We start from the raw sequence: 54,930 nt of genomic DNA, 5'->3' as shown, positions 1-54,930 counted from the left end.
AACGCGTACGAAGTCAGCGTGCATCACGTGGCCTTTAGCCGGGTGACGTTGCAGAGCTTTGATGATTACGTTTTGCTTGGTGCCACCAACGTTCAGCTCGATGATGTGGCTGTAAGCCGCTTCGTTTTCGAGCAGTTTGGCAACTTCTTTGGCCAGCATGCTGATGGATTCAGGGGCTTTGTCGCCACCGTAAACTACAGCTGGAACCAGGCTTGCGAGACGACGCAGGCGGCGGCTCGCACCTTTCCCCAGGTCGGAACGCGCTTCAGCATTCAGAGTAAAATCGTTCATGTTGTATCTCCAAAATAACCACATTCGCCCCAGCGTTTGCGACCAGCGCTAAAGGCGATATGGGCAAAAAAGCCCCGCCCCGACAGGAATGCCGGGGCGGGGCGCTTTTCGTCATCGAGAAGTCCGAAGGGCAGGGCCCTTAACGGAACATCGCGCTGATCGATTCTTCATTGCTGATGCGGCGAACCGCTTCGGCAACAACCGGTGCGATATCCAGTTGACGGATACGTGCACAGGCTTGTGCTGCAGCGGACAGCGGGATGGTGTTGGTCACCACCAGCTCGTCCAGCACGGAATTTTCAATGTTCTCGATGGCCCGACCCGACAGCACAGGGTGTGTGCAGTAGGCAAAGACTTTGGCAGCGCCATGCTCTTTCAAGGCTTTAGCCGCGTGGCACAGGGTGCCGGCGGTATCGACCATGTCGTCAACCAGGATACAGGTACGCCCTTCGACATCACCGATGATATGCATCACTTCAGAGTGATTGGCTTTCTCACGGCGCTTGTCGATGATCCCGAGATCAACGCCCAGGGATTTGGCAACAGCACGTGCACGCACGACGCCGCCAATGTCCGGGGACACGATCATCAGGTTTTCGAAGCGTTGGTCTTCGATGTCATCCACCAATACAGGGGAGCCGTAGATGTTATCTACCGGAATATCGAAGAAGCCCTGGATCTGGTCAGCATGCAAATCAACCGTGAGAACACGATCGATGCCGACTACGGTAAGCATGTCAGCAACAACTTTCGCGCTGATAGCTACACGTGCGGAACGCGGACGGCGATCCTGACGGGCATAACCAAAGTAGGGGATCACCGCAGTGATTCGAGTGGCTGAGGAGCGGCGGAAGGCATCAGCCATCACTACCAGTTCCATCAGGTTATCGTTGGTCGGAGCGCAAGTCGGCTGAATAATGAAAACGTCTTTACCGCGGACATTTTCATTGATCTCGGCTGTAATTTCGCCGTCGGAAAACTTACCGACAGAGATGTCACCGAGAGGGATATGCAGCTGACGTACGACACGCCGAGCCAGATCGGGGTTAGCGTTCCCCGTAAAGACCATCATCTTGGACACGCGCAGTACCTGAAGGCTGAGGGTAACCTGGATGAGTATAGGAAAATGGCAGGGGCGGCTGGATTCGAACCAACGCATGGCAGGATCAAAACCTGCTGCCTTACCGCTTGGCGACGCCCCTGTATCTGTTGCAACGATTACCCAGTAATCGGTTCCTTTAGAGCAGACTTTGCAGCTTGCGATGCAACATCGAAACGTTGCTTCCCTTTGCTACAAACCCTGTAAGGGTCTCTGTAAGAAGGGCCGAGACTTTATCAGCTTCAGCTTTGCTTGGGAAGCCCCCAAACACACAACTTCCAGTGCCGGTAAGTTTTGCTTCGGTAAATTTACCTAACAAATTCAAAGCGTTACGTACCTCTGGATAACGCCTTGCTACTACCGGTAAGCAGTCATTTCGACTGTTTCCCTTGGGAACGGGGCGCACTTTAATGGCAGACGAGTTACGTGTCAACAAAGGATCGGAAAAAATTTCTGCTGTACTTACAGATACTTGCGGTACCAGCACGAGATACCAGGGTTCTTCGGGGTCCACGGGGGTCAGTTTCTCCCCCACGCCCTCGGCAAAAGCGGCATGACCGCGGACAAAAACCGGGACGTCCGCGCCGAGTGTCAGGCCCAGTGCGGCCAGGCGATCTTCATCCCAGCCCAGTTGCCAGAGGTGGTTGAGGCCCAGCAGGGTGGTGGCCGCATTCGAACTGCCGCCACCGATTCCGCCACCCATGGGCAGGACTTTGTCGATCCAGATATCAATGCCCAGCGTCGATCCTGATTGCGCCTGGAGTTTTTTGGCGGCCTTGACGATCAGGTTGCTGTCATGGGGCACGCCTTCGAACTCGGTGTGCAACCGGATGATGCCGTCATCGCGTACGGCAAAGGTGATTTCATCGCCGTAGTCGAGAAATTGAAACAGGGTTTGCAGTTCGTGGTAACCGTCTTCGCGGCGACCAAGAATGTGCAGCATCAAATTGAGTTTTGCCGGCGAAGGCAATGTCAGGCGAGCGGCAGGCATGTCATTGCCCCAATTTGCGTGGTTGCCAGGCCTTGATCACCAGCGTGACATCAAGGTTGGCGCCGTGCAGCTTGATGCGCTCGGGCAGCCAATACCCGTTTTGCTGGGTATAAGCACTGTATTGGACCTGCCAGCCGTCCTGCTCGAGGCTGGCCAGGCGACTGTCTGCATCCAGGGTCAGGCGGCTCTTGCTGCTGGGGGCTGGCAGTCCACGAACCCACCAGGCCAGGTTGGAGACCGGCAGTTTCCAGCCCATCTGTTCTTCGAGCAGGGTTTCCGGGCTCGCGGCGCTGTAGCGGCCCTGATTGGCGACTTCCAGGCTGACGTCGCCGGGGCGCCCGGTCAGGCGTGCGGCCCCACGACCCAGCGGTCCGGACAGGCGGATATCGTAGTAGTCCTGGCGTTGCAGCCAGAACAGGGTGCCGCTGCCCGAGTCTTTCGGGGCGCGAATGCCGATCTTGCCGTCGATCTGCCAGCCATCGAGGGCGGTCATTTGCTGTTTGTGCTCGCGCCATGACGCGGGGTCGCCGTGACCCTCGACCGATTCGCGGGCACCAAAACCGGCGCAGCCGGCGAGCAGGGCAATGAAGCTGAAAACGATGATGTGGCGCAAAAACATGATTTTAAAGAGTCTCGGATCCGGTCAGGCGCTTGATGGTGCTGCGCAGGATAGGGCTGTCAGGCTGTTCCTTGAGGAACTTGGCCCAGATTTGTTTGGCCTCGCGCTGTTTGCCCTTGGCCCACAGGACTTCACCCAGGTGCGCGGCGACTTCCTGGTCGGGGAAGCGCTCCAGGGCCTGGCGCAGATAACGCTCGGCTTCGTCGAGGTTGCCCAGGCGGAAATTAACCCAGCCGAGGCTGTCGAGGACGGCCGGGTCTTCCGGGCTCAACTGGTGTGCCTGCTCGATCAGCGTCTTGGCTTCGTCGTAGCGGGTCGTACGGTCCGACAAGGTATAACCCAGGGCGTTCAATGCCATGGCGTTGTCCGGATCGCGCTTGATGATTTGTCGCAGGTCACGCTCCATCTGCGCCAGGTCGTTGCGTTTTTCCGCCTGCATGGCACGGGTGTAGAGCAGGTTGAGGTCGTCCGGGTACTGCTTCAAGGCTTTATCGAGCACGCTCCAGGCGCGGTCTTCGTGCTTGTTGGCAGCCAGGGTCTCGACTTCGATCAGGTACAGCTGGATCGCGTAGTCCGGTTGCTCGTCACGCTCCTTGGCCAGGCGGTTCTGGGCTTCGACGCTACGGCCGTTCTCCATGAGGATATCGGCCTGGCGAAGTTGGGCCGGCAAGTACTCGCTGCCCGGCGTGACCTGGGCATATTCGATCAGGGCGCCTTGTGGGTCGCTGCGTTCTTCGGCAATGCGCCCCAGGTTCAGGTGCGCGGAGTCGACGTGGCTGTCCCGGGCAATCAGGTCTTCCAGGTAACCCTTGGCCTCTTCCCAGGCCTTGGCTTCCAGGCATACCAGAGCCAGGGAATAGCGCAGTTCATCGTCATCCGGGTACTGCTGGACCAGGCTGGAAAACTCGGTCTTGGCGTCATCCATGCGGTCCTGTTCCACCAGCAGGCGGGCATAGGTCAGGCGCAGGCGCTTGTCGTCCGGGTACTGGCGGATGCTTTTTTCCAGCAGCGGCAGTGCTTCATCGCCCCGGTTGAGGCTCTGCAGCAAGCGCGCACGCAGCAGGATCGGCGCCACTTCGCCGGCTTCCGGCGGGTTTTTCTCCAGCAGGCTCAACGCCCCCTGGGAGTCGCCATTCTGTTGCAGCAGCAGGGCCTTGCCGAAAATCAGCTGGCCGTTGTTCGGGTGGCGCTGCAATAAACGGTCGAAACTGTTCATCAGGCCGTCGCGGGTGTCCTGGTCGGTGTCAGCGGCCGACAGGGCGAGAAAGTCGAAATGGGTGTCGCCCTGGCCCTGCAGGACTTTCTCCATGTAGACCATCGAGTCGTCGTAACGGCCGCTGCGCGCCAGTTGGATGGCGGCGGCGCGTTGTGCCTCGAGGTCCTCTGGGGCATTTCTGGCCCAGATCAGTGCGCTATCGAGTGCAGCCTGGTCAGCCCCCAGGTATTCGGCAATGCGAAAGGCCCGCTCGGAAATGCCCGGGTCCTGGGTGTTGATGGCCTGGGTCACGTAGTTGTCCAGGGCAATGTCGTAACGATTGCGCTGGCCAGCCAGTTCGGCGCTCAACAGGCTGAAGATCGTCTCTTCGCTGAAGGAGCTGTAAACCTTGGGCTTTTCAGGGGCTGCTGTGCTGTCTGCGACCGGCGGCGTGCCGTCCGTCGAAACGGGCGCCAAGGCCTGGCAGCCGCTGAGGAAGACAAAAGCGAGGAGCAACGCGGAAGATCTATTCATATAGGAAGAGGACGACTAACCTGCGGTCGGATCATCATGACACAAGCCTTCGGCCAAACATAACCGGGGCGCTCTTTATCTGTTTATGCAGGGGCGGGCGCCCGCTTGCGGCTGGCTCGCGATGGCCGTCAACGATGAAGCGGACACCCCGGATAAGCGCGATGCCCTTGAGCTTTTCGCGAGCAAGCTCACCCCTGCAGGGCGCCTTTAATGGCACAGGGTAGTAGGACAATAGTTAACGGTGGTTGTTCTCGCTCTGTCGAAGTAGGACAATTGTCGGCTTCTCGACATCATCAGCGATCTTGAATGGCCTTCCTTGCACTCGGTATTAACCATAAGACTGCTTCCGTAGACGTCCGCGAGCGCGTGGCCTTTACGCCGGAGCAGCTGGTTGAGGCCTTGCAGCAGCTCTGCCGACTCACCGACAGCCGCGAAGCTGCGATCCTCTCCACCTGCAATCGCAGCGAGCTCTATATAGAACAGGATCAGCTGAGTGCCGATACCGTGCTGCGCTGGCTGGCCGATTATCACCATTTGAGCCTCGAAGAGCTGCGCGCGAGTGCTTATGTGCATGAAGATGATGCGGCAGTTCGTCACATGATGCGGGTCGCCTCCGGGCTCGATTCCCTGGTCCTGGGGGAGCCGCAGATCCTCGGACAGATGAAATCGGCCTACGCCGTGGCGCGTGAGGCCGGCACCGTCGGCCCATTGCTCGGGCGGCTGTTCCAGGCCACGTTCAACGCCGCCAAGCAGGTGCGCACCGACACGGCCATCGGCGAGAACCCGGTGTCGGTGGCGTTTGCCGCCGTCAGCCTGGCCAAACAGATTTTCAGCGATCTGCAACGCAGCCAGGCGTTGTTGATCGGCGCCGGCGAGACCATCACCCTGGTCGCCCGCCATTTGCACGAGCTGGGGGTCAAGCGCATCGTGGTCGCCAACCGCACCCTGGAGCGCGCCAGCCTGTTGGCCGAACAGTTCGGCGCCCACGCGGTGCTACTCTCGGACATCCCGGCGGAACTGGTGCGCAGCGATATCGTGATCAGTTCCACCGCCAGCCAGTTGCCGATCCTGGGCAAGGGCGCCGTGGAAAGCGCCTTGAAACTGCGCAAGCACAAACCGATATTCATGGTCGATATTGCCGTACCGCGGGATATCGAGCCGGAAGTGGGTGAGCTGGACGACGTGTACCTGTACAGCGTCGACGATCTGCATGAAGTGGTCGCCGAGAACCTCAAGAGTCGCCAGGGTGCAGCCCAGGCGGCGGAAGAGCTGGTGGCAATCGGCGCCGACGACTTCATGGTGCGCCTGCGTGAACTGGCCGCAGTCGATGTGCTCAAGGCCTATCGTCAACAGAGCGAACGCCTGCGTGATGAAGAATTGCAAAAGGCCCAGCGCCTGCTGGCCAATGGCAGCAGCGCCGAGGACGTGCTGGTGCAACTGGCCCGTGGCCTGACCAACAAACTGCTGCACGCGCCCAGCGTGCAGTTGAAAAAGCTGACTGCCGAAGGCCGCCTCGATGCGCTGGCCATGGCCCAGGAACTCTTTGCCCTCGGTGAGGGCGCGTCGGATAGCTCTTCGGATAAAAAACCGCAATGAAAGCGTCACTGCTCAATAAGCTGGACATCCTCCAGGACCGTTTCGAGGAACTGACCGCCTTGCTTGGCGATGGCGAAGTCATTTCCGATCAGAACAAGTTCCGCACCTATTCCAAGGAATACGCGGAAGTCGAGCCGATTGTCGCCACCTATAAACAGTTACTCAAGGTCCAGGGCGACCTCGAAGGGGCCCAGGCCCTGCTCAAGGACAGCGACCCGGACATGCGCGAAATGGCCGTGGAAGAAGTCCGCGAGGCCAAGGAACAACTGCTCGAGCTGGAAGCCAGCCTGCAGCGCATGCTGCTGCCCAAGGACCCGAATGACGGGCGCAACGTGTTCCTCGAGATTCGCGCCGGCACCGGTGGCGACGAGGCGGCGATTTTTTCCGGCGACCTGTTCCGCATGTACTCGCGTTACGCCGAGCGGCGTGGCTGGCGGGTCGAGATCCTGTCGGAGAACATCGGCGAACACGGTGGTTATAAAGAAGTCATCGCCCGGGTCGAAGGCGACAATGTCTACGGCAAGCTGAAGTTCGAATCCGGCGCGCATCGCGTGCAACGGGTCCCGGCCACCGAATCCCAGGGCCGGATCCACACCTCGGCCTGCACCGTGGCGGTACTGCCGGAGCCGGACGAGCAGGAAGCGATCGAGATCAACCCGGCGGATTTGCGGGTCGACACCTACCGCTCTTCCGGTGCGGGCGGCCAGCACGTGAACAAGACCGACTCGGCCATTCGTATCACCCACTTGCCATCCGGCATCGTGGTCGAATGCCAGGAAGAACGTTCGCAGCACAAAAACCGAGCGCGGGCGATGTCCTGGCTGTCGGCCAAGTTGAACGACCAGCAGACCAGTGCGGCGGCCAATGCCATCGCCAGCGAACGCAAACTGCTGGTGGGTTCGGGTGATCGCTCCGAGCGGATCCGCACCTACAACTTCGCCCAGGGCCGGGTCACCGACCACCGGGTCAACCTGACCCTGTACTCCCTCGATGAAATCCTCGCCGGTGGCGTTGATGCCGTGATCGAGCCCCTGCTGGCCGAATATCAGGCGGACCAACTGGCGGCGATAGGTGAATAAATGACCATCATTGCCAGTTTGTTGCGCGCCGCCGACCTGCCTGACTCGCCTACCGCGCGCCTGGATGCCGAGTTGCTGCTGGCCGCTGCCCTAGGCAAATCCCGCAGCTTCCTGCACACCTGGCCCGAGCGCATCGTGCCCAGTGATGCCGCGCTGACCTTCGCCGACTACTTGCAGCGTCGTCGCGGCGGTGAGCCGGTGGCTTACATCCTCGGGCAACAGGGCTTCTGGAAGCTGGACCTGGAGGTCGCACCGCATACGCTGATCCCACGTCCGGACACCGAGTTGCTGGTGGAAACCGCCCTCGAACTGTTGCCGTCGACACCGGCCAAGGTGCTCGACCTGGGCACCGGCAGCGGAGCGATCGCCCTGGCCCTGGCCAGCGAGCGTCCGGCCTGGCAGGTGACGGCGGTGGACCGCGTGCTTGAAGCCGTGGCCCTGGCCGAGCGCAATCGCCAGCGCCTGCATTTGCATAACGTCACGGTGCTCAGCAGTCACTGGTTCGATGCCCTCAAGGACCATCGCTACACGCTGATCATCAGCAACCCACCCTACATTGCCGCCGCCGACCCGCACCTGGTTGCCGGCGACGTGCGCTTCGAACCGGCCAGTGCGCTGGTGGCCGGGACCGACGGCCTGGATGATTTGCGGGTGATCATTACCCAGGCGCCGCAGCACCTGGAAGCCGGTGGCTGGTTGATGCTCGAACACGGCTACGATCAAGCGCAGGCCGTACGCGATCTGCTGCTGGCCCAGGGGTTCGTAGAGGTCCACAGCCGCATGGACCTTGGCGGCCACCAACGCATCAGCCTGGGGCGCCTGCCGTGCTGAACGATCAGGAGCTGTTGCGCTATAGCCGGCAGATTCTGTTGCAACACGTCGACATCGACGGCCAGTTGCGACTCAAGCAAAGCCGCGCGCTGATTGTCGGCCTCGGTGGCTTGGGCGCGCCGGTGGCGTTGTACCTGGCGGCGGCGGGCGTGGGGGAATTGCACCTGGCGGATTTCGACACCGTCGACTTGACCAACCTGCAGCGCCAGATCATCCACGACACCGACAGCGTTGGCATGAGCAAGGTTGATTCGGCGATCCGTCGCCTGAGTGCGATCAATCCCGAGATCCAGCTGGTTGCCCATCGCACCGCACTGGATGTCGACTCGTTGGCGGCGGCAGTGGCGGCGGTCGACCTGGTACTCGACTGTTGCGACAACTTTGCCACCCGCGAAGCGGTGAACGCCGCCTGCGTGGCAGCGGGCAAACCCCTGGTCAGCGGCGCGGCGATTCGCCTGGAAGGGCAGTTGTCGGTGTTCGACCCGCGTCGCGCCGAAAGCCCCTGCTACCACTGCCTGTACGGGCACGGCAGCGAAGCCGAACTGACCTGCAGCGAAGCCGGCGTGGTCGGTCCCCTGGTGGGCCTGGTCGGCAGCCTGCAAGCCCTTGAAGCGTTGAAACTGCTGGTGGGTTTTGGTGAGCCGCTGGTGGGGCGGTTGTTGTTGATCGATGCCCTCGGCACGCGGTTCCGGGAGCTGCGGGTCAAGCGTGATCCGGGTTGCAGCGTCTGTGGTGCCAAACATGCGTGAGGCGCCCATCGGCGTGTTCGATTCCGGCGTCGGCGGGTTGTCGGTGCTGGCGGAGATCCACCGGCTGCTGCCCAATGAGTCGCTGTTGTACGTGGCCGATTGCGGCAACATTCCCTACGGCGAGAAGTCCCCGGCGTTCATCCGCCAACGCTGCGCGGTGATGGCCGATTTTCTCCAGGCCCAGGGCGCCAAGGCCATGGTCGTGGCGTGCAACACGGCTACCGTGGCCGGTGTGGCGGACTTGCGTCGCGACTACCCGTCGTGGCCCATCGTCGGCATGGAGCCTGCGGTGAAGCCGGCAGCGGCCGCGACCCGCAGCGGTGTGGTCGGCGTGCTGGCGACCACCGGAACCTTGCAGAGCGCCAAGTTCGCCGCCTTGCTCGACCGCTTCGCCACCGACGTGCGGGTTGTCACCCAGCCGTGCCCGGGCCTGGTGGAGTTGATCGAAGCCGGTGACTTGCAGAGCCCGACGCTGCGCCAGTTACTGGGCAGCTACCTGCAGCCCCTGCTGGACGCAGGCTGCGACACGATTATTCTCGGCTGCACCCATTACCCCTTCCTCAAGCCGATCCTGGCGCAAATGCTCCCTGCCGACATCAGCCTGATCGACACCGGCGCTGCCGTTGCCCGGCAGACCCAGCGCCTGCTCGCTGAGCGTCAATTGCTCGCGGACGGTCCCGCCCGACCCGCGCAGTTCTGGACCAGCGCCAGCCCCGAACACCTAAGAAATATCCTGCCGCTGCTCTGGCATAACGGTGGCGTTGTGCAAAGCTTCAATCAGTAGACAGGCTGAAATTCAGCTGAACTTCTGCGTGGGGGCAAGCTTCTATTACTGCGTCTTTTGAGCAAACAAACCTAAAACAATCGTTCGCATAAAAAGGATGTTTCCTATGAAGCGAGTGTTCTGTCTGGCTGCGCTTGCGGCCGTATTGTTGGGGCATGGTTACAGCGCACAAGCGGCGGGTATCGAGTTTTCAGTCGGGCAAACCAGTGACTCGACCATGACTTACCGCCTGGGGCTGCAGTCTGAATGGGACAAAAGCTGGTGGCAGAGCGAAGTGGGGCGTTTGACGGGCTACTGGGACGGGGCCTACACCTTCTGGGACGGTGACAAGACGGCAAGCAACCACAGCCTGTCGTTCTCGCCGGTGCTGGTGTATGAATTCGCCGGGGAATCGGTCAGGCCTTATCTGGAAGTGGGGGTTGGGGTGGCGGTTTTTGCCCACACCGAAGTGGAGGACAACAAACTCGGCTCGGCCTTCCAGTTCGAGGACCGCTTCGGCGCCGGCCTGCGTTTTGCGGGTGGACATGAAGTGGGGATACGCGCCATCCATTACTCCAACGCCGGGATCAGCAGCCCGAATGACGGTGTCGAGAGTTACGCGTTGCATTACACCATGGCGTTGTAGGATCAAGCGCATCGCTGGCAGGCCAGTGCCTGCGACGTCACAGAGCGCCCTGTGGGGGCTGGTTTGCCAGCGAAGTCGGACTCACCGATACGCCGTCGCAATCCCCCGGCGCTCTTCAATGCACTCTGGCGCCCCCATCTCGAACTCCCGGCATATCAACGGGCGTTTTTCGTAGATGGTGCACATCATCGTGTCGCGATCCAGCGCCGCGCACCAGCCGTCATCCAGGCGCAGCATGACTTCCCCACCCCAATCGTCGGTGTCGATAAAGCGATCAGGCACGCCTGTGTCGGTGATCAGCATCACTTCGAGCTGGCAGCAGCAGGCCGCGCAGGTCGAGCAGGTGGCCGCCGGGTCGATGATTTCGGTGAGGGGAATGGTGTTCATGGGCGCCAGTGTAAGGCAGCTGACTGCGGCTGTGTGAAAGTGCTGACGGACGCTCAGTGGGGCAGGCGCCGGGCCATCAGGTGGAGCAAGGGAAACAACAACGCCCATAGCACCGCGAACCCGATCAGCGTTGGCCACACTCCCATCGGAAACTGTACGCCGGCCAACTGCCCGCCTGCGTAGTACGACAGCGGTCCACCCACAGCGCCGGTGACACTGGCCAGCCACCAGGGGCGGGCGCTCCAGCGCAGGCAATGACGCAGGGTCGTGGCCAGCAAAGCCCACAGCATGATCAGCCACAGCGGAATCAACGCCGCGGCGTGCTGGAACTCCATTACGCCCAGGCCCCGCAACGAACTGTCCACCGCAATACCCAGCACCACCACCCAGAGTATCAGTCGGCTGTCCTGGCCTGGGCGACTTATCCACAGGTGGTGAATCAACAACACAGCCACCGGGATTAGTAGCCAGAGGCTATCCCCTCCGAGTACACACGCGAACCAGCCGAGCTGAAACAGCACGGCATTGGCCAGGCGCTCAAGCATCGAAGCGTCCGAGCAGCGGTTGTGGCATGGCCGCGGGTTTGGCCAGAAGCAGTTGCGCGGTGCCGATGGTGCGTTCCAGAAAGCCACCTTCGCAGTAGCACAGGTAGAACTCCCAGAGGCGCAGGAAGTATTCGTCGTAGCCCAATTCGCTCAAGCGGCCATGGGCGCGGCGAAAATTCTCATGCCACAAACGCAGGGTTCGCGCGTAGTGCAGGCCGAAGTCTTCCATGTGCAACAGGTTCATGTCGGTATCGCGGCTGACGATTTCCAGCATCTTTTGTACACAGGGCAGGGCACCGCCGGGGAAGATATAGCGCTGGATGAAGTCCACCCCATTCCTGGCCTGCTCGTAACGTTGCTCGCGAATGGTGATGGCTTGCAACAGCATCAGGCCGTTGCTTTTGAGTAGATGGGCGCATTGTTTGAAATAGGTCGGCAGGAAGCGATGGCCTACCGCTTCAATCATCTCGATCGACACCAGTTTGTCGTACTGCCCTGTGAGGTCGCGATAGTCCTTGAGCAACAGCGTGACCTGAGCGTGCAGCCCAAGCGCCTCAATGCGTTGCGCGGTGAAATCGTACTGCTCTTTGGACAGGGTGGTGGTCGTTACCTGACAGCCATAATGCTGCGCCGCGTACAGCGCCATGCTGCCCCAGCCGGTGCCGATCTCCAGCAGGTGATCGCTGGCCTTGAGGTCGAGCTTCTGGCAAATGCGTTCGAGTTTGTTGAGCTGCGCCTGCTCGAGGCTGTCGTCGGCGCTGCGAAACTGGGCGGCCGAATACATCATGGTCGGGTCGAGAAACTGTTCGAACAATTCGTTGCCCAGGTCGTAGTGGGCAGCAATGTTTTTTTGCGAACCCTTGCGCGTGTTGCGATTGAGCCAGTGCAGGGCGCGAACCAGAGGCCGACCGAGTCTCGCCAGCCCACCCTCCAGTGCGTCGAGCACCTCAAGGTTACTGACGAAGACGCGCACCACGGCGGTCAGGTCCGGGGAGCTCCAGTAGCCATGGATAAACGCTTCGCCCGCACCAATCGAACCATTGCTGGCCACCAGGCCCCAGGCTGCCGCATCAAGGATGTGGATCTCTCCCAGCAGCGGGCTGCCCGCACTGCCAAACAGATGCCGCTCGCCCTCTTCGATGACCAGCAGTTGGCCGTTTTTCAGGTGCGCCAATTGCCGCAATACGCCACGGCGCAACAGTGAGCCGCTCAACCCGTGCGTACTGAGCAGGTTGGCCTTGGCCGAAATACTAGGAGATTTCATGACGGCGATCCTTGGGGGGAACAATTGCGCTTTGAAAGCTGCCGTCGGCAGCCTGATGAGCAAAAATCGGTGTGCGTTTGAGCAACAGGCGAAAGGCTTGCCAGTAAATCGCCAGGCAGGTTTTCGCCGTCATCCACGGGAAGCGCCGCAGGTAGCGGTGCAGGCTGTGGCGATCCAGGGCTTCGCGTTGCAGATTGAGCGTGGCGTCGAACAGTTTCAGTTCGCCCTGCCAGTCGGCCATGTGCACGCCGAGCTTGTGTGCGGCGGGGCTGAAACTCATGCGGTATTCCAGATCGCGCGGCAGAAACGGTGAGACATGAAAGGCCTTGGCCACGGCAAAGTGCTGGTGCCTGTCGTTCGAATCAATCGTGGCCCTGGCCGGTAACACGTAGTGATAGTGCTCGCCCCAGGGCGTATTGGTGACCTCACACAGAATCGCCGCCAGTTGGCCGTCGGTCTCATGGCAGTAGAAGAAGCTCACCGGGTTGAACGACAGCCCCCAACTGCGTGCCTGGGTCAGCAGGCAGATCGAGCCCTGGGGGGCGTGGCCGATGACAAGGGCGACCTGCTGTCGTACCGCGTCGATCAGTGGCATGCCCTTGCCGGTATAGGCCTTCAGGTAATCGCTTTGACGAAAAGAGAAAGGCGCGAAACGGCTGCTGCCGGCCAATGGAGACAGGCCAAGCACGGCGTCCTGTTCATCGAGGTCCAGGTACAGCAGGCCGATCCGGTAGCGGAACGCATGATGTTTAGGGGCAAACCGCCGGTGGCTGATCCAGCCGCTGTAAAGGGCGCTGTTCATAGCCGTTCGCCCAGCGAGCGGGCGACGCGCAAGGCGCTGACCACCCCGTCCTCATGAAAGCCGTTGGCCCAGTAGGCGCCGCAATACCAGGTGTGCTGCGCACCGTCGAGTTCTTCCCAGCGTGCTTGCGCGGCCACCGCCGCGAGGCTGTATTGAGGGTGGGCGTAGGTGTATTGGGCCAGCACTTTGAGCGGGTCGATCTGCGCGCGCTGATTGAGGCTGACACACAGCGTCGCGTCGCTTTGCAGGCCTTGCAGGATGTTCATGTTGTAGGTGACGGCGGCCTGTTGGCCGCGCGCGCCCAGGCGAAAATTCCAGCTGGCCCAGGTCAGTTTTCGATCGGGCAGCAAGCGGGTGTCCGTGTGCAGCACGACGTCGTTTTCTGCATAGGGCAGGGCGCCAAGAATCGACTGCTCCACGCTACTCGGCTTGGCCAGCAGTTGCAGCGCCTGGTCGCTGTGGCAGGCGAATATCACCTTGTCGTAACGCTCGATGCCGGCCTTGCTGTGGACGGTCACGCCGTGTTCATCGCGCTCGACCCGGTGCACAGGGCAGTTGAGGCGGATCCGCTCGGAAAAGGAGGCCGTCAGAGGGGCGATGTAGGCACTGGAGCCGCCTTCGATCACCTGCCATTGCGGACGATTGCTGACGGACAGCAAGCCGTGGTTCTTGAAAAAGCGTACGAACAATTGCAGCGGGAAATTCAGCATGTCGTCCAGCGACATTGACCAGATCGCTGCGCCCATCGGCACGATGTAATGCTCAGTGAAGCGCTTGCCATAGCCGTTGCTGCGCAAGTAGTCACCGAGGGTGGTGTGTTCTGCGATCCGTTGTTCGGCCAGGTCGCGCTGGGCTTCGCGGTTGAAGCGCAGAATGTCGCGCAGCATGCCCCAGAACCCCGGCGACAGCAGATTGCTGCGCTGGCTGAAAAGGCTGTTGAGGGTGTTGCCGTTGTACTCCAGCCCACTGTCGGGGTCGCGCACCGAGAAGCTCATTTCGGTGGGCTTGAAGCGCACGCCGAGCTCTCCCAGCAAGCGGATGAAATGGGGGTAGGTCCAGTCATTGAACACGATGAAACCGGTGTCCACCGCATGACGCTGGCCGTTGACGGTGACTTGCACCGTGTGGGTATGGCCGCCGATCCAGTCGCTGGCCTCGAATAGCGTGATCTCGTGCGAGCGGTTCAGCAGGTAAGCGCTGGTCAGCCCCGAGATGCCACTGCCGATGATGGCTATTTTCACGGCTGATCCTTGATCGGTGGGGAGCTTCTGACCATGCGTTTGCCGATCGCCAGTTGCACCCGCCCAGGCAGCTTCGACAGCGGCCACAGCACGGCCATGAACAAGGCCGGGAAGGCGATCTCCAGGGGGCGCTTTTTGAGTTTTTCAACGATGTAGCGGGCCGCCTTGTCGGCAGGCCAACTCAGAGGCATGGGGAAATCGTTTTTTTCCGTCAGCGGGGTTTCAATAAAGCCGGGGCTGATCACGGTGACCTCGATGCCCTCGGGGGCCAGGTCGATGCGCAAGGATTCGAACAGGTAGCGCAGGCCGGCTTTGGATGCACCATAGGCTTCGGCGCGCGGCAGCGGCAAGTACGTCACCGAGCTGGCAATGCCCACCAGGTGAGGTTCGGTGCCGGCGCGCAACAGCGGCAAGGCGGCCTCGATGCAATAGCTGCTGGCGAGCAGGTTGGTGCGCACCACATGCTCGATGATCGAGGCATCGAACTGCTTGGCGTCAACGTACTCACAGGTGCCGGCATTGAGGATGACGGTGTCCAGCGAGCCCCAGTCGTGTTGGATCTTCTTGCCGATCTCGCGCACAGTCTGGCTGTTGGTCAAGTCTCCGGGGACCACCAGCACTTGCCCCGGATAACGCTGGGCCAAGGCTTTGAGCGGCGCCACCGTGCGGGCACTGACCGCCAGGTGCATGCCGGCCTTGAGCAGTTGTTCGGCCAACGCCGCACCAATGCCACTGCTGGCGCCGGTCAACCAGTATCGTCGCGGGGTCACATGACTCATCCCATTCTCCCTTTCAGCCAACCGATGGCTCGGCCCATTACGGGTAGGTGTTCATACAGCAAGGCCCCGGCATCGAAATAATCCCGGTGGCGGTAGACCCGGTCGCGCCAAAGCAGGAACGAGCAGCCCTCGACTTCGATCAATTGCCCACCTGCCAGGCGCGGGTGGCGATAGCTCATGGTCCAGCGCAGATAGCCCCGGCCTTCAGCCACTTGATCAAAGTCATGAAAGTCGAAGTGCAAGTGGCTGACGTTGGCGTAGAGCTGGGCGAAGTAGTGGTGCAGTGGGCCGAGCCCCTGCACGTTGTGCAGCGGGTCGGTGAAGTGCACGTCTTCGCTGTACAGCTCGTCGAGGCGTTGCAGGTTGTCTTTGTCCAGTGCCGCGAACTCGCGGGCAAAGCGCTGCAGGAAGTCACTCATGCTGGGCTCCGGCTTCCTGGCGTGGGGGCAGGTTCTTGAACGCTGCCAGCGCACGCTCGCGCGATTGGCCGAGGTTGACGATCGGCGGCGGATAATCCGCCACGCCAAACAACCCGCCCATGGCGGCCGGGTTGTGGATCTCTTTTTTGTTCAGCCCGGCCAGTTCCGGCAGCCAGTGCCGGAGGAATACGCCTTCGCTGTCGAACTTTTCCGACTGGCTCAACGGGTTGAAGATCCGGAAGTAAGGCGCCGAATCGGTGCCGGTGGAGGCGCTCCATTGCCAGCCGCCGTTGTTGGCGGCCAGGTCGCCGTCGATCAGGTGGCGCATGAAAAAGCGTTCGCCTTCGCGCCAGTCGATCAACAGGTTTTTGGTCAGGAACATGGCCACCACCATCCGCAGGCGGTTGTGCATCCAGCCGGTTTCCAGCAACTGGCGCATGGCGGCGTCGATGATCGGCAGGCCCGTGCGCGCCTCCTTCCAGGCGGCCAACTCGTCGGGCGCATCACGCCAGGCCAGGGCCTCGGTTTCCGGGCGGAAGGCGCGATGCCGGGAGACACGGGGATAGCCGACCAGAATGTGTTTGTAGAACTCGCGCCATAGCAGCTCGTTGATCCAGGTCACCGCGCCGACACTGCCGCTTTCGAACTCGCCCTGATTGGCTTGCAGCGCCGCATGCAGGCACTGGCGGGGCGAAAGCACCCCGGCTGCCAGATAGGCCGACAGCTGACTGGTGCCGGGTTTGGCCGGCAGGTCGCGTTCGTCCTTGTAGTAGTTGATCTGGGCGTCGGTGAAGTGCTCCAGGCGTCGCTGCGCCTCGTCCTCACCGGCCGGCCAGAGTGCTCGAAGCGGTTCGCCTGGGGGCGTGAAACCCTCCACCTGCTCGGGGACCGGGTCGCTGTCGATGCCCGTCGGCGCCTGCATCCCGGGTGCCGCGATCAATCGGGGCAGAGCACCGTGCAGGCGGGCGTAGCAAACTTTGCGAAACTGGCTGAAGACCTGGAAGTAGCCACCGGTCTTGGTCAGTACGCTGCCAGGCTGGAACAGCAACTGATCCAGATAGCGATGCAGGGGGATGCCGTGGGCGTCGAGGGCCTGTTGGACGGCGGCATCCCGGCGGGTTTCATGAACGCCGTATTCTTCGTTGGCGTGAACCGCTTCGATGTTCAGTTCGTTGCACAGGTGTGCCAGCACTCGGGGTGCATCGTCCCAATCCGGGGCGCTGCGGATCAGCAGTGGGATGTTCAGCGCGGCCAGTGCCTGGCTCAGTTCGCGCAGGTTGCGCAGCCAGAAATCCACTTTGCAGGGGGCGTCGTCATGGGCCAGCCATTGCCCGGGGCTCAAGAGATACACCGCGACGCTCGGGCCGCGGTTGGCTGCGGCGCTCATGGCCGTGTTGTCATGCACACGCAGGTCGCTGCGCAGCCAGATCAATTGCAGGTTCGCTTGCACGCTGGGCATCAGATCAGTCCTCGCTGAATCAACACCTGGTGAGCCGACAGGGGGTCATCGGCCAGCAATAGGTCAGCGATCTCGGTGGTGATTTCGGACAACTCGGCGTGGTGGATAGATACCGTTGGACCGGCAATGAGTGTTGGGCAACTGACATTGTTCAGCAGCTTCATCAACTGTTTCAGATTGCTGGTTTTGCTCGAATACAGCAGCACCGCACGCGCTTGCAGGTGTTCGACCGCCAGGGCCAGTTCACCGACCGGCAGAGGCCAGTCGAACACTTCCACCGGGCAATCGACGCTGCTGATCAGCCAGGCACAGAGCCACAGGTGGGGTTCGAGCGGCAGGTCGGAGTGATTGACCAGGAGCAACGGGGCGCCACGCAGCTGGCGGTTGTTGTGGTAGATCCGCGCACCGAATTTGCTGCGCAGCCAGCTGTAGAAAAACGAGCGCTCCATCTGGGCGCCGAATTGTCCTTGCCAGCGTTGTTCGAGCTCTGCCAGCAACGGCATCAGCAGTTGCTCACACAAGGTCCGTGGCGGATACAGGGCCATGGCCTGGTTGAACAGGTCATCAACCTGGCGCTCGGCCAGGCTGCAGATGGCCTGGGTCAGGTTCTGCCGCAGGACCTGCCAGTCATTTTCCACCGGCGAGCTGAAGGCCTGGGGCGTGTCCAGCAGTTGCTTGACCTGACTCACCGCCACACCGCGATTGAGCCAGGTCAGGATGTCGTGTATGCGCTGCACATGCTCGGCCGAGAACAGCCGATGGCCCTTGGGGGTGCGCTGCGGCACGATCAGCCCGTAACGACGCTCCCAGGCGCGCAGGGTGACGGCGTTGACGCCGGTCACGCGGGCGACTTCACGGATCGGCAGCCAGCCTTCCTCCAGCGCCTGCTGGTAGTCGGTGTCTGGTTCATGGGCGTGATTGGCACTGGGCATGTTCATTCAAATCGCATTTCTGAGGCTGAGGTTTTCCGGGTGCGGCTGCAGGTAGACCTGTTGCGCGATGTACGGATCGGGATGGTGACGCAGGTGATGCTTGAGCAAGGTCAGCGGGACCACCAGCGGCACGACGCCGAGGCGGTATTGGCCGATCACGTGCTGGACTTCCTGTTTGTCCTCGACGCTCAGGGTCTGCTTGAAATAGCCGCTCAGGTGTTGCAGTACATTGCTGTGGGTCCCGCGGGTGGCGCATTGCTTGAGGGCCGCCATCAATTGGCTGAAATAACGCGGGCCGAGTTCTGCGGGGTCGCTTTGGCCCATGTTGCCCAGCAGCTTGCCCAGGGCCTTGTATTGCAGTGGGTTGTGGGCCATCAGCAGGTACTTGTAGCGTGCGTGGAAGTCGGTCAGGCCGCGGCGACTGAGGCCCTGTTGCAGCAAATCCTGCCAGGCGGCATAGGCGAAAACGCGGGTCAGGAAGTTCTCGCGCAGCACCGGATCGTTGAGCCGACCATCTTCTTCCACTGGCAGGTCCGGGTGGCGGGCACAAAACGCCTCGGCATAGATACCCCGGCCGCCACCGTCCTGTGGGCTGCCGTTGGCGTGATAGACCTTGACCCGCTCCAGGCCGCAGGAGGGGGATTTTTGCATGAAGATGTAACCGCACAGGTCCGTCAGTTCAGCGGCCATGCGCTGGCCGTAGTCGGCCAGCGGTTGGGTTGCGTCAAGTTGCGGGTTGACGGTGCCGACGGCGCGAGGGTGTCGCAGGTCGCCGACCAGGCGAATGGGCTCGCGTGGGATGCCCAGGCCGATGGCGACTTCGGGGCACACCGGGACAAACTCGAAATATTGGCTGAGGGTGCGACTGCAGAGCTGGGATTGTTTATGCCCACCGTTGTAGCGCACTTCGTCGCCCAGCAGGCAGGCACTGATGGCGATTTTCGGTTTGTGCGGGGATTCGCTGGACATCGGCAGACCTCGGATTAAAACCTGTACAAGCGTCACTCGCTGTACAACATGTTTTGATCATAGGTCGTAAGGTGTACAAGTCAATTATTTTGTATAGGTTTTCACGTCGATTGTTCCGGTAGCAGCTGTCGAGCCCACGAGGCTGCGTTAACGGCCGCAGGACGTTCATTGGACTTGGCAATGCCGGGGGCGCTGCGCAACCTAACGCAGGCTTCGCCAGCGGCTACAAGGAGGCGGCTACTGCAGGTGTTCGTGCAAGCGGCGGGCGGCTTCCTGGCCACTCAACCAGGCGCCTTCGACCCGGCCCGACAGGCACCAGTCGCCGCACACATACAAGCCCAGGTCGGCATCCGCCAGCACCCCCCATTCGTGACTGCTGGCAGGGCGCGCATACAGCCAGCGATGCGCCAGGCTGAAGGTCGGGGCAGGCATGGCGCTGTGCAGCAGTTCGGCAAAGGCGCCGTGCAGTTGTTCGATCACCGCCTCCTTGGACAGGTCGATGTGTTGCCGGCTCCAACTGCTGGTGGCGTGCAGCACCCAGGTGTCCAGGTTGTTATCGCGCCCCGGCTTGCTGCGGTTGCGGGCCAGCCAGTCGAGCGGGCTGTCCTGCACGAAGCAGCCTTCCATCGCGGTATCCAGCGGTGTATCGAATGCCAGGGCGACGGCCCAGGTCGGGTCCATTTTCACCCCGGCGGCGACCCCGGCGAGTTTCGGTGCGGAGGCCAGCAGGGCGGTTGCCTGCGGGGCGGGCGTGGCGATTACCACATGGCTGAAGGGGCCGTGGGTGAAGCCTTCGGCATCCTGCAGGTGCCAGTGCTGTTCACCTCGATAGACCTCGGTGATGCGGCAGGCGAAGTGCACCTCCAGGTCGCCAATCAGGGCGCGGGTAATGGCGCTCATGCGCGGCGTGCCGACCCAGCGGGTCTGCTCGTCCGGCGAGGGGCTGAGCTGGCCGCCCTGGAAGTTGTAGAGCTGTGGCGTCCACTCGGCGACCCAGCCATTGGCCTGCCAGCGCTGCACTTCAGTGACAAAGCGCCGATCACGGGCGGTGAAATACTGCGCCCCCAAGTCGAGTGCGCCGGCGTCGCTGCGTTTGCTCGACATGCGCCCACCGCTGCCACGGCTTTTATCGAACAGTTGCACGACGTAGCCGGTCTCTTGCAGAGCCTGGGCGGCGGAAAGTCCGGCGATGCCGGTGCCGATAATTGCGATGGGTAGAGTCATAGGGGCCTCGTTTACCTTTCTCTACAGGCTACGCTTAGGGTTAAACCTGTACAATTATATTTTTTGGTATAACTTTCAGCGTTCTCGTTCTGATAGCTTGGCCTATGGTTAATCACAGAGCCTGCCCGATCCGAAACATCCCTGCTTATAAAAATAGACTAGTGATCGAGGTAAAACGCCACGCGAGGAACATGTCATGCACATATTGCTGACCGGCGGTACTGGATTGATAGGACGCCAGCTTTGCCGACTCTGGTTGAGCCAGGGCCACAGCCTGACGGTATGGAGTCGCAAGCCGGAAAAAGTGCCGACTCTGTGCGGCGCTCAGGTGCGAGGCATCGCGCGTCTGGAGGAGATCGGCCAGGCGCCGGTGGATGTTTTGATCAACCTTGCGGGGGCGCCGATTGCCGATCGGCTCTGGACCCATCGGCGCAAGGCGCTGCTGTGGAGCAGCCGGATCAGCCTGACCGAAACCCTGTTGGCCTGGCTGGAGAGCCTTGAGCAAAAACCCCGGTTGATGATTTCCGGGTCCGCGGTGGGCTGGTACGGCGATGGTGGCGAGCGTGAACTGACCGAAGATTCTCCCCCTGTCAGCGAGGACTTCGCCAGCCAGCTGTGCATCGCCTGGGAAGAAACCGCACAACGCGCCGAGGCCTTGGGCATGCGTGTAGTGCTGGTGCGGACCGGGCTGGTGCTGTCGGCTGAGGGCGGCTTTTTGTCGCGCCTGCGCCTGCCCTTCAAAGCGGGGCTGGGCGGGCCTATCGGCAATGGCCGGCAGTGGATGTCATGGATTCATATCGACGATCAAATCGCGCTGATTGATTTTCTTCTGCATCAGAATATGGCCAGCGGTCCTTATAATGCCTGCGCGCCAAAACCGGTGCGCAATCGCGAGTTTGCCAAGACCCTGGCCGATGTCCTGCACCGGCCAGCATTCATGCCCCTGCCATCGTTCGTGCTGAAGGTGGGGCTTGGTGAGTTGTCGCTGCTGCTGTTGGGCGGCCAGCGGGTGACCCCGATGCGTTTACTGGCGGCAGGTTTCACCTTTCGCTTCACTGATTTGCGTGCGGCTCTGGACGACCTGTCCAGCCGCCTTTGAAATAGGACGTTGCATGACCGATCACGCGTTGCTCCTGGTCAACCTGGGTTCGCCCGCTTCCACTCAGGTGGCGGATGTGCGCAGCTACCTCAATCAATTCCTGATGGACCCTTACGTCATTGACCTGCCGTGGCCGGTGCGGCGCCTGCTGGTGTCGTTGATCCTGATCAAGCGCCCTGAGCAGTCGGCCCATGCCTACGCCTCGATCTGGTGGGACGAAGGCTCGCCGCTGGTGGTCCTCAGCCGGCGTTTGCAGCAGGCCATGACGGCGCAGTGGACCCGGGGTCCGGTCGAATTGGCGATGCGTTACGGCGAGCCGTCGATCGAGACGGTGCTGACTCGACTGGCCGCCCAAGGCATCAAGAAAATCACCCTGGCGCCGTTGTATCCACAGTTTGCCGACAGCACCGTGACCACGGTGATCGAGGAAGCCAAGCGAGTGGTGCGCGAGAAAAAACTCGAGGTGCAGTTCGCGATTCTCCAGCCGTTCTACGACCAGCCGGAATACCTCGACGCCCTGGTGGCCAGCGCCCGGCCTTATCTGGAGCAGGATTACGATCACCTGCTGCTGAGTTTTCACGGTTTGCCGGAGCGGCACCTGAAGAAGCTCAATCCGGGTCATTGCTTTGAATGCAGTAACAGTGGCGATTGCTGCGCCGCAGCGCCGGCAGAGGTGATTGCCACCTGTTATCGCGCCCAATGCCTGCGCACGGCGGCAGACTTTGCCAAGCGCCTGGGCTTGCCGGATGGCAAGTGGTCGGTGTCATTCCAGTCGCGCCTGGGGCGTGCCAAGTGGATCGAACCCTACACCGAAGCCCGCCTCGATGAGCTGGCCAAAAGTGGCGCGAAGAAACTCTTGGTGATGTGCCCGGCGTTTGTCGCCGACTGCATCGAAACCCTGGAAGAGATCGGTGATCGTGGCCTGGAACAGTTCCGCGAAGCGGGGGGCGAGGAGTTGGTGCTAGTGCCGTGCCTCAACGATGAGCCGCAGTGGGCGCAGGCGTTGAACACCCTGTGTGAAAGGGCGCCGGTGGTTTTGTAGAGGGCCGGAAAGTATCGCGGGCACGCCTTGTTCCTGTCGGCGCAAGGGGTGCCCGCAATAACCTTCTTTCAGGCAGCAAGACCCTTAGAGCAGCGGCTCGTCCGGCTGCTTGTTCTTCCAGCCGTCATTGCCCGGCAACAGCAGGTTCAACCCGATCGCGACAATGGCGCACAGGGCGATGCCCTTGAGGCCGAAGTCATCCGGGCCGGTGCCGGTGCCGATCAGCACACCGCCGATACCAAACACCAGGGTGACCGAGACAATCACCAGGTTGCGTGCTTCGCCCAGGTCGATCTTGTGGCGGATCATGGTGTTCATGCCCACCGCGGCAATCGAGCCGAACAACAGGCACAGGATCCCGCCCATCACCGGTACTGGAATGCTTTGCAGCAGCGCACCGAACTTGCCGATAAAGGCCAGGCTGATGGCGAAGATCGCCGCCCAGGTCATGATTTTCGGATTGTAGTTCTTGGTCAGCATCACCGCGCCGGTCACTTCGGCGTAGGTGGTGTTGGGTGGGCCGCCGAGCATGCCGGCTGCCGTGGTAGCGATACCGTCGCCAAACAGGGTGCGATGCAGGCCCGGTTTTTTCAGGTAGTCGCGACCGGTCACGCTGCCGACAGCGATGACCCCGCCGATGTGTTCGATGGCCGGGGCCAGCGCCACCGGGACAATGAACAGGATCGCCTGCCAGTTGAACTCCGGTGCCGTGAAGTGCGGCAAGGCAAACCAGGGCGCTGCAGCGATCTTCGCGGTGTCGACGACGCCAAAGTAGAACGCCATGCCAAAGCCCACCAGCACCCCGGAAATGATCGGCACCAGGCGGAAGATGCCTTTGCCGAACACGGCCACGATCAGGGTGGTCAGCAACGCCGGCATCGAGATCATCATCGCCGTCTGGTAGGGAATCAGCTCGCTGCCGTCACCGGCCTTGCCCATGGCCATGTTCGCGGCAATCGGCGCCATGGCCAGGCCGATCGAAATGATCACCGGGCCAATCACCACCGGTGGCAGCAGGCGGTCGATGAAACCGGTGCCCTTGATCTTCACGGCCAGGCCCAGGAAGGTGTAGACAAAACCTGCCGCCATCACGCCACCCATGGTTGCCGCGAGGCCGAACTGGCCCTTGGCAAGAATGATCGGGGTGATGAAGGCAAAGCTCGACGCCAGGAACACCGGCACTTGCCGCCCGGTCACGAGCTGGAACAGCAGAGTCCCCAGGCCCGCCGTGAACAGCGCGACGTTGGGGTCGAGGCCGGTAATCAGCGGCATCAACACCAGCGCGCCAAACGCCACGAACAGCATCTGGGCACCCGACAGGATCTGGCGCCAGAGCGGGTCGTTGAACTCGTCCTGCATGCTCACGCGTCCTTCTGCTTGGTGCCGAAGATCTTGTCGCCAGCATCGCCCAGGCCAGGAATGATGTAGCCGTGCTCGTTGAGTTTTTCGTCGATCGAGGCGGTGTAGATGGTCACGTCCGGGTGAGCCTTCTCGACAGCCGCGATCCCTTCGGGGGCCGCGACCAGGACCATGGCGCAGATGTCCTTGCAGCCGGCTTTTTTCAGCAGGTCGATGGTGGCAACCATGGAGCTACCGGTGGCGAGCATCGGGTCGATGATCATGGCCAGCCGTTCGTCGATTTCTGGAACCAGTTTCTCCAGGTAGGTGTGCGCTTCGAGGGTTTCCTCGTTGCGGGCCACGCCCACGGCGCTGACCTTGGCGCCTGGGATCAGGCTCAGGACACCTTCGAGCATGCCGATGCCGGCGCGCAGGATAGGAACCACGGTAATTTTCTTACCGGCGATTTTCTCGACCGAAACGGTACCGCACCAGCCCTCGATGTCATAGGTTTCCAAGGGCAGGTCCTTGGTGGCCTCGTAGGTCAACAGGGCACCCACTTCCTGAGCGAGCTCACGGAAATTCTTCGTGCTAATGTCGGCGCGGCGCATAAGGCCAAGTTTGTGTCGGATCAGCGGATGGCGGATCTCACGGATGGGCATAGGGAAAGGCTCCGGCGGCGGGCAAAAAAACCGGCCTAGATTAATCTATCCGGGGTTGTTGTCCTATAGACATTCAGTACGTTAGTCCAGAAACGCTTGATTCGACCGGTCGGGATGCGTACCTTTGCTCGCTTTTCCGAATCCGCCACCCCTTGGAGAGCACCATGTCCGCTGATCTCGAGCATATCCGTCAAATCATGCGAGAGGCTGACTGCCTGTACACCGAAGCTGAAGTCGAGGCGGCCATCGCCCGTGTCGGTGCGCTCATCAACGAACAACTGGCTGACAGCAATCCGGTGGTGTTCTGCGTGATGAACGGCGGTCTGATCTTCTCTGGCAAGTTGCTCACCCATCTGCACTTCCCGCTGGAAGCTTCTTACCTGCACGCCACGCGCTATCGCAACGAAACCAGCGGCGGCGACCTGTTCTGGAAAGCCAAGCCCGAAGTCTCGTTCATCGACCGTGACGTGCTGATCATCGACGACATCCTCGATGAAGGGCACACCCTGGGCGCGATCATCGACTTCTGCAAACACGCCGGTGCCCGCAAAGTGCACACCGCCGTGCTGATCGACAAGGATCACGACCGCAAGGCCCGTCCGGACCTGAAGGCCGATTTCGTCGGGCTGCCTTGCGTAGACCGTTACATCTTCGGCTACGGCATGGACTACAAAGGCTACTGGCGCAACGCCAACGGGATTTTTGCCGTTAAAGGTATGTAAGCCAGAGCGCCTCCAGCTTTCTTGATCAGGCACTCGTTGCTCAATGGGTCGAGAAGGCTGCGTCTGGCTGCGTCGCCGGACGCCAGCTGCTACAGTGCTGGGCCCCATTCCGGAGCCCGTCATGAGCCTTTTGATCCGCAGTTGCGCCGTTCTGTTGCTGAGCTTCAGCCTGCCCCTGGCGGCCGCGCCTGCGGTGATGCACGGGCAATTTCTGCCGCCCGATGACCTGACCCTGCGTGACACCTCGCCCGAGCAGCAGCAACTGTTACAGGTCACCGAGTATTCGGTCGTGGTGGGTAGCCAGCGCCAGTCCAATCAGCAGCCGATCCCGGTGACGTCACCGGTGCTGATTCGCCTCAAGGGCAAACCCCTGAACAAGGGGGCCACCATCAGCCAGGTGCTGGTGAATTTCGACGGCGAAAGCAAAAGCCTGAAAAAGCCGATCTACGACGCCACTACCCGCACCCTCACCCTGTTTTATCCCATGGCCCAATACCGGGTGGTGCTGGACCTGTTGCGCAATGACACGGTCTATTGCCAGTTCCTCAGCTACGCCAACGGGCACATCTGGGCTGACCTGCACACAGGTGCAGTGAAGCGTGGTCGTTGAGGCATCGGGCGGGGCGGGGGTAAACTGCCTGCCCCGTGAAATGTCTGCGAGCTGGAGTCGGCAATGCGTAAAGATAAGAAGCAAGTGATTGGTGACGAGATCGGCGATGAGCAGATCAAGTTGTTCCTCGATTTCGAACCGGTTGACGCCACTTCACCGTCCCAGCACAAGTTGATCAAGGCTTATCGCGGCCTGCGCATCGATGATTTCGAGCGTTTCCTGACGTTCTTTGTCGAAGCCGGCTACGACCTGGACGGCAAGGATGAGCATGGCCAGACCTTCGTCGATGTGATCAAGGATCAGCGCAACAGCGCCGAGTACATCGAGCTGATCGAAAAAGCCCGCGGCTGAGATTGTCAGCGCCATAAAAAAACGCCCCGCTCTCGATGAGAACGGGGCGTTTTTTATGGGCGAGGATCAAGCGAAGCTTGGCGTCTCGCTGCTGGCTTCCACCAGCTCCAGGGCGACGTTGTTCTGCGCGTTGATCTTGCGATACAGCGCAGCGTCGGTTTCCAGGACTTTTTCACGCGCGGGGAAAATTTCCGCCAGTTTGCCAGCCCACTCGCCCTTGGCTTTGCCCGGGAAGCATTTCTCGATCAGCTCCAGCATGATCGAAACAGTCACCGAAGCACCTGGCGAAGCGCCGAGCAGGGCGGCCAGCGAACCGTCCTTGGCGGCGACCAGTTCGGTGCCGAACTGCAGCACGCCGCCTTTCTTCGGGTCTTTCTTGATGATCTGCACCCGTTGGCCGGCCACTTCCAGGCGCCAGTCTTCGGCTTTCGCTTCAGGGTAGAAACGACGCAGCGACTCCAGGCGTTGCTCCATCGATTGCATCACTTCGCTGACCAGGTACTTGGTCAGGTCCATGTTGTTCTTGGCCACGGCCAGCATCGGCCCGATGTTACCGGCACGTACCGACAGCGGCAGGTCCATGAAGGAACCGTGCTTGAGGAACTTGGTTGTGAAGCCGGCGTATGGCCCGAACAGCAGGGACGTCTTGCCATCGACCACACGGGTGTCCAGGTGCGGAACCGACATTGGCGGCGAACCGACCGCGGCCTGGCTGTAGACCTTGGCCTGGTGATGCTTGACCACTTCCGGGTTGTCGCAACGCAGCCACTGGCCACTGATCGGGAAACCGCCGAAGCCTTTACTTTCCTCGATACCCGAGGCCTGCAGCAACGGCAGGGCCGCGCCACCGGCGCCGAGGAACACGAACTTGGCGTCGACTTCACGGCTGCTGCCGCTGTTGACGTCCTTGATGCTGACGGTCCAGCCGTTGGCACTGCGCTTGAGACCGGTCACGCGCTTGCAGTACTTGACCTGGGCATCGCCGGCGCTGGTCAGGTGCTTGAGCAGTTGATTGGTCAGGTTGCCGAAGTTGACGTCGGTGCCGTTGAGCACGCGGGTCGCGGCGAGCGTTTCGCCAGCGTCACGCCCGGGCATCATCAAGGGCATCCACTCGGCCATCTTGGCCTTGTCTTCGGTGTATTCCATGTCGGCGAAGGCGTGGTGCTTTTTCAGCACGTTGAAGCGTTCCTTGAGGAACGACACGCCAGCGTCACCCTGTACGAAGCTCAGGTGCGGGACCGGGCTGATAAAGGATTTCGACGAGCCGAAGGTGCCTTTGCGGGTCAGGTAGGACCAGAACTGCTTCGACACCTCGAACTGGGTGTTGATGTGCACGGCTTTCTTGATGTCGACGCTGCCGTCCGCGGCCTGTGGCGTGTAGTTCAGCTCACACAGGCCGGCGTGACCGGTACCGGCGTTGTTCCACGGGTTGGAACTCTCCGCGGCCCCGGAATCCATCAGCTCGACGACTTCCAGCTTGATCGCGGGGTCGAGCTCTTTGAGCAGTACAGCGAGGGTGGCACTCATGATGCCGGCCCCAACCAGTACTACGTCGACTGCTTCGTTATGCGCCATTTAACGCGTCTCCAAAATCTGCAGCACCAAATTGTCGGCATAGCTGCCAGGAGTTACGGGGCATGCTCTGTAGAGCCCCAGGTCACCCATGGCCAGGATCGCCATGTCCGAATCTTCGCAATTTATCGCAACTTCGACAGACGTTACCTACTGGCCTCAGGGTTCCCATGAACTCATTTCAGCGCGCGGCAGGCAATTCGACTTATGGTCGATACGTCCGTTTGTGCAACCAAATCCGTAGCGGACAGGCTTCAGGCTCCGGTATTCGAGGCGTATCCGGTCCTGTGTCGTTGGGCTGTTGTAGACGCTAATGGTGCATATTCAGACGCAAAACTATTCATTTGCTCGCCACACTCTTGTGAAGTTGTGAAAACCCGTTTTTTCACGCTCTTTTGAAGACGTGAACCTCAAAAAGGGCTATCTGCGCCTGGCACCGGACCCGCGTCGAAAACGGGCAAACAGCTCAGTGGCCGAGCGTCATGACAGCTCTGCAGATTCGCGAAAAGTGGTGGTTTGCAAGATAAAACAGCAAGCTCGCCAGCTTCACTCGATCTGTGTGGGCGGCTCTCTGTGGGCGGTGCGGGGGTGCCAATACGCAGGTATCAGCGGTGCTGCGAGGCCCGATCAGGAGACGTCCTTATAATCGGGGGGAGATTGTAGCGAAGAAACGCAGGGAAATGGTCGTGTTTAATGACTTTTATTAGCCGTTCGGTCAGCCGGCCAGTGCCGAGTGCAACCTGAGGCGACGAATGCGTGGGCTAAGACGGGCGCTGGTGGGCAGTGGCTGGTGCAACCAGTGGGGGCGAATCTCGTTGATTTCGACCCAGCCATCGCCCATCGGAGGCACCTGGCAGTGTTTGAATGCCAGGCAGCGTTCGGCGCTGTCGAGTCGGGCGAAGTAACGATAGGTGCGGCGTGGAGCGAAAAGCGACCAGAGAAACTGCATGGCGATGCCCTCGTTCGGTGACGGTGTTGAAGTTAGCAGTGTGGCATGACACTCCCGTGACCGAGCAGTCGCCAGGGATGACATTGCGCAAGTCTTCAGCCGGTGTTCAGGGTCGCTGGTTTGCTGCCGGTGCCGACCGCTATACTGCGCGTCTGTCTGTGCCTGATTCTGGAGAGAAACGCATGTTGCAACGCCTGTTGTTCGGTTTGATCACTGTGACCAGTTTGACCCTGGTTGGCTGCGCCCACAGCCCGCAACAACTCGCCCCGGAGCCGAAACTGACGACTCAGCTGGCGCCGGTCGGGCGTGGCCAGCCGGTGGTAGTGCGGGTGGTGGACGGTCGTCCGTCACCGACCCTGGGCACCCGTGGTGGCTTGTACCCTGAAACCAGCGCGATCACGGTGCAGAGCGCGCAGATCCTGCCCAAGCTGCAGGCCCAGGCCGAAGCGGCTGTGCGGTTGCTGGGCTTCACCCCGACCGCCAACGCGCTGAATGCCCCGCAGCTGACGGTGACCCTGGCGGAACTGAAGTATCAGTCGCCCAAGGAAGGCATGTACGTGACCGAGGCGACCATTGGCGCGACCTTCCGCTCCGATGTGCAGAACGCCGGCCGTCGTTACAGCGGGCGCTACGGTGCCTCGCTGGACCAGCGTTTCGGCATGGCGCCGAACCAGGAGACCAACACCAAGCTGGTCAGCGATGTGTTGAGCGATGCGTTGACCCGCCTGTTCAAGGACCCGACCGTGGGTCAGATCCTGGCCGAGTAACGCGTTGTTGTAGTGCGCTTACAAAACCCGGAGCCAGTCATGGCCCGGGTTTTTTATTGTCCGTGTCAGCCCGTTACGCCGCCTGCGAATAGAAATCCAGCACGCTCACCCCGGTCAGCAGGTCGGTTTCCGGCAGGTCGGCATGCTGGTGTCCGCCCAGGGCGCAATACACCAGCCAGTGACGATCCTGGACATTGAAGGCCAGGCTGCCGACGAGGGCCTGTTGTTCGTCGGTTGCAGTGATGAGGTACAGGCGGTCCTGGTTTTCGGCGTGCAGCATGACAAGCTCCGTGTCGGTTTCGAGGGGCGACAGACTGCCGTATTTAGATGACGAAGCCGTGACGCAGAACATTAGTCAGGCAGATGTTTCGTTTTTTGTCGGAAAGCCCAGGCAGACAGTGCGGGTTTGGGTAGAATTCGCGCCGCGCTTGCCCTGTTTCGATTGAGGTCCACGATGTCTCTGCAACTCTGGTCGCTGTTTTCCGCTCATCCCGCCAAGCTGATCAACCTCCTTGCACTGCTGTTCGCCTGCCCGGGTGGTTGGCTGCTGCATTCGACCCGTCGCCGCGAGCAACAGGCGCGCGCCAGCCTGGCCGCCCAGGCAGGGCGCGCCAATACCGACAACCAGGTGCATCTGGCGAGCATCGCCACCTTGCGTATGAATCGCTTCTTCTATGCGTTTGGTTTCGCCTGCCTGGGCCTGGCGCTGCTGGTGTCATGGATCAGCACCCGGGTCTGATCCCCAGATAAAAAAAACGGCGCTCAAGGCGCCGTTTTTGCTGCAGGCAGAGCCCTACAGGGGCTGCCCGGCCTTGACCCGGTACTGGTTGCGCACGGGGGTGGCGTACTGCAGCACCAGGTACGGACGGTGCTCCTCGGGGCAAGCCGCGAGACGGTCTTGCCATTCTTGCCGGGCCTTGGCCAGTTCGTCGGCCGGGAACAGCTCGGCGGCACTCGGTACGCTCAATTGTGGGTCGGCGTCCTGCCACTGGGCGTAGGCCAGGTAGTGCACCGGGAACAGGCGATAGCCGCCGAGGATCTGCCGGTCCATCTCGATTGCCAATTGCTTGGTGTCTTCGAACCGTTCGCTGATCGGCGCGGCAAAGTTCACATGGACCCGGCCCTTGTAGCCGGTAATCCCCTTGGCGATGCTCACGTCATCCTCGCCGGGCTCCTTGGTGTAGCTGCCGGTGGTGGCGCGGATGTACAGCTCGCGAGCCTTGGCCTGGTCGCATGGGTCGTACTCGTAGCTGATCGAGACCGGCGTCAGGTTCAGCGACAGGATCACCTCGGCAAACGGCTCGTCCTTGCGGCTCATGTGGAACATCTTGAGGATTGCCGACTCGGTACGGTCGTCGCCGTCCTTGGCGCGGCCTTCGGCCTGGGCGATCCAGATCGATTGGCAGTCATTGCGAATCGAATGGTTGATGTACGCCGACAGCAATTGATACGCCGCCATCTTCTCGCGGCGACCGCTGATGGAGCGGTGCACGATGAAGCTCTTGTTCAGGCGCATCAGGTCGCTGACGAAGGGCTTTTGCAGCAGGTTGTCGCCAATCGCGATGCGCGGCGTGGGCAGGCCTGCGTGGTAGATCGCGTAGTTGACGAAGGCCGGGTCCATCACGATGTCGCGGTGGTTGGCCAGGAACAGATAGGCACTGCCGGACTTGAATTGCTCGACACCGGTATAGGTCACGCCATCGGTGGCGCGCTCGATGGTGTGGTCGACATAGAACTCGACCTTGTCCTGCAAGGCGGCAACCGAGCAGACACCGGCGAACTCACGGCGCAGGCGATGAGCTATAAGGGGTTTGAGCATCCAGCCCAGGGCGCTGGCAAACCGCGGAAAGCGAAAGTGGGTGAGGATATCTAGAAACGCCTTGTCGCTCAGCAGCCGTGCCAGCACCGCTGGGACTTCGCTGTCGTCGTAAGGTCGGATGGCATCGAATTCGCCCATCATGCTCTCTTGTTAGAAACGGCTAGGGTAAGTAATGGATTGGATCAAATCCACACAGGGTACGGTCTGAAAAGTCAGCTCAAACAAAAATAGCCCTGCAAATAGACCGGCGATTATACGCACAAGTCACTTGGGAGACCGTGATGCTGGAAACCGAGCGCTATGAATGCCCTTATTGTGGTGAGGACGCCGAAGCGGTTCTGGATTTGTCCGGGGGCGACCAGACCTATATCGAGGACTGCCCGGTGTGTTGTCGGCCGATAGTGTTCACGCTACAGACCGACGGTCGGGAGTGGATGCTCGAAGTTCACAGTGAAAACGACTGAGGAGTGCCCTCTATGCAGCGCATCTACGAGCCGGAAAACCTGATGGAGGGGGAGTTGCTGCAAGGGATGCTGGCCAGCGAGGGGATAGAAGCCCATCTGGTGGGGCGTGATTTGCTCGGGGCTACGGGCGAGTTGCCGGTGTACGGCCTGCTGGGCCTGGCGGTGGATAATGATCAGGCGCAATACGCCCGCGAGCTGATCGCCGCGTACAATGCGGCGTTGCCGATGCCCGGCGACGAACCGGATAGCTTCCCGGACGTGCTGGTCTGTTAGGCTGACGTTCGTTTGATCAAGAGTCGTGTTGCCCCATGTGTGGACGTTTTGCCCTGTTTCGCTGGAATCCCGCGTTTGCGGCCTTGCCCGGATTCCCGGCCGATCAGCAGGCGCAGTGGAATATTTCGCCGAATGCTTCGGTGCTGATCCTGCGTGCCGAGGCCGGTGAGCGCACGCTGGCACGTGCCCGTTGGGGTTTGACACCGCCTTGGCTGACCGACCTGTCGAAGACGCCGGCCCATGCCCGGGCGGAAACCGTCGCCGAACAACCGATGTTTCGCGAGGCCTTCCGCCAGCGGCGTTGCCTGCTGCCGGCCAACGGTTTTTACGAGTGGCGCGGCACCCACCGCAAGCGCCCGTATTGGCTGACCCCGGGCGAGGGATCGTCGCTGTTTTTTGCGGCCATCTGGGAAGCCTATCCGGTGCAGGAACAGCTGTGGTTGAGCACGGCGGTGATTACCCAGCCGGCAGCCAGCCAGCGGCGTCCATTGATTCTCGATGCGGCGGGCCAGCAAGCCTGGCTCGACCCCCAAACCCCGCTGCATGTCCTGCAGGCACTGCTCGCCAGCGAACCCGTCGTCCTGCGCGAGCGGGTGCTGGCGAACCTGGTCAACGATCCCAAACTCAATGCCCCGGAGTGCCTGACCCCCGGTTGAAACGCTGCATCGGATTTCACTCGGTCAATGATGGATAACACGCCTGTTACATCTGGCGCCAACATCCGTCACCGCCTACGATACGCGCCATGTTTTCAGGGAGTGTACTCATGAACAAGATTTGGGTTGTGTGTGCGCTGAGCGCCAGTCTGTTGCTCGGTGGTTGTCAGTCGGTCAACACCACCAGCGGCGGGGCAGTGGGCGTAGAGCGCTCGCAATGGATGTTCAGCATGCTGTCGACCGACGAGGTCAACCAGATGTACGCCCAGTCTTACCAGAAGACCGTGGGCGAGGCGGGCAGCAAGGGCGTGTTGGACAAGACCAGCCGTGACGCCAAGCGGGTCCAAGCCATCGCCACCCGTCTGATCGCCCAGGCGCCGGTGTTCCGTCCGGATTCGGCGCAGTGGAAGTGGGAAGTCAACCTGATCAAGAGCGATGAGCTCAACGCCAACTGCGGTCCTGGCGGCAAGATCATTTTCTACACCGGGCTGATCGACACGCTGAAACTCACCGACGATGAAATCGCCGCGATCATGGGCCATGAAATCGCCCACGCCCTGCGCGAGCATGGCCGTGAAGCGATGTCCAAGGCCTATGGCATCGAAATGGCCAAGCAGGGCGCTGGTGCCTTGCTCGGTCTGGGCCAGGACACCCTGGCGCTGGCCGATACCGTGGCCAACTACGGCATGACCTTGCCCAACAGCCGGGCCAACGAGAACGAAGCCGACCTGATCGGCCTGGAACTGGCGGCCCGTGCGGGCTACGACCCGAACGCCGCGATCACCCTGTGGAACAAGATGAGCAAAGTGAACGAGGGCGCGCCGCCGGAGTTCATGAGCACTCACCCGGCTTCGGCCAGCCGGATCGCCTCCTTGCAGGCGGCGATTCCGAAAGTCATGCCGCTTTACCAGCAGGCCAAGAAGTCCTGAGGATTGTGCGGCGCTGGTAGCGCCGCACGCTAACGCTTTAAACCCAGCCACTGCTCTGCATCGCCTTGTACACCGCGACGATGGCCAGGATCAGGAATGCCGATGCTGCCAGGCGCCGGATCAGGGTCAGGGGCAGTTTGTCTGCGGCAAAGTTGCCCGCCAGGACCACCGGCACGTTGGCGATCAGCATGCCGGCGGTGGTGCCGATGATCACCAGCCACAGTTCCGGGTATTGCGCTGCGAGCATCACGGTGGCGACCTGGGTCTTGTCCCCCATCTCCGCCAGGAAGAACGCGATCAACGTGGTCAGGAACGGCCCGAACTTGCGGGCGGTGCTGGTCTCGTCGTCATCCATCTTGTCCGGCACCAGGGTCCACAGGGCGGTGGCGGCAAAGCTGGCGGCGAGGATCCAGTGCAGGGTTGCATCCGAGAAGAAGCTGCCGAACCAGGCGCCCACGGCGCCAGCGGCTGCGTGGTTGGCCAGGGTCGCGGCGACGATGCCGGCAATGATCGGCCAGGGCTTGCGGAAGCGGGCGGCGAGAATGAGTGCGAGCAGTTGCGTCTTGTCGCCGATTTCGGCCAAGGCAACGATTGCGGTAGGAACGAGTAACGAATCCAGCATCAGGGTTTTCCTAAGGGGCGGGTCGACACGGCTATGACACGTACAGCCTTCCCGCCCCGGGTAAGGTGTGCGTGTCATAGGTCTTGTCAAACCCTGCGGTCCGTCTGTGCGGACGCTTGGGTCGCATACGCCATGGCCTGTTGACCAAGTATGTTGACGTATGCCGGACGAGCATGGCGCTCGTGGGAGACTACTCCCCTAGGACGGAGCGGATTCTGCCTAGGCAAAATCCATTCGGCAAGCCTTCTTTTTCATCCGGTGAGTTAACCGCGCTTGGCTCGGTAGATGCGGAAACCCTGTCCTTCGGCCTTGATCGAACACTGCCCCAGGTGCTCTTCGATCAACGGCTGGTACTTCAGGAAACTGTTGGCTACCAGTCGTAGTTCGCCGCCAGATTTCAGATGTTTAACCGCTTTTCGCAGCAAGTTCTCCGTGGCGAAGTAGTCCGTGTGGACCCCGACATGGAACGGCGGATTGCTCAGAATCGCACTCAGTCCCATGGGGGCAGCGTCGATGCCATCGCCGGTCAGCACCTCGGCTTCAAGACCATTGGCTGCCAGGGTCAGGCGGCTACTGGCGGCGGCAAAGGCGTCGACGTCGAGCAGGGTCACGGTGTTGTGCGGATAACGGCGCTTGACCGCCGCGCCCAGTACGCCGGCCCCACAGCCGAAGTCCAGCAGATGGCCGCTGGGCAGCTTGTCGAGGTGTTCGAGCAGCAGGGCACTGCCGCGATCCAGTCGACCGTGGCTGAACACCCCGGGCAGGCTGATGACGGTCAGCGGGCCTTCGGCCAGCGGCAACTCATAGGTCTGCGCCAGGCTTTCCAGGGACTTGGCTTGTGGTGCATTGGCCACGGTCACTTGCCACAACTGGCAGTGTCGCGCGCTGTCGAGCTTGCGGGGTTTACCGAACGGGTTGAGCTGCTTGGCGGCGCCTTCGATGCCGCTGCGTTTTTCCCCCACCAGGTACAGTTCACAACCAGCCAGGCGCGAGGCGAGGGCGTTGAGGATGTAGTCGGTCAGGTCCTTGGACTTGGGCAGGAACAGCACCGCCGTTGCAAACTCACGGGTGGGCGCGTTCACCCCGAAATGGCTGCGCTCGGCAAAACGGGCGTCCAGGGCCGCCTGATCGCCGGCGTGCCAGCACCAGCCATGGGCGTCGGGCAGTTTTCCCAGCAAGTCGTCGGCAGGCAAGCCGGCCAGCAGCACGTTGCCTTGAAACAATTCAGCCTGTCGAAGCAGTACTTCACTGCGCGGATCCATACTCTGCTCCTTGAAAAAAAGTGCGGCAGTTTATCAACTGACGACCCGCAGCGCTGTACCGCTGAAAAAGCCCCGGGCATTTTCGCTCAACTGACCGACGATCCGCTGCCGCGCTTCGCGGCTGCCCCAGGCGTTGTGCGGGGTGACGATCAAGCGTGGGAGGTCGTTGTCCAGCAGCGGATTGCCGGTGGTCGGCGGTTCGACGCTCAGCACGTCGGTGGCCGCGCCTCCCAGGTGACCACTGCGCAAGGCATCGGCCAGCGCCTGTTCATCGATCAGGCCTCCGCGCGCAGTGTTGACCACTAATGCGCCGGGCTTGAGCAGCGCCAGTTCGCGCGCGCCGATGAAGTGGCGAGTGTGTTCGTTGAGTGGGCAGTGCAGGGTCAGGGCGTCGACCTGAGGCAGCAAGTCATCCAGCGGCATCCGGTCGGCGCGAGCCGGGCGGCCGGGAAGCTGGCCCGAGATCACCCGCATGCCAAAGGCTTCGGCCAATCGCGCCACCGCGCCCCCCAGTTCGCCGTGGCCGAGCAGGCCGAGGGTTTTGCCTTGCAGCTCGACAATCGGGTAGTCCAGCAGGCAGAACTGTTTGGCCTGCTGCCAGCGGCCTGCCTCGACGGCCTTGCGATAGTCACCCAGCCGGGTGGCCAGGTTGAGCAGCAACATGATCGTGTGCTGGGCCACCGACGGTGTGCCGTAGCCCTGGCAGTTGCACACGGTAATCCCGTGGGCGCGGGCGGCAGCGAGGTCGACGTTGTTGGTGCCGGTGGCGCTGATCAGGATCAGCTTCAGGTCCGGGTTGGCGGCCATGGCGCTGGCATCGATCGGGATCTTGTTGGTGATCGCCACCGCGGCGCCTTGCAGGCGTTCGGTGACTTGTCCGGGCTCGGTCTGGGCGAACAGCTGCAGTTCGCTGAAACAGTCGCGCAATGCACTGAGGTCGAGGTCCCCCAGGTCCAGTGATGGGTGATCAAGGAAAACGGCGCGGCGATTGTTCGTCATTAACTGTACCTTTTGCGCGTGAGTCTGAAGGCGTAATCTGCCGAGCCTACCAGATGAAATAAATAGTTACGCTTGCCCTCAAGGAGCCCCAATGTACTGGACAGAGTTTTTGACCGTTGCCCTGATTCACCTGCTGGCTGTCGCAAGTCCCGGTCCGGACTTTGCCGTGGTGGTGCGTGAGGCCGTGACCCACGGTCGGCGTGCGGGTACCTGGACGGCACTGGGGGTGGGCAGCGCGATCTTCCTGCACGTGGGTTACTCGTTGCTGGGCATCGGCTTGATCGTGTCGCAGTCGATCGTGCTGTTCAACGCCCTGAAGTGGCTGGCGGCGGCCTACCTGCTGTACATCGGCTACAAGGCCCTGCGCGCACAACCGGCCAAGCCTGCCACCGAAGACCTGCACAAGGAAGCCGGTATTCGTACGGCGCGCGGTGCCTTTACTTCGGGCTTTGTGACTAACGGCCTGAACCCCAAGGCCACGCTGTTCTTCCTGTCCCTGTTCACCGTGGTGATCAATCCGCATACGCCACTGGCGATTCAAGCCGGCTACGGTATCTACCTGGCCGTGGCGACTGCCATCTGGTTCTGCCTGGTGGCGATGCTGTTCAGCCAGCAGCGAGTGCGCGCCGGTTTTGCCCGCATGGGGCACTGGTTCGACCGCATGATGGGCGTGGTGCTGATCGCCATCGGTGTGAAGCTGGCCTTTACCGAGATGCATTGATCGCACTGAGCTGATTCAGCGCGCTGAGGTATTCCCGGGGGTTGTGCCCCAGCAAGCGCCGGAACATCGCGCTGAAGGCTCGGGCACTGCCATACCCCAATTGATCGGCAACGCTCTGCACGCTTTGCCCGGCGATCAGCCGCGGCAGGGCTTCCATCAGGCGCAGTTGCTGGCGCCAGGCGTTGAAACTCATCTGCAACTGTTGCTGGAACAGTCGCGCCAGGGTGCGTGAGCTGGCGCCGACCTGTTGCGCCCAATCTTCCAGGGTATTGGGATGGTCGGGGGTTTGCAGCAGGGCCAGGCAGATCCCTTGCAGGCGCCGATCCTCGGGCATGGGGATGTGCAGCGGGAGGTTTTCCAGGCTGGCAATTTCTTCGAGCATCAACTGTTGGATCAGCGGGTTCTTTGCATGACGGGGGGCCTGCACCGCCTTGAGGATCAGCTCGCGCAGCAGTGGGGTGACGGCCAGTACGCAGCACTGGCTGAGGTTGGCGGGCGACAGTTCGGGGTCAATGAACAGCGAGCGCATGCACACCTTGCCCGACATGAAGATTTCATGCTCGATCCACGGTGCAATCCACACCGCCCGAGTCGGCGGAATCACCCACGCACCTTGGGCCGTGACCACGCGCATGGTGCCGCACATGGCGTAAAGCAATTGCGCCTCGCGATGGATATGCCGCTCCTGGTGCGCGCCATCCGGGTAATCGTGCGGATGGGCGCTGACGGGGCCATGATGGAAGTGGCTGATTAACATTGTCTGGTTCGATGAGTTTGTTGTCAGGAATGCGTGTTATTGCCAACTTAGCATAGCGCCACACCCTCAACGAATAGTGTGCTGCCATGCATCAACCCAGGAATGTCATTCGCTACATCAACGCCGCCCATGTGATCGATCACATGTTCATGCTGATTTTTCCCGCCGCCGTGCTGGGCATGACCGAGGTCTTCGGCCTGGACTACGCCAGCATGATCGGCCTGTCCCTGGGCGGGTTCATCGCCTTTGGTGCCTGTTCGTTGCCGGCGGGTTGGCTGGGCGATCACTGGAGTCGACGCCAGATGATGCTGGTGTTTTTCTTCGGGATCGGCGCCTCGGCGATTTTCACCGGCCTGAGCAGCTCCGCGCCGATGCTGGTCCTGGGGTTGACGCTGATGGGGGTGTTCGCCGCGATCTATCACCCGGTCGGCACTGCGATGCTGGTGGCCTACGCCCAGAACCGTGGCCGGGAAATTGGCATCAACGGCATGTGGGGCAATCTGGGGGTGGCGTTTTCGGCCTTGGTCACCGGCTTGTTGGTGGCGCAGTTTGGCTGGCGTTCGGCGTTTATCCTGCCGGGTGTTGCCGCCATTGCCCTGGGCATCGGCTTTGCCTTGCAGGTGCGCGAGGAGCCGATTCCCGTGCGTGCCCATGCTCCCCTCAAGGGCGCCGCGGGCCAGCGGATCTCCATGGTCATGGTGTTCGGGGTGCTGGCCCTGGCTACCGCCACGGGCGGGGTGGTGTTCAACGCCACGACCATGACCTATCCGAAGTTGTTCCAGGAACGCCTGCACGACCTGTTCGCCTCACCGCAGACCCTTGGGGTGGTGGTCAGCCTGGCGTACGCCTTTGGCGCGGTGGCCCAGTTGAGTATCGGGCGGGTGCTGCACCGCTTCAGCCTGAAATGGCCGTTCATGTTGCTCACCCTGTGCCAGGCCCCGCTGTTGTTTGCCATGGCCTATGTCGAGGGCTCGGCCGTCATCGTATTGGGTGCCGCCTTCATGTTCGTGGTGTTTGGGCAGGTCACGGTGAATGACGCGATGGTCGCCAACTTCGTGGCGCCGCACTGGCAATCGCGGGTATTTGCCTTGCGTTATTGCCTGTCATTCGGTGCCAGTGCCACGGCCATCCCGCTGATTGCCTTTGTCGAGCCCCGCCAGGGTTTTGTCGGGCTGTACCTGATCCTGGCCGGTTTTGCAGCGTTGACCTTCCTCTCGGCGCTGATTTTCCCGCGCACACCAGCCGAGGCGGCAGTAGGACAAACGGCTTGATGATGGTTGTCTTTTCCCCAGCAATGCTGGCTTAGAGCCAGTATTTGCCCCGCTCTCAAATCATTCCTTTGGCTGATTTAGCGCGCGCCCAGCCTGACTAAAGTGCAGTCTTTACGCCAAGACCGTGCAGTCAGATGAAAGGGATGCTTATGTTGCAGACTCGCGTTATTCCGCCAGCCGAAGGTGCTTATCGATACCCGTTGTTGATCAAGCGATTGCTGATGTCGGGCAGTCGCTATGAGAAAACCCGCGAGATTGTCTACCGCGACCAGTTGCGCTACAGCTATCCGACCCTGATCGAGCGCGTCGCGCGGCTGGCCAACGTGCTGACGGCGGCCGGGGTCAAGGCCGGTGATACCGTGGCGGTGATGGACTGGGACAGCCATCGTTACCTGGAGTGCATGTTCGCCATCCCGATGATCGGCGCGGTGATCCACACCATCAACGTGCGCCTGTCGCCTGAGCAGATCCTCTACACCATGAACCACGCCGAGGACCGCTTCGTGCTGGTCAACAGCGAATTCGTCGGGTTGTACCAGGCCATCGCCGGGCAACTGACCACGGTGGAGAAAACCCTGCTGCTCACCGACCTGCCGGAAAAGACGGCCGAGCTGCCGAACCTGGTGGGCGAGTACGAACAACTGCTGGCGGCCGCGAGCCCGCACTACGATTTCGCCGACTTCGACGAGAACTCGGTAGCGACTACCTTCTACACCACCGGTACCACTGGCAATCCCAAGGGCGTGTACTTCACCCACCGGCAACTGGTGCTGCATACCATGGGCGTGTCGACGATCATGGGCAGCATCGACAGCGTGCGCCTGTTGGGGACCAACGATGTGTACATGCCCATCACCCCAATGTTCCACGTACACGCCTGGGGCTTGCCCTACGTGGCCACCATGCTTGGCCTCAAGCAGGTCTACCCCGGTCGTTATGACCCGGAATACCTGGTGGAGTTGTGGCGCAAGGAAAAAGTCAGCTTCTCCCACTGCGTGCCGACCATCCTGCAAATGGTGCTCAATGCCAAGGCGGCGCAAAACACCGATTTTGCTGGCTGGAAAATCGTCATTGGCGGCAGCGCGCTGAACCGTGCGCTGTACGAAGCGGCCAAGGCCAGGGGCATTCAGCTCACTGCGGCCTATGGCATGTCGGAAACCGGGCCGCTGGTGTCCTGTGCCCACCTCAACGATGAGCTGATGGCCGGTACCGAAGACGAGCGCACCACCTATCGGATCAAGGCCGGGGTGCCAGTGCCGTTGGTGGACGCGGCGGTGATCGACGCCGAGGGTAACTTCCTGCCGGCCGATGGCGAGTCCCAGGGCGAGCTGGTGCTGCGCGCGCCGTGGCTCACCGAGGGTTATTTCAACGAGCCGCAGAAGGGCGCAGAGCTCTGGGCCGGGGGCTGGCTGCACACCGGGGACGTTGCGACCCTGGACAGCATGGGGGTGATCGACATCCGTGACCGGATCAAGGACGTGATCAAGACCGGCGGCGAGTGGATCTCGTCCCTGGACCTCGAAGACTTGATCAGCCGCCACCTGGCGGTACGCGAAGTAGCAGTGGTGGGCATCCCCGATCCGCAGTGGGGCGAACGCCCGTTTGCCTTGCTGGTGGTCCGTGAAGGCCACGTGATCGGGGCCAAGGAACTCAAGGAGCACCTCAAGCCCTTCGTGGAATTGGGCCACTTGAGCAAGTGGGCCATCCCGAGCCAGATCGCCCTTGTTACGGAAATTCCCAAGACCAGTGTCGGCAAGCTCGACAAGAAACGCATCCGCCTCGACATCACGCAGTGGCAGGCCAATAACAGTACCTTCCTGTCGACGCTTTAAGTCTCCTGTGTCGTGCCCGAAAGGGCACGACATGCCCACCAAGCAAGCGCTTGGCTTGTTAATTCCGAATTTTCAGCCATCCTTGCCGTGCCGGCATCTGCCGGACTGGCAGAAGGACCGTTCCAGAGTGGTTGGGGGCTGCAAATCACACTTTAGAGGGATCAAGCAGTACAGCCTGCTGGATATAGTCCGTTCAAGGATTTTTAAGAGCGAGACGCACGCACGAACAGGGGCGATGCAACTTTGGATGACTTCGCGAGCGCATGGCTCACCGTCCTCCAGAGCGTTTTTAAAAGTGCTCACTGCCATAACAATAAAAGCACATGGAGTAGCGTCGATGACATCAGTAAACCAGTTCTGGCGCCGGGCGAAACTGCCCTTGGCGGTCAGTCTCGCCTCTACGCTCGCCGGGCCTGCATTCGGCGTCAGTTTCAACGTTGGTGAAATCGAAGGTCAATTCGACTCGTCCCTCTCGTTGGGCATGAGTGTGTCGACCCAATCGCCAAACAAGAACCTCATCGGCGTCAACAACGGTGGGCACGGCCTGTCCCAGACCTCCGATGACGGCCACTTGAACTTCAAGAGCGGACAAGCGTTCTCGAAGATCTTCAAGGGCATTCATGACCTTGAACTGAAGTACGGTGACACCGGCGTGTTTGTCCGGGGCAAGTACTGGTATGACTTCGCGCTGCAGAACGAAGAGCTGGAATTCAAGGACGTCAGCAACGACAACCGCAAGGAAGGCGCCAAGTCCTCCGGCGGGCAGATCCTCGACGCCTTCGTCTACCACAACTACGCGATTGCCGATCAGCCGGGCTCCGTGCGTCTGGGCAAGCAGGTGGTCAGCTGGGGTGAAAGTACTTTCATCGGCGGCGGCATCAACTCCATCAACCCGATCGACGTGTCCGCATTCCGTCGTCCGGGTGCCGAGATCAAGGAAGGCCTGATCCCGGTCAACATGTTCTATGTGTCCCAGAGCCTGACCGAAAACCTGTCGGCGGAAGCCTTCTACCAGCTTGAGTGGGACCAGACGGTTGTCGACAACTGCGGAACCTTCTTCTCCCAGCCAGACATCATCGCCGACGGTTGCGACAATAACCTGCGCGTATTGAACAAGCGCTCGACCCTGCCGGCTGCAGCCCTGGGCCCAGCCGCTGCACTGGGTGTCGACGTCAACGAGGAAGGCGTGCTGGTACGTCGCGGTCCGGACCGCGATGCACGGGACAGCGGCCAGTGGGGCGCATCCTTCAAGTACATGTTCGACCCGCTGGACACCGAGTTCGGTGCTTACTTCATGAACTACCACAGCCGGGCACCAATCTTCAGCGCCACCGGTGGCCCGCAATCGATTTACAACCTTGCCTCGTCGCTCCAAGGGCCGATCGCCCGTCTGGCGCCGTTGCTGGTAGCAGGTAACTCGCAGTATTTCGTCGAGTATCCGGAGGATATTCGTCTGTACGGCCTGAGCTTCTCCACCACTTTGCCAACCGGTACGGCGTGGCAAGGCGAGGTCAGCTACCGTCCTAACGCACCGGTGCAACTGAACTCCACGGATATCCTCTTTGCCGGTGTGACGCCATTGCCGGGCTATCAAAACGCATCGCTCTTGCAGGGAACTCCGGGTACCGACCTGCACGGCTACCGCCGCAAGGAAGTGACTCAATTCCAGACTACCTTGACGCACTTCTTCGACCAGGTCATGGGCGCCAGCCGCCTGACCCTGGTGGGTGAAGTCGGCGTGACCCACGTTGGCGGGCTGGAAAGCACCTCGGACGTGCGTTATGGCCGCGACCCTGTCTACGGTCCGGGCGAACTGCCAGGCGGCACGTGCCAGGCCCTGAACGCCAGCACCATTGCCGGTGCAGGTCCGGGTGCTGCGACCAACAACGCCACGCGCAATTGCACCGACGAAGGTTTCACCACCTCGACCTCCTGGGGCTACCGTGGCCGTGCGATCTGGGACTACAACGACGTGTTCGCCGGGGTCAACCTCAAGCCGAACGTGGCCTGGTCCCACGACGTCAGCGGCTACTCGCCGGGTCCTGGCGGCAACTTCGAGGAAGGTCGCAAGGCCGTCAGCCTGGGTCTGGATGCCGAGTATCAGAACACCTACACCGCGAGCCTGGCCTACACCAACTTCTTCGACGGCAAGTACACCACCGTGGATGACCGTGACTTCGTCGCGCTCAGCGTCGGCGTGAACTTCTAAGCACTGCTTCTTCAGGACGAACAAGAAATGAAAATAACCAAGAATCTGGTGTACGTCGCAGGACTGGGGCTTTCGTTGCTGGCGACCGGTGTCATGGCCGCCGTCCCGGCAGCCGAAGCCGACAAGCTGGGCAAGAGCCTGACGCCGATGGGCGCAGAAATGGCCGGCAATGCCGATGGCTCGATCCCGAGCTGGAAACCCCTGGCCAAGAACGCCGGCACGGTCGACAGCAAGGGCTTCCTGTCCAATCCGTTTGCCAGCGAGCAACCGCTGTTCACCATCACCGCGTCGAACGTCGACAAGTACAAGGAAAAGCTGGCTCCGGGCCAATACGCGATGTTCAAGCGTTACCCGGAAACCTTCAAGATGCCGGTGTACACCTCGCACCGTGGCGCCACCGTGCCACCTGAGGTGTTCGCGTCCATCAAGCGCAACGCCACCAACACCACCCTCGTATCGGGTGGCAACGGCCTGGAAAACTTCGAAACGGCCGTGCCGTTCCCAATCCCGAAAACCGGTGTGGAAGTGATCTGGAACCACATCACTCGCTACCGGGGTGGCAGCGTGACCCGCCTGGTCACCCAGGCCACGCCGCAAGCCAACGGCTCCTACAGCCTGGTGTACTTCCAGGACCAGTTCGTGTTCCGCGACAAAATGAAGGACTACGACCCGAAAAACCCGGGCAACATCCTGTTCTACTTCAAGCAGAAAGTGACCGCGCCGGCGCGTCTGGCCGGTGGTGTGCTGCTGGTCCACGAGACCCTCGACCAGGTCAAGGAGCCGCGTTCGGCGTGGGTCTACAACGCCGGCCAGCGTCGTGTGCGCCGTGCCCCGCAAGTGTCCTATGACGGCCCGGGTACTGCCGCCGACGGCCTGCGGACCTCCGACAACCTGGACATGTTCAACGGTGCACCGGACCGCTACGACTGGAAGCTCGAAGGCAAGAAAGAGATGTACATCGCCTCCGACAGCTACAAGCTTGACGATCCGAAGCTCAAGTACTCCGACATCATCAAGGCCGGGCACATCAACCAGGACCTGGCCCGCTACGAGCTGCGCCGCGTGTGGCATGTGGTTGCGACCCTGAAGGAAGGCCAGCGTCACATCTACGCCAAGCGTGACTTCTACATCGACGAAGACACCTGGCAAGCCGCTGTCATCGACCACTACGACGGTCGTGGTCAACTGTGGCGCGTGGCTGAAGCCCATGCCCAGGACTACTACGACAAACAAGTGCCGTGGTATGCCCTGGAAACCCTCTACGACCTGCAGTCCGGCCGTTACCTGGCACTGGGCATGAAGAACGAAGAGAAACAGGCTTACGACTTTGGCTTCACCGCCACCACCAGCGACTTCACTCCGGCCGCACTGCGTCAGGAAGGTGTTCGCTAATACGCTGCACCAGAGGCCGCATCCTCGAAAAACGCCCCGACTGGTTCGGGGCGTTTTTTTTGCTTCGGATAAAGCGTTCGACCCCCGCCGCATGGGGAGGAGAAAGGGCGGTCGTAGACTTTTTGTAGCCATTTGTAGCAATTGCCTTCAAACCCTGGCGGTTTGCCGCTAGTCTGCGGACATCTGCAATGCCGACAACAGTACTTCAATAAGAGTTGGCTATGACTGACCTGTTCCGAATCCAGAGCCCTCCCAGCTCGGCCGTGCCGATGCTGGAAGGACGCTTTTACCGTCCCCCCTTGCCCGACGGCCACATCCTGCGGCCACGGTTGTGCGAGCGGCTGAGTGCCGGCTTGACGGGGCGACTGCTGCTGGTCAGCGCCCCGGCCGGGTTTGGTAAAAGCTCACTGGCGGTGGAGTTCTGCCAGAGCCTGCCGGATCACTGGCAAAGCCTGTGGCTGGGGCTCAGCCCACGGGACAATGACCCGGGGCGTTTTCTCGAACGGTTACTCGAAGGCCTGCAACACTATTTTCCTCGATTAGGCAGCCAGGCCCTGGGCCTGCTGAAAATGCGCCAGCGTCATCAGCCGTTCGCCTTCGAGGAATGGCTGGACGGGCTGCTTGACGAACTGGCGGTCCAGCTCTCACCCAGTGCCCCGTTGCTGCTGGTGCTGGATGACTATCACTTGGCCCAGGGCCCGGTGCTGGACCGCTGCCTGCAGTTTTTCCTCAACCACCTGCCCGATGGCCTGCTGGTGCTGGTCACCAGCCGCCAGCGGCCCGACTGGCACCTGGCCCGTTTGCGCCTGTCGCGGCAATTGCTCGAACTGCACGAGCAGGACCTGCGCCTGACGCACGACGAATCCCTGGCCCTGCTGAACCGGCACAGCAGTTCACTGCGGGGCGAGGCGCTGGAAAGCCTGATCGAGCGTAGCGAAGGTTGGGTGGCGGGGCTGCGCTTCTGGTTGCTCGCGGCCTCGGAAGCTGGCAATGGCGCGACACTACCACCGCCCCTGCACGGCGGTGAAGGCCTGATCCGCGACTACCTGCTCGAAGAAGTCATCGATTGCCTGCCCGCCGAGGTCCAGGCCTTTCTCTACGACACCGCGCCTCAGGAGCGCTTTTGCAGCGAACTGTGCGACGCGGTGCGCGAAGCCCACGACAGTGCCGAGATCCTGCGTTACCTGCTGTCCCACCAGGTGTTCCTGGTGCCGCTCGACGAGCAGGGGCACTGGTTCCGCTACCACCATCTGTTTTCCGACCTGCTGCGCAGTCGCCCGACTGTTAACGCCATGGTGCCCGTCGCCAGCCTGCACCTGCGGGCGTGCCGCTGGTTCAATGCCCAGGGCCTGCTCGACGAAGCCGTGGAGCAGGCCTTGCGGGCCGGTCACCTGGACGTGGCGGCGAACCTGGTGCAGAACCTGTCCGAAGAACAACTGCTGGCCGAACAGAACGTCGGCATGTTGCTGCGCTGGAAAATGGACTTGCCCGACAGCCTGCTGGTCAGCACCCCGCGCCTGATCGTGCTGTACAGCTGGGCCCTGGGCCTGGCCTGCCAGTTGGACGCCGCGCAAGAACTGGCCAGCCACCTCAGCCGGTTCCTGCCGGCCCCGTCGGCCACCGCACAAAAATCCATGCTGGCGCAGTGGCTGGCCCTGAGCGGGATCATCGCCCGTGGCCGTGGCCAGCGCGACCTGACCCTGCTGTACTGCACCGAGGCCCTGCAAAGCCTGCCGCACAAGCGCTATGGCCAGCGGCTGATGTGCCTGTCGACCCTGTCCAACCTGGCCATTGCCGACGCCGACCTGTGGCGTGCCCGGGAGCTGAACCGCGAATCCCTGGAGCTGGCGCAACGGGTCGGCAATCCGCTGTTTGAAGCGCTGGCCCATTACGACCGCGCCCGGGTGCTGCAGGCGCGAGGGGAAATTCTTCGCTCCCTGGACGAAGTCCGCCAGGGCCAGCAACGCTTGCAGGGCCTGGCGCCGCAACGGCTGTATGCGGTGCGCGCGCGCCTGACCCTGTACGAAGGTTTCCTGCTGGTCCTGCGCCTGCAACCCGAACTCGGGCTCGCCCGCCTGCACGCCGGCCTGACGGAAGCACGGGCCTGTCGCGACATCAGCGTGCTGATCGGCCACAGTGTGATCGCCCGGCTGGAAGGCAGCCGGGGCGAGTTTGCCAAGGCGTTCGCCGAACTGGCCGAGGCCGAGCGGCTGATGCACATCTGGGACGTGCCACCGATCTACTACCTGGCCATGCTGACCCTGGTCAAATGTGAACTGTGGCTGGCCCAGGGGCGTACCGACCTGGCCGGCGCCTGGCTGACACGCCTGGGCCAGACCTATAACGGCGAACAGGCCGCGGCGCCCCCCGAATTCCACCCGCAAATGCCCCTGCACATCGAGTTGCAGCAAGCCCTGCTGGAGTCGATGCAGAACCAGCCGATGCTGGCCGAAGGGCGTCTCAATGCCTTGCTCGAACAGGGGCAAAAAAGTGGTCGGCAGATGCTCAGCGTGATGGCGCTGATTCAGAAAGTCAGCCTGTTGCTGGGCCATGGGCGCGAGCCAGAAGCGCGTCTGGCCCTGGCCCAGGCGTTCGAGGCCGCCAGCGGCGGTTTGCTGCAACCCTTTGATGGGTTACTGCGCGAGCGACCGGACTGGCTGCGCGAGCAACTGGCCCACTGTCCAGCCACACCGCTGCGCCAGAGCCTGATGGAACAACTGCCCCAGGTCGCGATTCGCGAAAGCGTCGAGAGCCAACCCGGCGGCGAAACCCTCAGCGTTCGTGAGCAAGCGGTGCTGCAACTGATTGCCCGGGGCTGTTCGAACCAGGAAATCAGCGATCAGTTGTTCATCTCGTTGCACACGGTGAAAACCCACGCCAGCCACATCAACAGCAAGCTCGGCGTCGAGCGTCGCACCCAGGCCGTGGCCCGGGCGAAAGAACTGGGACTGCTGGCCTGACCGGGGCTCGTTGCATCAGCCCGATCCCAGGGCCTTGGCCGTCAATTGCTCCCGGCAGTAATCGGCAAACAACTGCGCCGGCTTGGTCAATTGCCCGCGCTTGAGCCAGGCGGCCACCAGCCCGGAACCGGTGACGTCTTCGACGATGTTCACACACACCACCTTCTGCCCGTCGTAGGTGCATTGCGAATGCGGCCGGGTGACCAGGATCGAAAAGCCGAAACCTTGGCCGACCATGCCGCGCACCATCTCGATCGAGGGTGAGCTGAAGGCGATTCGCGGGGTCAGCCCCAGCTCATCGAACAGGCTGACGAAGTAGGTCCGGCTCGGCTGCACATCCAGCAGAATCATCGGCTCCAGGCACAGGTCGCGCAGTGACACCTGGGCCTGCTGGGCGAAGCGGTGGTCGGCCGGCAGCAGGGCATAAGGGCGTTGCGCCGGCATCAAGGGTTCGGTCTGGATGGTGCCATCCAGGTCGTGCTCGTAGAGGATCGCCAGGTCAAAGGCCCCCGACGTCAGCCCCTGCACCAGCTCCTGCTGTTCACCGTCGCGGATGCGGATTTCCACCCCCGGGTACAGCGCCGAAAACCCGGCCATCAGTTGCGGCAGGTACAGCGGTGCGACTGTCTCGAAGCAACCGATGTCGATCTGCCCGGACACCACATCGTTGTCGGCCAGGGCGTTCTGTTCGAACTCCTTGGCCATGCGCAGCAGTTCCTGAGCCTTGCGATAAAAGCGTGCGCCGCTGGGGGTGAGGGAGACGCCCTGGGCGTGGTGGCGGATCAGCAGCTGCACCCCGAAGCTGTCTTCCAGGCCCTTGATGGCTGTGGAGATCGACGGCTGGGCGATGTACAGCTTGCGCGAGGCCTCGGCGACGCTGCCGCATTCCACGGTGGTGATGAAGTACTTCAGTTGACGCAGATTGTAGGCAGCCACGGCAAACCTCGGGGTGATGGGCCCGGCGTCGGTCTCGACAGCGGCTCCCAAGCAATTTGCGCACCGCCCAGGTAAGCGTGGGCGACGATCGAGTCTTGCCTGAACAATAACCACATGGCGCGCGCGTGGGGAGAATCGCTGCCCAGTTTTTTCATCGCCTGCGAACACATTTTTACTATTTTTGCCCTGCAAGCACCTGGGCCACTATCCATTACCACAACGGAGAACTGGCGATGACCACCCCACGTGACACCCGCGACTACCAGGCCGCCGACGCTGCACACCACATCCACGCGTTCGTCGATCAGAAAGCCCTCAACGACGAAGGGCCGCGCGTGATGGTGCGAGGCGAGCGCCTGCATCTGTGGGACAACGACGGTCGGCGCTACCTGGATGGCATGTCGGGGCTGTGGTGCACCAACCTGGGCTACGGGCGCAAGGACCTGGCCGCCGCGGCGACCCGGCAGCTTGAGCAACTGCCGTACTACAACATGTTTTTCCACACCACCCACCCGCAGGTCATCGAGCTGTCGGAGTTGCTGTTCAGCCTGCTGCCGGGGCACTACAGCCACGCGATCTACACCAACTCCGGTTCCGAGGCCAACGAAGTGCTGATCCGCACCGTACGCCGTTACTGGCAGGTGCTCGGCAAGCCAGAGAAGAAGGTGATGATCGGCCGCTGGAACGGTTATCACGGCTCGACCCTGGCGGCCACGGCGCTCGGCGGCATGAAGTTCATGCACGAGATGGGCGGCATGCTGCCGGACATTGCACACATCGACGAGCCGTACTTTTTTGCCCATGAGGGCAACCTCACTCCGGCTGAATTTGGCCTGCGGGCGGCGCAGCAACTAGAGGCCAAGATCCTCGAGCTGGGCGCTGACAAGGTTGCCGGGTTCATTGCCGAACCCTTCCAGGGCGCGGGCGGGATGATCTTCCCTCCCGAGAGCTACTGGCCGGAAATTCAGCGCATCTGCCGCCAGTACGACGTGCTGTTGTGCGCCGACGAAGTGATCGGTGGTTTCGGTCGCACCGGTGAATGGTTCGCCCATGAGCACTTCGGGTTCGAGCCCGACACCCTGTCCATCGCCAAGGGCCTGACCTCGGGCTACATCCCCATGGGCGGGCTGATCCTGTCGAAAAAAATGGCCCAGGTGCTGGTGGAGCAGGGCGGGGTGTTCGCCCACGGCCTGACCTATTCCGGGCACCCGGTGGCCGCCGCGGTGGCCATTGCCAACCTCAAGGCGTTGCGCGATGAAGGGGTGGTCAAGCGGGTCAAGGAGGACATCGGGCCTTACCTGCAACAGTGCCTGCGCGAAGTGTTCGGCCAGCACCCGCTGGTGGGTGATATCCAGGGCGTGGGCATGGTCGCGGCCTTGCAATTGGCCGAGGACAAGGGCAGCCGCAAACGGTTTGTCAACGAGAACGACATCGCCTGGCGCTGCCGTACCCTGGGCTTTGAGGAAGGGGTGATCATCCGCTCCACCCTGGGGCGCATGATCATGGCCCCGGCGTTGATCGCCAGCCGTGAAGAAATCGACGAACTGGTCGCCAAGACGTTGCGGGCGCTGGACCGCACGGCGCAGGAATATGGCCGGCTCTAAGCCTTTCTGAAGACCTTGTCGCGGGCAATCCGCTGTCCGCCAGGAAAGTTCAAACGCAAGATTACTCTGAATACGTCCTCTGACAAACTCAACGACCGACCCTGACAGTCGGATCCAGGAGTCACCCATGTCATACGTATTCAAACGGATGCCGTCGCCGGTCGGCACCCTGACCCTGATCGCCAGCGGCGACAAACTCTGCGCGATCCTCTGGGAAAACGAACGGCTCAACCGCGTACGCATCGGCCCGCTGCAGGAAGATATCCACAGCCCGCTGCTGCAGGACACCGAGCGCCAGTTGCAGCAGTACTTCGCCGGTGAGCGCGAGCACTTTGACCTGCCACTGGACTTTGTCGGCACCGAGTTCCAGCAGAAGGTCTGGCAGGCCTTGCTGACCATCCCCTTCGGCGAAACCCGCAGCTACAGCCAGATCGCCGAGCAGATCGGCAGCCCCAAGGCGGTACGAGCGGTGGGCGCCGCCAACGGCAAAAACCCGATCTCGATCGTCACCCCCTGCCACCGGGTGATTGGCGCATCAGGCAGCCTGACCGGGTTTGCCGGTGGTCTGGAGGCCAAGCAGTATTTGTTGGGGCTGGAGGGGCAGGAGACGTTGCAGTTGGGGTTTTAATGGAGCATCAAGGCACCTTGTCCGAGCCAAGGTGCCACGTTCGCTGGAGTAGCAGATTCAGCAGGGGGCGGGTAACCAGAAAGGACTCGTGTCTTAAACAAGCCCCAATTTAACTACCGCCGCTATACCGAGCATGACGAGCAAAAGGACTATTCCGACTCCTTGTAAAACTACTAGTTTTCGTCTGATGGAATCGGGTAGATTTTTTACATCTTCGGCGTTTACGCCACCACGTTGTACATAAAACCTGGAAAATGTGACGTAGCCGGAAATGCTACCGATTACTACCAGTTTCCCCAGGGGGCCGCCGTGTTTGATGCTGCTCAGATCCATAACGCCTGGGCTGTTCTTGAAAAGCTCAAGTAAGAAATCCATCCTGGTATAGGCCATATGAAGCACGACACCAATCCAGACAAGTAACCCACCAAAGTCAAGTATCCCAATAATAAGGAATACCTTGTCGGCGGTGTTCAAGCTCATTCCATCGCCTCATAAATTTTTTCACCTATTGCCTCCCCCCCGACCGCACCAATAGAGCCTCCAGCGAGAGATGTGGCCCCGACTGCCAACACACTGCAAACAAGCAACGATGTTCCGCCTGTTGGCACTCCAAGTCCGACACACAGCCCTGTAACAGCGGGCGCAGTTAAAAACCCAGCAGCAGCCCAACCACCAACCCCCCCGCCTAGGAGGCTACCCATCTCTGTAAGTCTCACGCGTTCACAGGCTTCGGTACTGCCCGCGGTGCACACACTTTGAATCTTTAGCGCGGAGGCACCAACACCAATGGCTGTGCCAATCCATCCACCGCGTTCGACATATTTAGCGGCCTTGGCTACACCGTCAAGATGAGTGGCATAACCCGGTATTTGTCCTGGCGCACCGGCCTGGGTCCAGTGGTGAACCAAGCTGCGATTGGAGATTCCTAGTGAACGTTTCAAGTTCGGATGGTCTGGGAAACCAATACCCTTACGTGTCAGGGTTGTCAGGTTGGTATTGAGTTGGGCGAGCAGACGTTGGCGTTCTGCAAAAAAGTCAGCTGAGCGCAGATGGCCATCGTTTAGGAACGAACGCTGATGTAAGGCTTCGATATCTCGCAGACTTTTATCTACTTGCTCCAGGTTCCTGGAGAATATCGTCGCACCCACTCCGATAGCGGTTGAACCTCGAGCTAGAAACGTTTGGATTTCGTCACGGTGATGGACCATGAAGTCCGCTTCTTCCGGACTGAGGGTTTCAAGCAGGTCGTTGGTTCCGGCCGCCACCTCCATCAGCAAGGCTTCTTCCCGACTGCATTGCCAATTGCTCGGGTCGCTTAGCACGATCATCGAGCCGGCTTTGACGTCGTGCCGATAAGGGTTGAGCAATTGAAACTTACCCATCACCGCCGGATCGCGCAGGCTGAACAGGTTCGCTTCAAGCAGTTCGCGGGTAGTGCTCTTGGGCACGATGTAGAAGCCAGGCTCCTGACCTTGAGTGCTATTAAACCCGTGGGGCGCAGGAGGGCTGGTGACCGAGGCGAAACCGGATGAGTGCGTTCCGTCTGCGGGTTGGGCTGCGAACGGAGTGGGCGGTGGCGTGAAGCGCGGGTCTGGCGCGATGTTCCTGAACTCCTGGCACTGCAGGGTCTGGTTGGCTATCAGGCGTGGTGGCGGGTCGCATTTGCAGTGACAGAGGTCACCCTCCAGGGCGGAGGGGCGTCCTTGCATGAGGTCCACCAGGTGCGGACCGTCGCAGACGATGACGCCAGTACTGTCGCAGGCCGGGCAATCGACTTCGTCGCCCTCACGGGCGATGGGCTGGCCATCGATGGTCCAGTGGGGGTAGCCCGTGATTACGGTGCCGTCGGCGGTGGTCTTGGCCCCGACTGTGATGTGATAGCGCTTCATGCGACATGCGTCCTTTTTGTTTCGAAAGGACGCACGCTAGATGACTGGGCAAAGGGAGATAAATCAGACGTTTCTTTGAATGATGTAGGCATGCTCTGCAGTAACTCTAAGCATGCTGCCGGACTTAATGGCGAATCTTGAACAGTCGCCCTTAGGTGCGTGGATCTTCGATTACGGGTTGCCGACGCCGCCACTCATCGACCACATCGCCCAGGGTTGCAGGCGTCCCGCTGCGGATCCAGGCCATGAAGTTGCGGTCGAAGCGGAAGTCTGCACCGCAGTGCTCGTGCATGAAGCGACGCACGTTCTGGGTGTTTTTGTAGTGTTTGTCGAGCGCGGTTGCGGTTGTCAGTAAGTCGCTGTGCCAGTTGAACGTCATGGGTGTGTCCGTGTTGGGTGGCAGTTCAGGCATTGGCGAATGCCAGGGTCGGGGGCGTTTTGTTACCGGCCTGCCATCGGCGATCGTGGCGGGCTGTGCCAGAATAGCCGATCCATTTTCTCCAGGAACGCCCATGGACGCTGCCCAACCCGCGCTGATCCGCGAAACCTTCCCCGTCGGCCCGTTGCAGTGCAACTGCACGATCATTGGCGATCCGATCACCAAGAAAGCCATCGTCGTCGATCCGGGGGGCAATCACGAGTTGATCCTGGCCCGCCTCGAGGCCCTGGGCCTGAAGGTGGTGAGCATCATTCATACCCATGCGCACCTGGATCACTTCCTGGCATCGGGCCAGTTGAAGGAAAAAACCGGTGCTACCCTGCACTTGCACAAGGAAGATCAGTTCCTCTGGGACAACCTGGAGATGCAATGCCAGATGTTTCGCGTGCCCTACACCCCGGTACCTTCGCCGGATCGTTGGCTGGATGACGATGAAGAGTTGGCGTGCGGCTGTGGCGTGGCGTTGCACACGCCAGGTCACACACCGGGTTCCATGAGTTTCTGGTTTGCAGAAGCTAAGCTGCTGATAGCCGGTGACACCTTGTTTCGACGTGGGGTAGGGCGCACGGATTTGTGGGGCGGTGACCAGGCGACTATCGTGCGTTCGATCAAGCAGCGCCTGTACACCCTCGATGAAGAGGCGACCGTGGTCACCGGGCATGGTCCCGATACCCGGCTGGGCGATGAGATGCGTGAGAATCCGTTCGTCCGTGCCTAGGACAGGAGGTGTTACAAGCCGCCACGGAATTTTTGCCGGTTGTCGTGTTCCAACGCCCGCAGGGGTCCATTGCTAACGTCCGCTGCACCACAGAATGTAAAAGTAGGAGCTCTCCATGTTCACCTCGCGTCGTTTGATTATTGTCGCAACTGCCGTGGCCTTGTTGTCGGGCTGTGCGTCCCCTAACCCTTATGACAACCAGGGTCAGGCCGACGGTGGCTCCACGGGCATGAGCAAAACCGCCAAGTACGGTGGCTTGGGAGCCCTGGCTGGCGCCCTGGCAGGTGCTGCCATCGACCACAACAACCGTGGCAAGGGGGCGCTGATCGGCGCCGCCGTGGTCGGTGCTTCCGCCGCCGGTTATGGCTACTACGCCGACCAGCAGGAAAAGAAACTGCGCGCCAGCATGGCCAATACCGGGGTTGAAGTGCAGCGCCAGGGCGATCAGATCAAGCTGATCATGCCGGGCAACATTACCTTCGCCACCGATTCGGCGAATATCGCCCCAAGTTTCTACCAGCCGCTCAACAACCTGGCCGGCTCGCTGAAAGAGTTCAATCAGAACCAGATCGAAATCGTCGGCTACACCGACAGCACCGGCAGCCGCCAGCACAACATGGACCTGTCCCAGCGTCGCGCCCAAAGCGTCGCGACGTACTTGACGTCCCAGGGCGTCAGCGGCGCCAACCTGTCGGCCCGTGGCGCAGGCCCGGACAACCCGGTTGCCAGCAACGGCGACGTCAACGGTCGGGCGCAGAACCGCCGTGTCGAGGTCAACCTCAAGGCGATTCCTGGCCAGCAGTATGGCGGCCAGCAGCAAGGTCAAGTGCAGCAGTACCCATGAACATCTGACTGAACCCCAGGTGTTGATACAGCCCGCCCGGTCCTTGTGACCCGGCGGGTTTTTTTATGGCCATTGAGTGCCGCTTCGTGGGCACGCCTTGCTGCTGCAGTCGTCAGGTGGGGAGCGATTGGAGTCCCAGGAGCACGGCTTGCCCGCGCAGGCGTCAGAACCTACGGGCAC

The 54,930-nt window shown here is 61.3% G+C and carries 57 protein-coding genes, 1 tRNA gene and 1 riboswitch (1 of these 59 only partly in view); of the genes, 27 read left to right on the top strand and 31 right to left on the bottom strand.

The annotated features are described in order from the left end of the window. From H7995_RS21640 to H7995_RS21615, 6 genes are all read right to left on the bottom strand, one after another. On the bottom strand, positions 1-291 hold the beginning of the coding sequence (locus H7995_RS21640) for a 50S ribosomal protein L25/general stress protein Ctc (protein ID WP_166589782.1). The gene continues 309 nt to the left of window position 1, outside the view; only the first 291 of its 600 coding nucleotides appear in the window; the start codon lies at positions 289-291; the stop codon falls past the left edge of the window. 139 nt (positions 292-430) lie between these two features. After that, a complete protein-coding gene (locus H7995_RS21635; RefSeq protein ID WP_003171603.1) occupies positions 431-1,372 on the bottom strand; it encodes a ribose-phosphate pyrophosphokinase in 942 nt (313 codons plus the stop codon). A 46-nt stretch (positions 1,373-1,418) separates the two neighbouring features. Beyond that, positions 1,419-1,493: transfer RNA gene (locus H7995_RS21630), tRNA-Gln, on the bottom strand. 36 nt (positions 1,494-1,529) lie between these two features. Continuing rightward, entirely contained in the window at positions 1,530-2,381 is an 852-nt protein-coding gene (gene ispE / locus H7995_RS21625) for a 4-(cytidine 5'-diphospho)-2-C-methyl-D-erythritol kinase (protein WP_166589781.1), read from the bottom strand. A gap of 1 nt (position 2,382) precedes the next feature. Then, a complete protein-coding gene (gene lolB, locus H7995_RS21620; RefSeq protein WP_166589780.1) occupies positions 2,383-3,000 on the bottom strand; it encodes a lipoprotein insertase outer membrane protein LolB in 618 nt (205 codons plus the stop codon). Positions 3,001-3,004: 4 nt separating this feature from the next. Beyond that, a complete protein-coding gene (locus tag H7995_RS21615; RefSeq protein WP_166589779.1) occupies positions 3,005-4,729 on the bottom strand; it encodes a tetratricopeptide repeat protein in 1,725 nt (574 codons plus the stop codon). A 306-nt stretch (positions 4,730-5,035) separates the two neighbouring features. Here H7995_RS21615 and hemA point away from each other — a divergent pair, with 306 nt between their 5' ends. The 6 genes from hemA to H7995_RS21585 all read left to right on the top strand — a co-directional run bounded on the left by hemA (position 5,036) and on the right by H7995_RS21585 (position 10,393). Then, positions 5,036-6,325: a glutamyl-tRNA reductase gene (hemA, locus tag H7995_RS21610; protein ID WP_166589778.1), complete on the top strand. Its 1,290-nt coding sequence runs from the start codon at positions 5,036-5,038 to the stop codon at positions 6,323-6,325. Next, a complete protein-coding gene (gene prfA, locus H7995_RS21605) occupies positions 6,322-7,404 on the top strand; it encodes a peptide chain release factor 1 (protein WP_166589777.1) in 1,083 nt (360 codons plus the stop codon). The genes hemA and prfA overlap by 4 nt, the downstream gene beginning before the upstream one ends. Further along, a complete protein-coding gene (prmC, locus tag H7995_RS21600; protein ID WP_185818824.1) occupies positions 7,405-8,235 on the top strand; it encodes a peptide chain release factor N(5)-glutamine methyltransferase in 831 nt (276 codons plus the stop codon). Then, positions 8,229-8,984 carry a molybdopterin-synthase adenylyltransferase MoeB gene (locus H7995_RS21595; RefSeq protein WP_166589775.1) on the top strand — a complete coding sequence of 252 codons (756 nt, stop codon included), beginning with the start codon at positions 8,229-8,231 and terminating at the stop codon, positions 8,982-8,984. The genes prmC and H7995_RS21595 overlap by 7 nt, the downstream gene beginning before the upstream one ends. Then, positions 8,977-9,768 carry a glutamate racemase gene (gene murI, locus H7995_RS21590; protein WP_166589774.1) on the top strand — a complete coding sequence of 264 codons (792 nt, stop codon included), beginning with the start codon at positions 8,977-8,979 and terminating at the stop codon, positions 9,766-9,768. Before H7995_RS21595 ends, murI begins: the two co-directional genes overlap by 8 nt. A gap of 106 nt (positions 9,769-9,874) precedes the next feature. Beyond that, on the top strand, positions 9,875-10,393 hold the full coding sequence (locus tag H7995_RS21585; RefSeq protein ID WP_166589773.1) for an acyloxyacyl hydrolase: 519 nt from the start codon (positions 9,875-9,877) through the stop codon (positions 10,391-10,393). Positions 10,394-10,474: 81 nt separating this feature from the next. Here the strand turns inward: H7995_RS21585 and H7995_RS21580 are convergent, their stop codons facing one another. From H7995_RS21580 to H7995_RS21530, 11 genes are all read right to left on the bottom strand, one after another. Beyond that, positions 10,475-10,780, bottom strand: coding sequence for a YkgJ family cysteine cluster protein (locus H7995_RS21580; RefSeq protein ID WP_166589772.1), 306 nt, complete (start codon positions 10,778-10,780; stop codon positions 10,475-10,477). Positions 10,781-10,833: 53 nt separating this feature from the next. Next, positions 10,834-11,325, bottom strand: coding sequence for a DUF2878 domain-containing protein (locus H7995_RS21575; RefSeq protein WP_166589771.1), 492 nt, complete (start codon positions 11,323-11,325; stop codon positions 10,834-10,836). Continuing rightward, the gene (locus H7995_RS21570) at positions 11,318-12,589 is read right to left on the bottom strand and encodes an SAM-dependent methyltransferase (protein ID WP_166589770.1); all 1,272 of its coding nucleotides are present in this window, start codon (positions 12,587-12,589) and stop codon (positions 11,318-11,320) included. The genes H7995_RS21575 and H7995_RS21570 overlap by 8 nt, the downstream gene beginning before the upstream one ends. Next, positions 12,576-13,391 carry a DUF1365 domain-containing protein gene (locus H7995_RS21565; RefSeq protein ID WP_185818823.1) on the bottom strand — a complete coding sequence of 272 codons (816 nt, stop codon included), beginning with the start codon at positions 13,389-13,391 and terminating at the stop codon, positions 12,576-12,578. The genes H7995_RS21570 and H7995_RS21565 overlap by 14 nt, the downstream gene beginning before the upstream one ends. Beyond that, complete coding sequence (locus tag H7995_RS21560) at positions 13,388-14,632, bottom strand: FAD-dependent oxidoreductase (RefSeq protein ID WP_185818822.1); 1,245 nt, start codon at positions 14,630-14,632, stop codon at positions 13,388-13,390. Before H7995_RS21560 ends, H7995_RS21565 begins: the two co-directional genes overlap by 4 nt. Beyond that, positions 14,629-15,411: an SDR family NAD(P)-dependent oxidoreductase gene (locus tag H7995_RS21555; RefSeq protein ID WP_166589767.1), complete on the bottom strand. Its 783-nt coding sequence runs from the start codon at positions 15,409-15,411 to the stop codon at positions 14,629-14,631. The genes H7995_RS21560 and H7995_RS21555 overlap by 4 nt, the downstream gene beginning before the upstream one ends. Further along, the gene (locus H7995_RS21550) at positions 15,408-15,830 is read right to left on the bottom strand and encodes a nuclear transport factor 2 family protein (protein ID WP_166589766.1); all 423 of its coding nucleotides are present in this window, start codon (positions 15,828-15,830) and stop codon (positions 15,408-15,410) included. The genes H7995_RS21555 and H7995_RS21550 overlap by 4 nt, the downstream gene beginning before the upstream one ends. Further along, on the bottom strand, positions 15,823-17,268 hold the full coding sequence (gene phrB / locus H7995_RS21545; protein ID WP_185818828.1) for a deoxyribodipyrimidine photo-lyase: 1,446 nt from the start codon (positions 17,266-17,268) through the stop codon (positions 15,823-15,825). Before phrB ends, H7995_RS21550 begins: the two co-directional genes overlap by 8 nt. A 20-nt stretch (positions 17,269-17,288) precedes the next feature. After that, complete coding sequence (locus H7995_RS21540) at positions 17,289-18,227, bottom strand: MerR family transcriptional regulator (protein WP_166589764.1); 939 nt, start codon at positions 18,225-18,227, stop codon at positions 17,289-17,291. Further along, positions 18,228-19,190 carry a YbgA family protein gene (locus H7995_RS21535; RefSeq protein ID WP_166589763.1) on the bottom strand — a complete coding sequence of 321 codons (963 nt, stop codon included), beginning with the start codon at positions 19,188-19,190 and terminating at the stop codon, positions 18,228-18,230. It lies immediately after the preceding gene. A 237-nt stretch (positions 19,191-19,427) separates the two neighbouring features. Beyond that, positions 19,428-20,414 (bottom strand): NAD(P)/FAD-dependent oxidoreductase, encoded by a 987-nt coding sequence (locus tag H7995_RS21530; protein ID WP_185818821.1) that lies wholly within the window; start codon positions 20,412-20,414, stop codon positions 19,428-19,430. Positions 20,415-20,610: 196 nt separating this feature from the next. Between H7995_RS21530 and H7995_RS21525 the strand changes: the two genes are divergently transcribed. After that, positions 20,611-21,513: a TIGR01777 family oxidoreductase gene (locus H7995_RS21525; RefSeq protein ID WP_166589761.1), complete on the top strand. Its 903-nt coding sequence runs from the start codon at positions 20,611-20,613 to the stop codon at positions 21,511-21,513. Positions 21,514-21,526: 13 nt separating this feature from the next. After that, positions 21,527-22,555 carry a ferrochelatase gene (gene hemH, locus H7995_RS21520; RefSeq protein WP_166589760.1) on the top strand — a complete coding sequence of 343 codons (1,029 nt, stop codon included), beginning with the start codon at positions 21,527-21,529 and terminating at the stop codon, positions 22,553-22,555. 84 nt (positions 22,556-22,639) lie between these two features. Here hemH and H7995_RS21515 read toward each other — a convergent pair whose 3' ends face one another. Continuing rightward, a complete protein-coding gene (locus H7995_RS21515; RefSeq protein ID WP_166589759.1) occupies positions 22,640-23,914 on the bottom strand; it encodes a uracil-xanthine permease family protein in 1,275 nt (424 codons plus the stop codon). A gap of 2 nt (positions 23,915-23,916) precedes the next feature. Then, positions 23,917-24,555 (bottom strand): uracil phosphoribosyltransferase, encoded by a 639-nt coding sequence (gene upp / locus H7995_RS21510; protein WP_095168992.1) that lies wholly within the window; start codon positions 24,553-24,555, stop codon positions 23,917-23,919. A gap of 164 nt (positions 24,556-24,719) precedes the next feature. Between upp and H7995_RS21505 the strand changes: the two genes are divergently transcribed. The 3 genes from H7995_RS21505 (at position 24,720) to H7995_RS21495 (ending at position 26,238) form a co-directional block, all read left to right on the top strand. Next, positions 24,720-25,277 (top strand): hypoxanthine-guanine phosphoribosyltransferase, encoded by a 558-nt coding sequence (locus tag H7995_RS21505; protein ID WP_166589758.1) that lies wholly within the window; start codon positions 24,720-24,722, stop codon positions 25,275-25,277. Between the two features lie 121 nt (positions 25,278-25,398). Further along, complete coding sequence (locus tag H7995_RS21500) at positions 25,399-25,887, top strand: hypothetical protein (protein ID WP_182342278.1); 489 nt, start codon at positions 25,399-25,401, stop codon at positions 25,885-25,887. Positions 25,888-25,950: 63 nt separating this feature from the next. Next, the gene (locus H7995_RS21495; RefSeq protein WP_166589756.1) at positions 25,951-26,238 is read left to right on the top strand and encodes a PA4642 family protein; all 288 of its coding nucleotides are present in this window, start codon (positions 25,951-25,953) and stop codon (positions 26,236-26,238) included. Positions 26,239-26,304: 66 nt separating this feature from the next. Here the strand turns inward: H7995_RS21495 and mqo are convergent, their stop codons facing one another. Then, a complete protein-coding gene (gene mqo / locus H7995_RS21490; RefSeq protein WP_166589755.1) occupies positions 26,305-27,813 on the bottom strand; it encodes a malate dehydrogenase (quinone) in 1,509 nt (502 codons plus the stop codon). Between the two features lie 712 nt (positions 27,814-28,525). After that, positions 28,526-28,759, bottom strand: coding sequence for a hypothetical protein (locus H7995_RS21485; RefSeq protein WP_166589754.1), 234 nt, complete (start codon positions 28,757-28,759; stop codon positions 28,526-28,528). Positions 28,760-28,941: 182 nt separating this feature from the next. On the opposite strand from H7995_RS21485, the gene H7995_RS21480 reads away from it, so the two are divergent. Then, positions 28,942-29,526, top strand: coding sequence for a YajG family lipoprotein (locus H7995_RS21480; RefSeq protein ID WP_166589753.1), 585 nt, complete (start codon positions 28,942-28,944; stop codon positions 29,524-29,526). Positions 29,527-29,599: 73 nt separating this feature from the next. Here the strand turns inward: H7995_RS21480 and H7995_RS21475 are convergent, their stop codons facing one another. Next, positions 29,600-29,806, bottom strand: coding sequence for a hypothetical protein (locus H7995_RS21475; protein WP_166589752.1), 207 nt, complete (start codon positions 29,804-29,806; stop codon positions 29,600-29,602). Positions 29,807-29,980: 174 nt separating this feature from the next. On the opposite strand from H7995_RS21475, the gene H7995_RS21470 reads away from it, so the two are divergent. After that, a complete protein-coding gene (locus tag H7995_RS21470; RefSeq protein ID WP_166589751.1) occupies positions 29,981-30,265 on the top strand; it encodes a hypothetical protein in 285 nt (94 codons plus the stop codon). A gap of 54 nt (positions 30,266-30,319) precedes the next feature. Here the strand turns inward: H7995_RS21470 and H7995_RS21465 are convergent, their stop codons facing one another. Beyond that, positions 30,320-31,486, bottom strand: a complete 1,167-nt coding sequence (locus tag H7995_RS21465) for a 1-acyl-sn-glycerol-3-phosphate acyltransferase (protein ID WP_185818820.1) — start codon at positions 31,484-31,486, stop codon at positions 30,320-30,322. 140 nt (positions 31,487-31,626) lie between these two features. On the opposite strand from H7995_RS21465, the gene H7995_RS21460 reads away from it, so the two are divergent. The 4 genes from H7995_RS21460 (at position 31,627) to H7995_RS21445 (ending at position 33,667) form a co-directional block, all read left to right on the top strand. Continuing rightward, on the top strand, positions 31,627-31,809 hold the full coding sequence (locus H7995_RS21460) for a CPXCG motif-containing cysteine-rich protein (RefSeq protein WP_166589749.1): 183 nt from the start codon (positions 31,627-31,629) through the stop codon (positions 31,807-31,809). Positions 31,810-31,821: 12 nt separating this feature from the next. Next, positions 31,822-32,082, top strand: coding sequence for a putative signal transducing protein (locus H7995_RS21455; protein WP_166589748.1), 261 nt, complete (start codon positions 31,822-31,824; stop codon positions 32,080-32,082). A gap of 35 nt (positions 32,083-32,117) precedes the next feature. After that, a complete protein-coding gene (locus tag H7995_RS21450; protein WP_166589747.1) occupies positions 32,118-32,738 on the top strand; it encodes an SOS response-associated peptidase in 621 nt (206 codons plus the stop codon). Between the two features lie 110 nt (positions 32,739-32,848). Then, positions 32,849-33,667, top strand: coding sequence for a M48 family metallopeptidase (locus H7995_RS21445; protein WP_166589746.1), 819 nt, complete (start codon positions 32,849-32,851; stop codon positions 33,665-33,667). Positions 33,668-33,704: 37 nt separating this feature from the next. Here H7995_RS21445 and H7995_RS21440 read toward each other — a convergent pair whose 3' ends face one another. From H7995_RS21440 to H7995_RS21430, 3 genes are all read right to left on the bottom strand, one after another. Beyond that, complete coding sequence (locus H7995_RS21440) at positions 33,705-34,289, bottom strand: TMEM165/GDT1 family protein (RefSeq protein WP_166589745.1); 585 nt, start codon at positions 34,287-34,289, stop codon at positions 33,705-33,707. An 88-nt stretch (positions 34,290-34,377) separates the two neighbouring features. Continuing rightward, positions 34,378-34,501: riboswitch (yybP-ykoY riboswitch) on the bottom strand. 51 nt (positions 34,502-34,552) lie between these two features. Continuing rightward, the gene (locus H7995_RS21435) at positions 34,553-35,551 is read right to left on the bottom strand and encodes a methyltransferase (RefSeq protein WP_166589744.1); all 999 of its coding nucleotides are present in this window, start codon (positions 35,549-35,551) and stop codon (positions 34,553-34,555) included. 33 nt (positions 35,552-35,584) lie between these two features. Then, positions 35,585-36,550 (bottom strand): 2-hydroxyacid dehydrogenase, encoded by a 966-nt coding sequence (locus tag H7995_RS21430; RefSeq protein WP_185818819.1) that lies wholly within the window; start codon positions 36,548-36,550, stop codon positions 35,585-35,587. Positions 36,551-36,641: 91 nt separating this feature from the next. Between H7995_RS21430 and H7995_RS21425 the strand changes: the two genes are divergently transcribed. Further along, positions 36,642-37,271, top strand: coding sequence for a LysE family translocator (locus tag H7995_RS21425; RefSeq protein ID WP_166589742.1), 630 nt, complete (start codon positions 36,642-36,644; stop codon positions 37,269-37,271). Here H7995_RS21425 and H7995_RS21420 read toward each other — a convergent pair. Next, entirely contained in the window at positions 37,255-38,028 is a 774-nt protein-coding gene (locus H7995_RS21420; protein WP_166589741.1) for an AraC family transcriptional regulator, read from the bottom strand. The genes H7995_RS21425 and H7995_RS21420 overlap by 17 nt on opposite strands. An 86-nt stretch (positions 38,029-38,114) precedes the next feature. Here H7995_RS21420 and H7995_RS21415 point away from each other — a divergent pair, with 86 nt between their 5' ends. From H7995_RS21415 to H7995_RS21395, 5 genes are all read left to right on the top strand, one after another. Further along, a complete protein-coding gene (locus H7995_RS21415; RefSeq protein ID WP_166589740.1) occupies positions 38,115-39,299 on the top strand; it encodes an MFS transporter in 1,185 nt (394 codons plus the stop codon). A 149-nt stretch (positions 39,300-39,448) separates the two neighbouring features. Then, the gene (locus tag H7995_RS21410; RefSeq protein WP_166589739.1) at positions 39,449-41,131 is read left to right on the top strand and encodes a fatty acid--CoA ligase; all 1,683 of its coding nucleotides are present in this window, start codon (positions 39,449-39,451) and stop codon (positions 41,129-41,131) included. Between the two features lie 337 nt (positions 41,132-41,468). After that, positions 41,469-43,340 (top strand): DUF1302 domain-containing protein, encoded by a 1,872-nt coding sequence (locus H7995_RS21405; RefSeq protein ID WP_166589738.1) that lies wholly within the window; start codon positions 41,469-41,471, stop codon positions 43,338-43,340. A 27-nt stretch (positions 43,341-43,367) separates the two neighbouring features. Continuing rightward, positions 43,368-44,732 (top strand): DUF1329 domain-containing protein, encoded by a 1,365-nt coding sequence (locus tag H7995_RS21400; RefSeq protein WP_166589737.1) that lies wholly within the window; start codon positions 43,368-43,370, stop codon positions 44,730-44,732. A 221-nt stretch (positions 44,733-44,953) separates the two neighbouring features. Then, entirely contained in the window at positions 44,954-47,692 is a 2,739-nt protein-coding gene (locus H7995_RS21395) for a winged helix-turn-helix domain-containing protein (protein WP_166589736.1), read from the top strand. Between the two features lie 15 nt (positions 47,693-47,707). Here H7995_RS21395 and H7995_RS21390 read toward each other — a convergent pair whose 3' ends face one another. Continuing rightward, the gene (locus H7995_RS21390) at positions 47,708-48,628 is read right to left on the bottom strand and encodes a LysR substrate-binding domain-containing protein (protein ID WP_185818818.1); all 921 of its coding nucleotides are present in this window, start codon (positions 48,626-48,628) and stop codon (positions 47,708-47,710) included. 233 nt (positions 48,629-48,861) lie between these two features. Between H7995_RS21390 and H7995_RS21385 the strand changes: the two genes are divergently transcribed. Both H7995_RS21385 and H7995_RS21380 read left to right on the top strand, forming a co-directional pair. Further along, the gene (locus H7995_RS21385; RefSeq protein ID WP_185818817.1) at positions 48,862-50,232 is read left to right on the top strand and encodes an aspartate aminotransferase family protein; all 1,371 of its coding nucleotides are present in this window, start codon (positions 48,862-48,864) and stop codon (positions 50,230-50,232) included. A 127-nt stretch (positions 50,233-50,359) separates the two neighbouring features. Next, positions 50,360-50,860, top strand: coding sequence for a methylated-DNA--[protein]-cysteine S-methyltransferase (locus tag H7995_RS21380; protein ID WP_166589733.1), 501 nt, complete (start codon positions 50,360-50,362; stop codon positions 50,858-50,860). Positions 50,861-50,953: 93 nt separating this feature from the next. Here H7995_RS21380 and H7995_RS21375 read toward each other — a convergent pair whose 3' ends face one another. The 3 genes from H7995_RS21375 to H7995_RS21365 form a co-directional block, all read right to left on the bottom strand. Then, on the bottom strand, positions 50,954-51,340 hold the full coding sequence (locus tag H7995_RS21375; RefSeq protein WP_185818816.1) for a hypothetical protein: 387 nt from the start codon (positions 51,338-51,340) through the stop codon (positions 50,954-50,956). Continuing rightward, positions 51,337-52,749, bottom strand: coding sequence for a PAAR domain-containing protein (locus H7995_RS21370; RefSeq protein WP_185818815.1), 1,413 nt, complete (start codon positions 52,747-52,749; stop codon positions 51,337-51,339). The genes H7995_RS21375 and H7995_RS21370 overlap by 4 nt, the downstream gene beginning before the upstream one ends. A gap of 151 nt (positions 52,750-52,900) precedes the next feature. Next, positions 52,901-53,128: a DUF6434 domain-containing protein gene (locus H7995_RS21365; RefSeq protein ID WP_166589727.1), complete on the bottom strand. Its 228-nt coding sequence runs from the start codon at positions 53,126-53,128 to the stop codon at positions 52,901-52,903. A gap of 133 nt (positions 53,129-53,261) precedes the next feature. Between H7995_RS21365 and H7995_RS21360 the strand changes: the two genes are divergently transcribed. Continuing rightward, positions 53,262-53,906, top strand: coding sequence for an MBL fold metallo-hydrolase (locus H7995_RS21360; RefSeq protein ID WP_182342260.1), 645 nt, complete (start codon positions 53,262-53,264; stop codon positions 53,904-53,906). A 115-nt stretch (positions 53,907-54,021) separates the two neighbouring features. Continuing rightward, on the top strand, positions 54,022-54,750 hold the full coding sequence (locus tag H7995_RS21355) for a YiaD family glycine zipper/OmpA-like lipoprotein (RefSeq protein ID WP_095168963.1): 729 nt from the start codon (positions 54,022-54,024) through the stop codon (positions 54,748-54,750). Positions 54,751-54,930 lie beyond the last annotated feature (180 nt).

Origin of the sequence: Pseudomonas kielensis (assembly GCF_014236655.1) — a bacterium.
GTDB lineage: Bacteria > Pseudomonadota > Gammaproteobacteria > Pseudomonadales > Pseudomonadaceae > Aquipseudomonas > Aquipseudomonas kielensis.
The sequence above is the reverse complement of the archived record's forward strand: the minus strand, read 5'-3'. Positions and strand labels throughout refer to the sequence as shown.

What these genes read in the sequence shown, in the direction of transcription:
- H7995_RS21375 (WP_185818816.1), bottom strand. Translation starts at nt 51,340, where the DNA reads ATGAGCTTGAACACCGCCGACAAGGTATTCCTTATTATTGGGATACTT.
- H7995_RS21485 (WP_166589754.1), bottom strand. Translation starts at nt 28,759, where the DNA reads ATGCAGTTTCTCTGGTCGCTTTTCGCTCCACGCCGCACCTATCGTTAC.
- H7995_RS21530 (WP_185818821.1), bottom strand. Translation starts at nt 20,414, where the DNA reads ATGACTCTACCCATCGCAATTATCGGCACCGGCATCGCCGGACTTTCC.
- H7995_RS21465 (WP_185818820.1), bottom strand. Translation starts at nt 31,486, where the DNA reads ATGATGGGCGAATTCGATGCCATCCGACCTTACGACGACAGCGAAGTC.
- H7995_RS21480 (WP_166589753.1), top strand. Translation starts at nt 28,942, where the DNA reads ATGTTGCAACGCCTGTTGTTCGGTTTGATCACTGTGACCAGTTTGACC.
- H7995_RS21440 (WP_166589745.1), bottom strand. Translation starts at nt 34,289, where the DNA reads ATGCTGGATTCGTTACTCGTTCCTACCGCAATCGTTGCCTTGGCCGAA.
- H7995_RS21565 (WP_185818823.1), bottom strand. Translation starts at nt 13,391, where the DNA reads ATGAACAGCGCCCTTTACAGCGGCTGGATCAGCCACCGGCGGTTTGCC.
- H7995_RS21505 (WP_166589758.1), top strand. Translation starts at nt 24,720, where the DNA reads ATGTCCGCTGATCTCGAGCATATCCGTCAAATCATGCGAGAGGCTGAC.
- H7995_RS21430 (WP_185818819.1), bottom strand. Translation starts at nt 36,550, where the DNA reads ATGACGAACAATCGCCGCGCCGTTTTCCTTGATCACCCATCACTGGAC.
- H7995_RS21615 (WP_166589779.1), bottom strand. Translation starts at nt 4,729, where the DNA reads ATGAATAGATCTTCCGCGTTGCTCCTCGCTTTTGTCTTCCTCAGCGGC.
- H7995_RS21475 (WP_166589752.1), bottom strand. Translation starts at nt 29,806, where the DNA reads ATGCTGCACGCCGAAAACCAGGACCGCCTGTACCTCATCACTGCAACC.
- H7995_RS21585 (WP_166589773.1), top strand. Translation starts at nt 9,875, where the DNA reads ATGAAGCGAGTGTTCTGTCTGGCTGCGCTTGCGGCCGTATTGTTGGGG.
- H7995_RS21400 (WP_166589737.1), top strand. Translation starts at nt 43,368, where the DNA reads ATGAAAATAACCAAGAATCTGGTGTACGTCGCAGGACTGGGGCTTTCG.
- H7995_RS21395 (WP_166589736.1), top strand. Translation starts at nt 44,954, where the DNA reads ATGACTGACCTGTTCCGAATCCAGAGCCCTCCCAGCTCGGCCGTGCCG.
- hemA (WP_166589778.1), top strand. Translation starts at nt 5,036, where the DNA reads ATGGCCTTCCTTGCACTCGGTATTAACCATAAGACTGCTTCCGTAGAC.
- murI (WP_166589774.1), top strand. Translation starts at nt 8,977, where the DNA reads ATGCGTGAGGCGCCCATCGGCGTGTTCGATTCCGGCGTCGGCGGGTTG.
- H7995_RS21425 (WP_166589742.1), top strand. Translation starts at nt 36,642, where the DNA reads ATGTACTGGACAGAGTTTTTGACCGTTGCCCTGATTCACCTGCTGGCT.
- H7995_RS21360 (WP_182342260.1), top strand. Translation starts at nt 53,262, where the DNA reads ATGGACGCTGCCCAACCCGCGCTGATCCGCGAAACCTTCCCCGTCGGC.
- H7995_RS21435 (WP_166589744.1), bottom strand. Translation starts at nt 35,551, where the DNA reads ATGGATCCGCGCAGTGAAGTACTGCTTCGACAGGCTGAATTGTTTCAA.
- H7995_RS21550 (WP_166589766.1), bottom strand. Translation starts at nt 15,830, where the DNA reads ATGAGTGACTTCCTGCAGCGCTTTGCCCGCGAGTTCGCGGCACTGGAC.
- H7995_RS21515 (WP_166589759.1), bottom strand. Translation starts at nt 23,914, where the DNA reads ATGCAGGACGAGTTCAACGACCCGCTCTGGCGCCAGATCCTGTCGGGT.
- H7995_RS21355 (WP_095168963.1), top strand. Translation starts at nt 54,022, where the DNA reads ATGTTCACCTCGCGTCGTTTGATTATTGTCGCAACTGCCGTGGCCTTG.
- H7995_RS21580 (WP_166589772.1), bottom strand. Translation starts at nt 10,780, where the DNA reads ATGAACACCATTCCCCTCACCGAAATCATCGACCCGGCGGCCACCTGC.
- H7995_RS21470 (WP_166589751.1), top strand. Translation starts at nt 29,981, where the DNA reads ATGTCTCTGCAACTCTGGTCGCTGTTTTCCGCTCATCCCGCCAAGCTG.
- H7995_RS21525 (WP_166589761.1), top strand. Translation starts at nt 20,611, where the DNA reads ATGCACATATTGCTGACCGGCGGTACTGGATTGATAGGACGCCAGCTT.
- lolB (WP_166589780.1), bottom strand. Translation starts at nt 3,000, where the DNA reads ATGTTTTTGCGCCACATCATCGTTTTCAGCTTCATTGCCCTGCTCGCC.
- H7995_RS21415 (WP_166589740.1), top strand. Translation starts at nt 38,115, where the DNA reads ATGCATCAACCCAGGAATGTCATTCGCTACATCAACGCCGCCCATGTG.
- H7995_RS21455 (WP_166589748.1), top strand. Translation starts at nt 31,822, where the DNA reads ATGCAGCGCATCTACGAGCCGGAAAACCTGATGGAGGGGGAGTTGCTG.
- H7995_RS21370 (WP_185818815.1), bottom strand. Translation starts at nt 52,749, where the DNA reads ATGAAGCGCTATCACATCACAGTCGGGGCCAAGACCACCGCCGACGGC.
- H7995_RS21385 (WP_185818817.1), top strand. Translation starts at nt 48,862, where the DNA reads ATGACCACCCCACGTGACACCCGCGACTACCAGGCCGCCGACGCTGCA.
- H7995_RS21445 (WP_166589746.1), top strand. Translation starts at nt 32,849, where the DNA reads ATGAACAAGATTTGGGTTGTGTGTGCGCTGAGCGCCAGTCTGTTGCTC.
- H7995_RS21555 (WP_166589767.1), bottom strand. Translation starts at nt 15,411, where the DNA reads ATGAGTCATGTGACCCCGCGACGATACTGGTTGACCGGCGCCAGCAGT.
- H7995_RS21420 (WP_166589741.1), bottom strand. Translation starts at nt 38,028, where the DNA reads ATGTTAATCAGCCACTTCCATCATGGCCCCGTCAGCGCCCATCCGCAC.
- H7995_RS21540 (WP_166589764.1), bottom strand. Translation starts at nt 18,227, where the DNA reads ATGAACATGCCCAGTGCCAATCACGCCCATGAACCAGACACCGACTAC.
- prmC (WP_185818824.1), top strand. Translation starts at nt 7,405, where the DNA reads ATGACCATCATTGCCAGTTTGTTGCGCGCCGCCGACCTGCCTGACTCG.
- H7995_RS21365 (WP_166589727.1), bottom strand. Translation starts at nt 53,128, where the DNA reads ATGACGTTCAACTGGCACAGCGACTTACTGACAACCGCAACCGCGCTC.
- ispE (WP_166589781.1), bottom strand. Translation starts at nt 2,381, where the DNA reads ATGCCTGCCGCTCGCCTGACATTGCCTTCGCCGGCAAAACTCAATTTG.
- hemH (WP_166589760.1), top strand. Translation starts at nt 21,527, where the DNA reads ATGACCGATCACGCGTTGCTCCTGGTCAACCTGGGTTCGCCCGCTTCC.
- H7995_RS21535 (WP_166589763.1), bottom strand. Translation starts at nt 19,190, where the DNA reads ATGTCCAGCGAATCCCCGCACAAACCGAAAATCGCCATCAGTGCCTGC.
- H7995_RS21410 (WP_166589739.1), top strand. Translation starts at nt 39,449, where the DNA reads ATGTTGCAGACTCGCGTTATTCCGCCAGCCGAAGGTGCTTATCGATAC.
- H7995_RS21575 (WP_166589771.1), bottom strand. Translation starts at nt 11,325, where the DNA reads ATGCTTGAGCGCCTGGCCAATGCCGTGCTGTTTCAGCTCGGCTGGTTC.
- H7995_RS21500 (WP_182342278.1), top strand. Translation starts at nt 25,399, where the DNA reads ATGAGCCTTTTGATCCGCAGTTGCGCCGTTCTGTTGCTGAGCTTCAGC.
- H7995_RS21450 (WP_166589747.1), top strand. Translation starts at nt 32,118, where the DNA reads ATGTGTGGACGTTTTGCCCTGTTTCGCTGGAATCCCGCGTTTGCGGCC.
- H7995_RS21495 (WP_166589756.1), top strand. Translation starts at nt 25,951, where the DNA reads ATGCGTAAAGATAAGAAGCAAGTGATTGGTGACGAGATCGGCGATGAG.
- H7995_RS21380 (WP_166589733.1), top strand. Translation starts at nt 50,360, where the DNA reads ATGTCATACGTATTCAAACGGATGCCGTCGCCGGTCGGCACCCTGACC.
- prfA (WP_166589777.1), top strand. Translation starts at nt 6,322, where the DNA reads ATGAAAGCGTCACTGCTCAATAAGCTGGACATCCTCCAGGACCGTTTC.
- mqo (WP_166589755.1), bottom strand. Translation starts at nt 27,813, where the DNA reads ATGGCGCATAACGAAGCAGTCGACGTAGTACTGGTTGGGGCCGGCATC.
- upp (WP_095168992.1), bottom strand. Translation starts at nt 24,555, where the DNA reads ATGCCCATCCGTGAGATCCGCCATCCGCTGATCCGACACAAACTTGGC.
- H7995_RS21570 (WP_166589770.1), bottom strand. Translation starts at nt 12,589, where the DNA reads ATGAAATCTCCTAGTATTTCGGCCAAGGCCAACCTGCTCAGTACGCAC.
- H7995_RS21405 (WP_166589738.1), top strand. Translation starts at nt 41,469, where the DNA reads ATGACATCAGTAAACCAGTTCTGGCGCCGGGCGAAACTGCCCTTGGCG.
- H7995_RS21460 (WP_166589749.1), top strand. Translation starts at nt 31,627, where the DNA reads ATGCTGGAAACCGAGCGCTATGAATGCCCTTATTGTGGTGAGGACGCC.